Source organism: Phycisphaerae bacterium, assembly GCA_018003015.1.
GTDB lineage: Bacteria > Planctomycetota > Phycisphaerae > UBA1845 > PWPN01 > JAGNEZ01.
Genome location: JAGNEZ010000024.1, coordinates 1 through 57,671, shown reverse-complemented (window position 1 = coordinate 57,671; position 57,671 = coordinate 1). Strand labels below are relative to the sequence as shown.

Genomic DNA, 57,671 nt, shown 5'->3' with positions numbered 1-57,671 from the left:
GTCTACAGTCAGGGACCGATCATCGCGAATCTCTGCCTCGTCCGGCCCAATACCGAGATCAAGGTGAAGGTCAACGCCGAAGGCCAGGACGAGCTTGCCCGCCGGTTCTCCAAGACCTACAGCGTGAGTGCCGAGGGAACGATGGAGGTGGAAGGCGTCGGCACGATCGCGATCGGCGGGCAGAAGGCCGCACATGCCGCCGAGCGGATCCGCGAACGGCTGGCCAGCGCTCTGCCGGGCGGTCAATGCGAGGTCGGCGTGGACACCGGCGCTATCCTGGCCGTGTTCGGCGTCTGGGCGGCGGGCCTGTTCGCCGGCTCCGCCCTCAACGTTGCCTACGCCCTGTATCTGCTGACTCGGAACAAGTCCTGGCACGTGTTCGGCGAGAGCTGGAGGGACGCCGGCTTGGCCGTCATCATGGGTGTCACCTCCATCATCGCGGTCGGACTGCAGGGCAAGGGGATGCTCATGCTCGGAGCCCTGGGGGCGTCGATCGGATTCGGAATCCAGCAGGCGATGCAGATGACCGGCAGCCAGGGAGTGGGTTTCATCAGCGGCGAATGGCGCGGAGTCAAGGGCAAGCCCAGGTACCAGATGTACGTCGCCATCGGCGTGCTGATCGTGGCGGCCATCGTCATGGCCTACGGGAATACACTGGCCAAGTCGTGACCCACGCGGGCTCGGCAGGCCCGACCGAAAGGAACGCGATCATGAATGAAGCTCTGGTCAAGAGCCTGCATGAGGCAGGCAAGCTGACGGAACCACTCCGTAGCCCGGATGGAACCGAGGTGCTCGTTCTCCAGCACGGCGGGCGAGTGCTCGGCCTGTTCCCGCCCAGCAGCAGCGAGAACTTCTTCTGGACCCATGATGCCCTGAAGAGCCCGGCCTCGGCCAAGGCCTTTTATGCCAGCAACGAGTGGCACAACTCCGGCGGCGACCGGACGTGGCTGTCGCCTGAACTCGACTTGTTCTTCCCCGACTACCCCAGCCTGGACCGCTACTTCCAGCCGCGGCAACTGGACCCGGGCAACTACCAGGTCACCAGATCCGCCGAGGGCGTGCACCTGGTGAATCGGCTGACCGTCACACTGGCCCGCTCCCGAAAAACCGTCGAGCTTGAGATGGGCAAGTCGCTGTCCTGGGCGCCCAATCCGCTACGCTGCGAGCGCGCCGCGGCAAGCCTGCTCGAGCTCGAATACGCAGGCTACACCCAGCACACCTCGCTGGCCATCGTGGGCCCACCGGTCGCCCGAGTAGGGGCCTGGAATCTCATTCAGATGCCCCACGGCGGCGATCTGCTCGTCCCCGTACACGTCAGGACGCAGCCCAAGATCTACTTCGGCTCCATATCCCCCCAAGACTTGATCGCGGGCGACCGCATGGTGCGCTACCGAATGCGAACTAACGACTGTCACAAGATCGGCATCCGCGCCGTCGCTGCCACCGGCCGGGTCGGATACCTGTACCAGACCGGTGGCCGCTCCGCCTTGGTCATTCGCAACTTCTTCGTCAATCCCTCCGGTGACTATGTGGACGTCCCCTGGACCGACAAGGACGACCTCGGCTATGCGGTCCAGTCCTGCAACGTTGTCCACCAAAGCCTCGGAGCATTCAGCGAACTGGAATATCACATCCCGGCCGTCGGTGAGGGCACGGGCCGCACCCGCTGCGACGACTGGTCGGCGGTCTGGGCGTTCCGTGGCCCGTCGGAACAGGTTCGCGCCGTGGCCCGGATCTTGTTGTCCCCTGAGGCATAGGTGAGATCATGAAGGTTGATTTGTCAGGCAAGGTCGCGTTGGTTACCGGCTCCGGAAACGGAATCGGTCTGGCGATCGCTGATTCGTTCGCCAACAACGGCGCCCAGGTGATCTACACGGATATCGACGTCCCGGCGGTCAGGAAGGAAGCAGCCAAATTCCCTTCCTGCAGGGGCTGTGAGATGGACGTTCGCAACGAAGATCAGGTCAAGGACGTCGTCAGGAAGATCACCGACGAGTTCGGGCACATCGATATCCTTGTCAACAACGCGGGCGTCAATACGGTCAAGCATCGCGTGACTTTCGACGAGTTCCCCAAGGATGAATGGGACTGGATCATCGAGACCGATCTGAACGGCGTCGTCATCGTCAGCCGAGCCGTTTCGCCGCTCATGGTCGCCCAGAAATCCGGGCGGATCATCCACATTTCCTCCATTTGCGGCCTTGTCGCCTTGCGGTTGCAGAGCGCCTACATCGCGGCCAAGCACGCGATCGTCGGTCTGACCCGGGCCATGGCCATCGAACTCGCCCCCAAGGGCGTCCTCGTCAATGCGATCGCTCCAGGCTCGACAGTGAGCGAGGGAACCAAGAGGCTCTTCTATGGCCCTGACGGGAAATTCGTCGACCGCATCCAGCGGATTCTCGACCACATCCCGCTCGGCCGGCCGGCCGAAGCCAAGGAAATCGCCCACGGCGCCCTGTTCCTGGCCGCCCCCGAAAGCGCTTACATTACCGGGACCGTACTGACCATCGACGGCGGCTGGACCGCCGGAGGATACGCAAGAGACTTCTGAGGCAAATGGAGAACGGGGAATTGAGAATGAAGAAGAAGAGTTGAGAGAATGGCTTGCCCTCCGACCTTTCTCCATCCTCAATCTTGGTGTAGCAAGCATCGTCGGCTTGCATACAACCTGATTCACAAGAAAGGAAATGAGTTCCATGGCAGAAATCAAAGTCCACCAGGGCTACAAATCCGATCGCCCGCCGCTGATTCCCAAACCGGACAAGGCACCCGATCCCATGATCGTGACCGTTCAGCAGGGCGTGCCCATCGTCTACCCGGGCTGCTACGGAAACGCCGTTCGCGTGGTGCACCCGGTCAACCCCAATGCGCCCGCCAAAAACCTCGGCTTGGTAATGTTCTACCTCGCTCCACATGTCGTGCTCCAGCCCGGCCAGCACGAGACCGAGGAAACCTACGTGATCATGGAGGGCCGCGGCACCATGACCTTCGCCAACTACAAACGCGAAGTCAAGAAGGGCGACTTCGTCTACCTGCCGCCCTGGTGCATCCACGGCATCGAGAACACCGGAACCGAGACGCTCGTGGTGATGATCGTGACCTCCCCGCCCAATCCATGAGGACCATAACATGGCCATCCTGAGCATGACACAACTGCGGCAGTACCGGGTACCCCGAGGTTCGCTCACCCTGTGGTGGCTGGGGCAGGCTGGCTTCATCGTGAAGAGCCCCGGCGGCAAGATCGTGGCCATCGATCCGTACCTGTCCAACTCGTGCAAAGCCATCGGCGACCAGTACGGGTTCGACATGGACCGGCTGGTGCCCCCGCCCCTCCCGCCCGCCGATCTGGTCGGAATCGATGCCTACGCCATGACGCATAGTCACCAGGATCACCTCGATCCTGAAACCCTCCGTCCTTACCGGGCGGCGGGCGGAGTCGGACCGTTCGTCGCCCCACCCGAGACGATCGAGAAGCTGGTGAGCATGGGCGTGCCTCAGAGTCAGACAGCCATGATCTGGCCAAACAAGAGCGTCACGCTCGGCGACCTCACTCTGCGGGGAACCTTCGCGATCCCCTTCGCCGGCGACGATCTCACCCACGTGGGCTATCTGGTCTGCATCAAAGACGGTCCGAAGTTCTACGTGACCGGCGACACCGGCTACCACGAGATCCTGGCCGACAGCATGGCCGCCCACAAGCCGGATATCCTCGCAGCAGTGATCAACCCGGCGTTCCACAACATGAGCCCGGCCGAGGCCGCCACCCTGGCCCACAAAATGAATGCCAAGGTCGTCATCCCCTGCCACTACGACCTGTTTCCAGCCAACTCGCTGCCCCCCGAGCTGCTTCGCACCAACCTGAGGATGCTCGGTATCGGCGACCGCTACCAGCTCGTCGAGCACGGCAAGCCGTTGACGTATCCGGCACCGGCGGCGTGAGCGCTGGGATGGCTGGGGGCTGACTTCGCTCATCCCTCTCGGTGGCTCGCTGGGGCTCGAAGGTAACGCTATCCGGTGCGACCCGTATGAGCTGCCCAGCCAGTAGGAGCGATCGACGCCCCTTGGCAGAGCAGCAGCTTCCCGCCTCAAAACCTCCTCATCCAACCGCGATCCAGCATGGCCGTTTCGGCTCGATTTGCCTGCCGGTCGCTACTCCGATTGCGGCCGGCCCTGCGGAGCGGGCAACAACTCCAGAACCGCCAGTACCGGCCGGTGATCCGACGCCCACGGCTCGTGCACTACTTCCGCGGAAACGCCCCGCCAGTGGTTCGCGGGGCGGGCGAAGATGAAGTCGATGCGGATTGTCGGTCGGTCACTGGGAAAAGAAGGCTCCGGAGCGGCCGGGGTCGTGTCCAGCCAGCCCGCACCCAACGCCGCCAGCGGGACACTGCCCGGCTCCGCGTTCAAGTCACCGGCCAGAATGACCGGCACCACCGGCTCCGTCGCCGCCAGTTCCGCGACCGCCTTCGCCTGCAGGACACGATCAACGTCATCGTTGAGGTGGTCCCAGTGCGTGGAAATGAACCGCACCGACCAGGACTCGGCCCGCCGCCCACCGCCCGGCTTGCCGCTCGGCGGTCCGTCGACCGGCACGCTCACGTGAACCTCCAGAGCCTGCCGCGGCTCGCGGTCCTTGGAGTGCGGCAGGGCATGGCCGACCGTACGCTCGATCGGAAACCGCGAGAGGACCGCGTCGCCGTACTGCCCGCCGTCGAAGTCCATGGCCTTGCCAAAGGCGGCGTGCATGCCGGTGAGTCCACCAAGCTCCGCCGCCTCGTCCACTCCGCCCGATCGCCTGGTCCCCTTATCCACTTCCTGAAGAGCCACGAGGTCCGGACTCAGCCTTCTGATCACCTCGGCCGTCCGGCCCAGATCCAGCTTCTTGTCCGGCCCCGCCCCATGCAGGATGTTGTAGGTCACCACTCGAAGCTGGACGGACGCTGCGCCCTGCCGCCCGCGCTGCGGTCCGGCCAGATCTCCACAACCGGCTGCGAGCACCGCCAGGGCGGCGATCATCAGCCGAACGGTGCGACGACGAGTCATGCGTGATGTCATCGAGACTCCAGGACAGAATCCTTGTCACAGCTTCGGCACGGTTCGACCATGCCTCAGTCAGAACTGCTACCGCTCGGTCACCGCCATGTCAAGCACGCCACCTCCTGTTGTGCCGGCATCGTTCAGAATGTATACAATGCCGGCGTGAGCGCGTACCGCCTCTTGACTTGGGCCGTTCCCACCGCTCTGGCGGCCGCTTTCGCCGGATGCGGCGAGCCGGGGCCGGTGCGCATCCATCTGAACAACGACGTGGTTCGCCCACCACGATCCGTGCTTGTCTTCTTCCCCGACGGCCTTCATCGCGCCCGGTTCGACGAGCTGGTCGCGGCCGGCCAACTGCCCCACATCACCCGCCGCTTCGTCCAGGGCGGAATCCGTGTCGACCAGGCGGTGGACAGCCTGCCCACCGTCACCTACGCCAACTGCTCGTCCTTGGTGACCGGCTTGTTCCCAGGTCATCATGGAATCCCCGGCAATACCTGGCTTAACCGTGAGTCGCTGGAAAGCTACTCCTACATGACGCTGAACACCTACCGCGTGGTCAACGAGCACCTCGCCGTCCCTACGCTCTACAGCATCCTCGGTGACCACTTCACGCTGAACATCCAGCTTCACACCTATCGCGGCGTGACTCGTTCGATCGATGGCTACCACACATTCCGCCGCAACTGGATCTTGGGTCTCCATGGGGCAGTCGATCGGAGTGTGCCGGATCGGCTGCCTGCTGTGGCCGCCCTCGCCAACCGCGAGAAGCGGTGGCCCAGCGTGATCATGACCTACTTCCCCGCGGTCGACGAAGTCGGTCACCGTTTCGGACCGAACTCACCGCAATATGACCAAGCAGTGAGAGATCTCGACATCGCCGTGGGACGAATGACCGACGCCATCGACCGGGCCGGCTTGGGTGATCGCACATACTACGTGCTGGTGAGCGACCATGGCATGCCGGCAGTCGAACCAGATCGGCACCTGGACCTCGGCAAATGGCTCGAGGATCGACGAGCCCTGAACTGCCGTGAAACGCCGCTGCAAGGCAACAGTCGCGCCGCTTTCCGCACGGCATTGGAGAGGTACGATGCGTTCCTGGTGATCGGTGCCGACCGGATGGCCGCGATTCATCTGCGCGGTCGCCAGGGGTGGGACGCAACCCCAACCTGCACTGAAGTGGCATCTTTCATCGAGTCCGAACCTCATCTGGCGGAACTGCCGGCCGTCGACGGGGTGCTGGCCCGTGACGGACCAGACCGCGTCCGGCTCTGGTCCAGCCGGGGAGCGGCCACTATCGAGCGATCCCGCGACGGCGACCAGGTCCGGTACCGACTTCTCGTCCATCGCGGCGACCCGCTGGGCTACGCCCAACCGGCGGAGCTGGCAGCCTTCGTCCAGGCGGGGTGGCACACCTCGCGCGACTGGTTGCGGGCGACGATCGGCACGACACATCCCGACTTCGTCCCCCAGACGGTCGGGATGTTCGACTCGCCACGGGCCGGCGATGTGATCCTCTTCGCCGCCCAGGGCTGGGACTTCAGCCTGTCACAGAAAGCCGGTCACGGGTCGTGCCTCGCCGGCGATATGCTCATCCCCCTCTATTTCGCTGGCCCCGGCCTTGCTCCCGGGGGAACCATTCCCTGCGGCCGTCTGGTCGATGTGACCCCTACCCTCATCGGCCTGCTGGGCGACGGTGAACGGCTGAGGCAGTATACTCTGGACGGTGTGGATCTCTCGGGTGAGCTGAGGGCCGCAACAACAAGATGAGGCGGACAGCGATTGACTGTCTGGTGCGACGAGTCTCCCTTCTTGCGATGCTGCTCCCCGCCCGCTCAAAGGACGGCATCACGGGCCGGCATGGAGTACTGATCCATTCGTCTTCGCCGATTATCGCCGACACCTCGAGTGTTTGATGGAGGCTTGTACCTGTCCCCGCCGTTGGAGGTAGGCAAGCATGAGCCCATGCGGGAGTTTCCCTGCCCCACCCGGCTCACCGTGCCCATGATCCAGCACACCGGCCCGGCATGTGAACCGCTCGTCCGGGTCGGACAGGCGGTGGCCGAGGGACAGCCAATCGGTCGAGCTTGCCGGCCGGGCGCCGTGCCGGTCCATTCGCCTCGCACCGGCCGGGTCGTGGCACTCTCCCGCGCACGCACCGCCTGGTCGCCGAACGCGCCGGCCGTCACCATCGAAACCGGACCTGCCGAGGAGTACACGCTCACTCCCACCCTCGAATCCCCCATCGGCTCGTCCCCCGACTTCTCCGGCCGCCCGGGCCTCGAACGCCTCGCCGAGTTGGCCGATCGGGCGGGAATTCTCGTCGGGCGCGAACCGGCCATCGGACTGGGTGATCAGCTTCGCCATGCCGCCGACGCGGGAATCCAGGACCTCATCATCAATGGGCTCGCCCGCGACCCCTTGCTCGAAACCCGGTCCGGCTGCATGGCTCGGGATCTCGAGTCAGTGCTACGAGCGGGCCTATGGGTGAGACAGGCACTCGGCCCGGAGAGAGCTTGCCTGGTCGTCGACCGGACCGACCGCCGACTCCTGATGCGCTCCAGAAAGGCAACGGCGCACACGCCGTTCCAAATCGTTCAAGTCGGGAATAAGTACCCCCAGGCGGCCCCGGTTCTGCTGACTTGGTGCGTCACCGGCCGAGAGACACCCTGCGGAAAAACGACCGAGGACGTGCACGCCATCGTGATGGAGCCCGAGGCCTTGGCCTCGCTGGCCAACGCCGTGCTCAACGGGAAGACCATCACCGATTCGGTCGTGGTCGTCACCGGCCCCGGCGTCCGCCAGCCCGGGGAATACCGGATTCCCATCGGCACGAGTTTCGCCGATGTCTTGAATCATGTGGGCGTCGTGGGCACGACCGTCAGGCTCGTGGACGGTCCTCCGATGACCGGCCGGGCCATCGAGCGCATCGACGCCGTGGTCACCCGGCGAACAAACGCTATCCTGGTGATGAACCGCGACCACGATCGGGTGCCCGATCCCGGCTTGTGCCTTCGTTGCGGATGGTGCCAGGACGACTGCCCGGTCGGGCTCGACCCGGTGGCACTGCTCGACTGTGATGAACGCGGCGACTGGACCGCGGCCGCCGGCCTGCACCCGCACGCGTGCCTGGGTTGCGGCCTGTGCAGCTGCATCTGCCCGGCCGAACTGCCGTTGTCCGAGTCCATCAGCCATTTGAAAGAGCAGGTGCCTCTCGATGCAGTGTGAATCGGTCTGCTCCGGCAGGTGTGACCCCGGCGAGAAGACCTCGTTCAAGCTCCCTCCACCCTCCCCGATCACCGTCTCGCCGGCGAGGGCTCAAATGGGACGCCGGGTTCACTCGGTCATGAGGGCCCATGCGGTGCGGAAAGCGAGCGACGAGTGCTGAGCGACGCGGAGTTGTCACCGCCCGGGACGTTGCGACTTGTGGGTCCGCCGCATTGGCGGGGCGTGACCGGCTCTGCCCCAATGACCCTGACGCTGATGCTGGCCGTGGCCATCCTCTGCGCGGCAGGACTCGCCCTGTTCGGCTGGCACACGATTCGCGTCCTGGCGATCGCCGTGGCAGTGGCCCTGCTGGTCGAGGCGGCGTTCAACGCCCTGACCTGGCGCGGGCGATCGTGGTCGGAAAGCTACACCCTGCTCGTGGGTATGCTGGTCGCCTGCACCTTGCCCCCCACCGTGGGTTGGGAGGTCGTGGTCACAACCTCCGCCCTGGCCGTCCTGGCCGGCCAGATGATCCAGGGCGGGATCGGCAACTACGTCTGGCACCCGGTGGCCCTCGGGCGGGTCATCACCCAACTCCTCTTCGAAGAGCAACTCAGCCCCGCTCGCTGGCCAGTGCTGGCTTCTGAGCGGTTGGGTTCAGGTAACCTCTACCTGGCAAGAGATTTGCCCCCCCTGGCCCAGTGGAGCAGCCAGCCGTTGCCGCCCGGAATCGAGGCCTGGTGTGTGAACCGGCCAGCCGACGCGCTTCGTTCCGTACTGCCGGTCGATGCCACGGGATCACCCGCCGAGGCCGTCGCTCGCCTGGTGAGCGATGCCATGCCCCCTTGGCCCGATACCCTCTTCGGCGTAGCCGGCGGCTCGCTCGGCGAGGCGCCCGTCCTGGCAATCCTGGTCGCCGGTCTGTTGCTGACCTGGCGCGGCTTCCTGCGATGGTCCACGCTGCTGGCCGGCCTGGCGGCAGCGACGACCGTCGCTCTGATCGCCCCCGCGCAGTTCCAGCCGCAGGGTCAGCCGGTCCAGAGTCAGTGGTTCCCGGGACTTCTTTTCAACGAAGGCCTGCCCGTAGGCCTGGCCTATGTGGCCTACCAGCTCACCGCCGGAGCCTTCCCCCTGGTCCTGTTTATCCTGGCGGCCGATCCGACCAGTTCACCACTCACCGTCCGCGGCCATCTGCTCTTTGGCCTGATCATCGGCGGAACGACCATGATCCTCAGAACCGTCGTGGGACTCCCCGCAGAGGCCTACTGGGCACTGCTTCTGGCCAACACTTGCGTCCCGGCCATCAACCGCCTCACCCGCCGCCGTACGTTCGGCGTTAACCTCTCGGCCTGAAATCCCGACCTGAACTGGGCCTCGCGGCATCAAGGGGCCCTGTCATCCAGAACCGTGTTTAGATCCAGGCACTCGCGCCCTGCGATTGTCCAGACAAGTGCTCGCCCGGCGACTTCAACCTCCTCTCGCTCACCCAGCGAATGGAGGAGAGTTGACTTCTTCGATCGAGGACCCCATACTGATGAACGGCTGGATGCAACCGTCAAGGCCTCGAGAACGCGTGCGTGTCCTGACGCTGGAGGGAGAAAATGAAAGCGCACAAAGTGGGCACGATCAGTGTCGTCGCGGGGGTACTACTGCTCGCCCAGCCTTCTTTGGCTGCTGTGTTGGCGGTCTGGGATTTTGGCGATAGCAGCGCGTACTACACCGAAAAGCCGGCTTACTTCAATACCGTCACCCCGCCGACCCTGGTACTGTACGGCAGCGGTATTGATGCCAACGGCAAGAACGGCATCGCCTGCACCGACGCCGCCGGCGTTGCCCATATCGCCGGTCAGGCGGCGGCATGGGATGACATCAACAAGTCCGGATCGGAAAACGATGCCGCGGCGATAATCACCCTCAATACCACCGGTTTCAGTGCTCTCAAGGTCCGCTGGGACTACAAGTCCGAGCTGGCGATCAGCTTTGACTTCGCCTACCGCACGACCACCGACGGAGCGTGGACTCAGGTCGCCGACAACCAGGCCATCACCCCTGGCTGGTCGACCGATACCTGGGGCACGGTCGTGCTCGATCTGGCCGGCACCACCGCAATCAACGATCGGCCCTACGTCCAGCTTCGCCTGGACGACCTGGTCGAAGGCCCCGGCAACGACAAGTTCGCCTTCGACAACCTCGAGATTACCGGCGTCCCCGAGCCCACCATGCTCCTCCTGCTCGGACTCGGCGCGACACTCCTTCGCCACAAAAGGGCGTCAGGGTGATTTGTAGGCCGTCCGTGTCGGCGTTGTCTGTTCATGTTCTATTCCTCGCGTCTCGTCCTCTTGGCGATTCATGCCCGTCGCTCTTCCCGGTCGCCTGGAACTGACCGCTCACCGCGACTCGCCGAATACTTCTCTGTACTTCGATAAACCTCCACCCGGCGGTTACCCCACCCATCCTGTGCCCACGCCTCAACTGTCGCTTCACACTTCCGGCGCGGCGGTCCGCATCGCCGGGATAGGCAGTCCGCAACACCGGGATATAATGGTCCCCCGTTGTGTTCTCTCAGCAGTGAGGATGCGTATGAGATCCTGGCAACGCCTTCGTATCATTTTTGCCGCACTGGGCGCAATCAGCCTGTTGGCCTCGGCCACGTGGGCGGCGTCCAATACACCACGGCTCTTGACGCCCGGCAGACCAACCGCTGAACCCGAGGAGGACACCATCGCCAAGGTCCGGCTCCTGGCCGACAAGACCGCCGTCGTGCCCGGCCAGCAGATCGGATTGGCCTTGGCATTCGAGATCAAGGCCGATTGGCACATCTACTGGCGGAACCGGGGCGAGGGTGGGCTGGAGCCATCGTTCGCATGGCAACTGCCCCCGGCTTTCAGCGTCGGGCCCGTACGGTTCCCTCCGCCTACTCGGCACATCGACGCCGTCGGCGACCACACCTTCATCATGTCCGATGAGCCGATCCTGCTCACTACCCTCGCCGTGCCCGAGAGCCTCGCCGCCGGAGGGAAGGTCACGATCTCCGTCAAAGCAAAGTGGTTGGTGTGTAAGGATTTATGTAAACAGGAGAGCCAGGACCTGTCCCTCGAGCTGCCCGTGGTCTCCGCGCCAAACGAAGCCAAACCGGCTAACGCGGATGTCTTCAGCCGTGCCCAGAACGTGTTGCCCTTGCCCATGGACCAGGCCAGGAACCTCAAGAGACTCTGGGTCGCCCCCAGCGTGGACAGAATCAAACCCGGCTCCAGATTCCAGGTGGCCGTCGTTCTGGAGGTCGAGGACCATTACCACCTCAACTCGAACAAGCCGACCATCGAGGGGCTCATCCCCACCGAGGTCTTCAACGACGCCACCGAGGGGCTGATCATCGGCCGACCCATCTTCCCGTCGGCGACCGTCAAGAAGAGCGAGATCGGCGAGATGTCCTTGTACACCGGCCGCGTGGTGGTGCTCCTGCCCGTGGAGGCGGACAAGCGAATCGATGCTGGGAGACTCCGCATCAGCGGCGTGGCTACCTACCAGGCTTGCGACGACAAGACCTTGTCCTGTCAGAGGCCAACCGCCGCCGAGTGGGAATTGATCCTCCCGGTCGCCCGGCCCGACGAGAACGTGACCCCCGTTTATACGGATCTGTTTGGAGCCGCACCGACTCCAACCTCGAGCGCCCTGCCGACGGAAACCAAAGCAGGCCAGGTGGGCCCCGCTGAGCCCGACCAGTCCTGGCTGCAGCGCCTGCAGGCCTCTCTCGCCCGGCTGGGTCTCCTGGGCTACCTGCTTATGGCTTTCCTGGGCGGGCTCATTCTCAATCTCATGCCCTGCGTGCTCCCAGTGATCTCGATCAAGATCCTCTCCTTCGTGCAGCAAGCCAAGGAAAGCCGAATCCGAGTCTTCACTCTCGGCCTCGCCTTCTCCGCAGGCATCCTGGTCTCGTTCGCGGTGCTGGGCGTTCTGATCGTCGGCTTGGGTCAGCAGTGGGGCGGCTTGTTCCAGCGGCCGCAAGTCACCATCGCCCTGGCCGCGGTCGTGACTGCCTTTGCCATGAGCCTGTTCGGCGTCTTCGCCATCTACCCGCCGCGGGTGGTGAACGAGCTCGGGGACAAGGTTCAACAGGAAGGCCACCTCAGCGCCTTCGGCATGGGCCTGCTGGCCACGCTGCTGGGTACGGCCTGCACCGCGCCTTTCCTTAGTGTCGCGATCGCCTTCGCGGTTCAGCAGACTCCATTCGCTGGGGTGATGATCTTCATGGTCGCGGGCCTGGGTATGGCCCTGCCATACGCGATCCTGGCGGCCAAGCCGGCTTGGCTGAAAGTCGTGCCCAAGGCCGGACCGTGGATGAAGACCTTCGAACACGTCATGGCCTTCTGCCTGCTGGGCACGGTGGTCTTCCTGCTGAATCCGTTGTCCGCCCAGCTCGGCGGGCGAGGCTTGATTCAGACCTTGGCCTTCCTGCTCTGCGTCGCAGCCGCTGCCCGGGTGTACGGTCACGTGCGCTTCGGAGATCCACGGATAACAAGAGCGATGTACTACCTGGCCTGCGGTGCCGTGCTCGTCGGCGGTTGGCTGGTGTGCTTCCGCTACTGGAACACGATCCCGGATCTCCTCGCCGCCCAGGACAGGCTGCGGCTCGGGAGCATGGCCGGAAAGCCCGGCGAACTCGACTGGTCCGGCGACGAAATCCCCTGGTTGCCCTACACCCGAGCGAGAGCCTTGGCAGAGGTGAACGCGGGCCGAACCGTGCTGATCGACTACACCGCCGAATGGTGCGTCAACTGCAAGGCCAACGAGAAGCTGGTTCTCAACACCGCGGCGGTCAGACAAGCGATACGTGAGGGCGGCGTCCTTCCATTCAAGGCCGACTACACCTCGTTCAACCCCGAGATCAAGGAGGATCTCGACCGCTTCAAACGCTCGGGAGTGCCTATGTACGTCATCATCCCGGCCCATCAGCCCGACGCCCCGATCCTGCTCGACGAGATACTGACCCAACGCGCGGTACTCGACGCACTTCGCCGCGCTGGCCCGAGCCGCAAGGAGGAAGCTGCGGCGGAACGCTCCAACCGCCTTCCCATGAGTTGACCGTGAGCACCCGTTCCGGTATTGCTGATGGGTGACCGCTGTAGAATGACCGCAACTGCTGGAGCCCCCATGCTCTTCGAAATGCCGTATCGACGTCTGCTGATCCTGACCGAAGGATCGCTCGGCATCTTCGAGTCGAAGACCGGTTCGTCAGTGATGCGCTACCGCCCGCAGGATTGTGTGGCCGTGCTCGACTCGGTCAATGCCGGCAAGCCGCTCGGCGATTTCATCCCCGGCCTCCCCGACCTGCCGATCGTCGCCCGTGTGGCCGATGCCCTGCCGCTGGAGCCGGATGCGCTGCTCATCGGAATCGCCCCCACCGGCGGCGGCCTGCCCGATCGAATGCGCCGCCACCTGGTGGACGCCCTCAAGGCCAGACTGAGCATCATCAGCGGCCTGCACGTCATGCTCCGCGACGATCCCGAGTTGGCCGAGCTGGCCGAGGCCAACAACGCCAAACTCCATGATGTCCGCGACGCCGGCCAGATCCGCCACATCGCCCGAGGCAAGGCCCGCTACACCCGGGCCAAACGCGTCCTCACCATCGGCATCGATTGCGACGTCGGCAAAATGGTCACCGCCCTCGAGCTACGCAAGGAAGCCGTTCGCCAGGGACTGAACGCCGCTTTCGTGGCCACCGGCCAGACCGGCATCATGATCGAAGGCTGGGGCATCGCCATCGACCACGTGATCTCCGACTTCACCGCCGGAGCGACCGAACTGCTCGTCGAGCATGTGGCCGACAAGGACATATGCTTCGTCGAGGGTCAGGGCTCCATTGAACATCCCGGCTACTCGGCCGTGACACTCGGCTTGCTCCACGGTTCGTGCCCGGACGCCATGGTCATCGTCTGCCGCCCCGACCGGCAGTTGCATAACGACTGGCCCGACTGTCCGGTGGCGCCCATCAGGCAGCAGATCGCGATCAACGAGGCCTTGCTGGCTCCATTGCACCCCGGCAAGGTCGTGGCTGTCGCAGTCAACACCGCTCGGATGGCCGCCGAGGAGGCCGAGGCCGCAGTCCGCAAGATCGCCGCCGACGCTGGCTTGCCCGCCGCCGATCCCATCCGCCATGGCTGCAAGGATCTGATCGCAGCCATCCGCCGGCAGGTCGGGATTTGACCCGAAAGACTCGCCCGCTCCTCAGGACGCCGCGCCCGTGGCCGTGCCTGCGGGCCCGCATTCGTATAGCCGACAGCCAGGTCCTTGGTACAGCCGAAGCAGCATCGCGGAAACCTCACCCCACGGCGATGGCGGCAACCGGCTGTCGTTCCTCCTCGGTTCGATCGGCATCCACTCAGCGCGAGGAACCTCCCGACCATGCTCCCGAACCCACGCCGCAATCGCGTCGCGGTGATCGACAGGTCTGCCGGGACGCGGCTCTGAGGAGAGGAGGACAAACCGCAATTCCCCCTCCTTGACCATCTCCGAGAACTGCGCGGCGCTCAGAATGGGGTCGGTGCCAGAGAAGCCGCCGTAGGCCATCACCCTGGCGCTGGAGTCAATGATGAGCGGCGATGCGGCGTGGATGTCCGGCACGGCCAGCAAGTACCGCTCCTTCCCACGGCGATGGTCGAGGTACGCGGCGAGCACCCGGGTCGCTCGCCAAGCCTCTGCGGAGTCAACAGGGATGTTGCGGCGTTCAAGAAGAATCGGATCGGCCACAGGAACCATGCGCCCCCCCGGCGCAAGAACCGGCGTGGCCGACCATACCGCCGGACAGAGGAGAAGCGCTGCCAGCCCCACGACCATGCCGGCTGCCCCGAGGTTGCGGGTAGTCGTTGGAGACCAGCATCTTCCGCCCGACACCAACAGCAGGACCGCTCCAGCCCCCGTACCCGACAGCACCATCGGGGCGAGCCATCGTCCCCACACCGGATAAGAGGCGGCTGTCCATATCTGCCAGCCGGCCGTGGCGAGCAGCGCGAGAGCCAGCAGTGAGGAGCGGTTTCCGCTGAGTTCACGGGTGTCCCACAGCACCTTCGCCGCAAGGCCGGTGAGGATGGCCACCGGGGCGGCAACCAGGGTCAGATAGTACGGATGAATGGGACTGTCCGAGAGGCTGAACGCAACAGCATAGGTCACGAACCAACCCCCCCAGAGGAGTACGTTCTGGTGCATCGGCGACAAGGGTCGCCAACGCGGCAACACCGATACGATGCATGCCGCCCCGATCGCCGCGAACGGAACCAGCCAGGTGACGTGCCCCGCCAGGTCGCGGTTGGCCAACCGCAGAGGACCGGGATGGCCGCCGTGGCCGGTGAACTCCTCCTCGCCGGTTCCGGGCCCCCGGGCAAACGGCGGGCCGGGCATCCGTGGGCCCGGTTGAGTCCGGTCGGTCACGGGCGGGCTCGACGGCCCTGAACCCGGCGGCGGGCGATTTCCGACCATCCGCTGCAGGCCCTGAAGATGAAACGCCAGGCCGAGTACCGAGTTGGTCTGGGTGTCACCGACGTACGGCCGAGCATCGGCCGGGCTCAGATCGACGAACAGCGGCCACGAGAGCGACACCATCACCAACACCACCGTGGCGGCGGCCAGATGGGCGACCCGCGTCCCTCGGGCTGCGAGGGCTCCCAGCCAGTACACCAGATAAAAGCTCGGCAACACCAGGTACGCGGCGGTCAGCTTGACGTTGAAGCCCAGCCCGACTATCGCCGTGGCCACCAGCAACCAACCCCATCGGGCCCGCTCCGTGGCTCGAAGCAACACCGACCCGGCCACCAGCAGGACCAGCAGCAGGCAACTGTCCGGCAAATTGCTGCGGTCGATCGCCACGCTGGCCGGCGTCACCGCCATCACCAACCCGGCCAGCAGACCACCCCAATCCCCGGCCAAACGCCGCCCGACCAGGTACACCACCAGTACCGCGATAGAACCTTCAAGAGCTTGTGGGAGGTGAAGGGCGAACCCGGAGTACCCCAGGACCTTCACGCTGAGAACCTGAAGCCAGAAGGCGACCGGAGGCTTGTCCAGGGAAACAAAACCCGCCGGGTCGAACGAGGCGTACAGGAAATTGTGCCAGCTCGCGGCCATGCTCCGAACCGCGGCCGCGTAGTAGAGGTTGCCGAACTCGTTGGCCTCGAGGTTCCAGAACCGCAAGACCGCGGCGATCAGGAGAACCACCAGAAGGCCTGTCCGCGTGATCCACCACCGCCGCCGTGCGGAGGCGGCCATCATCGGGTCGAGATCTTCCCAGACAGTACTCGTGCTCATCTTGTCGCCACCATCAAAGCCACGCTATCACCCATCGACCTGCCCAGAGGGCTGATCCCATTTTACCAGCCGCTGGCTGAAGACAATATGAAGAACCCAAGCCGCGTTCTACCCATTCCCGCCGGTTTGGCTTATAACCATGGTGGCCATAGGGGCCCGGATTCATGAAGGGTTCGGTCCCCGGAACCATCCGGGGCTGACAAGGGCAAGTGAAACATGGATGCATCGATTGCATCGGCGGTCAAGAGCTGGCTGGACGAGCCGGCCATCGCGGAAGCTGACAAGAAGGAGATTCGCGAGCTGCAGGCCGCGGGTGACGAGAGGGAACTGACCGACCGGTTCTATCGCGAGCTGGAGTTCGGAACCGCCGGCCTGCGCGGCATCATCGGGGCCGGGCTCAACCGGATAAACATCTACACCGTCGGTGCCGCCGCCCAGGGGCTGGCCAACTACATTGCCCACCAGGGTGAGGCCGCCAGAAAGGCCGGCGTCGCCATCGCCTGCGACAGCCGGCGCAAAAGCGACGTCTTCGCCGAACGGACCGCCGCCGTCCTGGCCGGCAACGGGATCACCGCCCACCTGTTCGAGGCCCTGCGACCGACGCCGGAGCTGTCCTTCGCCGTTCGGCACCTGCAATGCACGGCCGGCGTCGTCGTGACCGCCAGCCACAACCCGCCCGCGTACAATGGCTTCAAGGTCTACTGGACGGGCGGCGTGCCCATCGTGCCCCCGCACGACAAGCGGATCATCGAGGAGGTCCGCCGGGTGGGGGGCTTCGGCAACATCAAGGTCATGCCGGTGACCGAGGCGAAAGCCAAGGGCCTGATCCGCGTCATCGGCCGCGAGGTGGATGAGGCCTTCCTGGCCGAGGTCCACGCCTCCTGCCTGTCGCCGGAGATCTCCCGCCAGCAGGGCAAGAACCTCAAGATCGTCTATACCCCGCTGCACGGCACAGGTATCACCCTGGTCCCCGAGGCCCTCAAGCGCCGCGGCTTCGAGAAGGTCATCGTTGTCCCCGAGCAGGGCAAGCCGGACGGCGAGTTCCCGACCGTCGAGTACCCCAATCCCGAGGAGGGCGCGGCTCTGACCCTCGGAATCGAGCTGGCCAAGAGGGAAGGTGCCGATCTGGTCATCGGTACCGACCCCGACGCCGACCGCGTGGGTATCGCCGTGCGCGGCCCGGGCAACCAGTTCGAACTCATCACCGGCAACCAGATCGCCGCCATGCTCACCTGGCACATCTGCGAGACGCTGACCCGCTCCGGCCGATTCCCCAAGAACGCCGCCATGATCACCACCATCGTCTCGGGTGACATGATGAAGGACATCGCCCGCTCCTACGGGGCAGAGGTCATCGAGGTCCTGACCGGCTTCAAGTGGATCGGCGACCAGGTGATGCAGTTCGACGCCGCCGGCTCGCCGGGCAAGCCGAGCAAGACCTACATCTTCGGGGCCGAGGAGAGCTATGGCTACATGCCTTGCACCTACACCCGCGACAAGGACGCGGTGACCAGCACGGCCTACATCGCCGACCTGGCCGCCGTGGCCGCCGCCCAGGGCAAGACGCTCTACGATCTGTTGCTCGATCTCTACCAGCGGTACGGCTACTACCAGGAAGGAGCCAAGAGCCTGACCCTGCCGGGCAAGGACGGCGCCGATCGAATCAAGGCCATGATGCAGAAGCTGCGAACCCGCCCGCCGGAACGCGTGGCGGGTGTATCCGTCCGGACCGCGGCCGACCTTGCCACCGGCGAGATCAGGGACGCTCGTACGGGCAAGGTGGTCGGCCAGTACAACCTGCCGGCCAGCGACGTCGTGTTCCTGACCCTCGATGACGGGACCAAGGCCATCGCTCGCCCGAGCGGCACCGAGCCCAAGATCAAGTTCTACGTGCTGACCAAGGGGCCCGGCAATAACATCGAGCAGGCCCGCAACAACGCGACCGCCAAGATCCAGGCGGTCATCGCCGACCTGGCCAGGTAGCGAGCCCCCAATATGGCCGACCAACCCGTCGTTGATTCGCAGACCCCGGTCGAACCGCCGCAGCCCGCTCTCGTCAACAGCCGCCGCCTCCTTTCGCTCGATGCCTTTCGCGGCATCACCATCGCCGGGATGATCATGGTCAATAACCCCGGCGAATGGGGCAAGATCTATGCTCCGCTCGGCCATGCCACGTGGAACGGCTGGACGCCCACCGATCTGGTCTTCCCCTCGTTTCTGTTCATCGTCGGCGTGGCCATGACCTATTCCTTCGACCGGAGGCTGAGCGAAGGAGCCAGCAGGCGGCGACTGTTCGAGCATGTCGTCCGCCGCACGATCATCCTGTTTCTCCTCGGGCTCATCCTGTTCAGCTTCCCCAGCTGGCGGCTCATGGCCCCGTACCTCCTGGCGTTAGGAGGTCTGTTCTGCCTGTTCCGCCACCAGCCGCCGCTGGCATGGCCCCAGGACCGCGCCGCCCGGCGATGGAAGATCGCCGCCTGGTCGCTGATTGGCTTGGCCTTGCTCTGGTTCATCCTCGATTTCGGTTACTTCCAGTCGCCGCATCCGCCCGCGGTCAAGACCGGGGCGTTGCGCGTGCCAGGCGTGCTCCAGCGCATCGCCCTGTGCTACTTCTTCGCCTCGGTGGTGATGATGTTCCTCGGGGCGCGCGGACGGGTGTTGGCGACCATCGTCGTCGTGCTCGGATACTGGTGGATGGTCAAGCATCCCTGGTCCGTCGTCCCGCCGGACGGCTACCCCGCATCGGCCCGGCCCGAGGGCAGCCTCCACGCTTGGCTCGACGCCAGACTACTCGGAGGCCACGTCTACTCCGAGCTGCCCGACCCTGAGGGCATTCTGGGCACCATCGGCGGCGTGGGCACCTGCCTGCTCGGCGTGCTGACCGGAGGCTGGCTCCGCAGCCGGCGCGACGACCGCGACAAGCTCATCGGCCTGTTCTTCGCCGCCAACCTGCTGATCGTCGCCGGCCTGTGGATGGGCCACAGCGTTCCGATCAACAAGAAGATCTGGACCAGCTCGTACGTTCTCCTGGCCGGAGGAATCGCCATGCACATGCTGGCCATGTGCTACTGGCTGATCGACGTCAAGGGCTGGCGGCGGTGGTCCTGGCCGTTCCTGGTGTTTGGGACCAACGCCATTCTGGTCTTCTTCGCCTCGGGTATCCTCGGCCGCATCCTGGTCTTCTTCAACTTCGGCCTCGACGCCCCCTCGATGAAGGCGTGGATTTACCATCACGGGTTTGCGGCCCACTTCCCGGCGACCGGTTGTGGTCCATACACGGCTTCCCTGGTCTTCGCCCTGGCGTATGGCGTCTTGTGGCTTGTCCTCATGGCTCCTTTGTACCGCAAGAGGCTCTTCCTCAAGGTGTGACCGTCCCGCGGTGTACGCCCCCTCCGGTTCAGCCCGGACCTCGCCAGATCGTGCCGGCGAGTCGCGAACCGCCATGCGGGATTCGCCAGCTCGGCCCTCCCCGATGCTCTGCCGGGCCAGTCACGCCTCAGGTGGCGGCTCCGAAGCGGTTGACGCACGCGGGATGGGCTCGTAGTCTCGCCCATGTCCACCCCGGTGAGGACGTACGGAGGTCTCCCATGCATCGGTTCGTTCTTCCAGCAACGATCGTCTCAGTGCTTTTGTCGGCCGCGGCCCACGTTTCGGCGGGCGACTTCGCCGTCCGTGACGGTGACACGGTTGTCTTCCTTGGCGACAGCATCACCGCCGCGGGTCTCTACGGACGGTACGTCGAGAATTACACCCTGCTACGTTACCCGAACCGCAAGGTGCAGTTCGTCAATGCCGGCTGGGGCGGCGACACGGCCGAGGGCGGCTTGCGGCGGCTGCCCCACGATGTCTTCGATCGCGGAGCGACCCTGCTCACCGTCGCCTACGGGATCAACGACATCGGGTGGGGTACGAAGGCCGACGATGAACATGTCCGCCGTCATCTCGACGCCATTCGCGGCATCGTGGAACAGTGCAGGAAGCACAAGGTCCGGGTGTTCATCTGCTCTGCGGCCATCACCGCGGAGAATCCCGCGACCGCCGAGACGGGAACGCTGCAGAAGATGGGTGATCAGGCGATGGCCATCTCCCGGGAACTGGGCGAGGGGGCCATCGACGTCCAGCGGACGATGCGCGGCATTCAGAAACGCATTCTCGAGGCCAACGCCCAGGCCAAGACGGACAAGGAGAAGGTGACACTGCACGCCGAAGATGGCGTCCACCTCAACGACCTCGGCCAGTTGGCCATGGCGTTCGCGATTCTGAAAGGACTGGGAGCCCCGTCCAGAGTGTCCTTCGTCGGAATCGACTGCCAAGGCCCCAGGTTGCTCGACGCCCAAGGCTGCAAGGTCGAGGCACTCACAGGTGGACCGACTCAGGTGGAGTTCACCCGAATCGACGAGGGCTACCCGTTGAACTGGGCGCCTTTCTGGCCACTGATGTCCTATCGATGGATCCCCATCACCGAGGAACTCAACCAGTACATGCTGAGCATTCGCGGTTTGTCCGCAGGGCGCTACGATGTTCTGGCTGATGACCGACCCCTGGGGTTTTTTCCCGAAAGAGAGCTCGAGCGAGGCGTCAATCTCTGCTCTGCCACGGCCGACGGTTGGCACCCCGGCGGTCCGTGGGACGTGCAGGCCGGCTTGCTCAAAGCGGCTACGGCCGCTCGATGGGAACTGTTCCTGGCTCAGCGCGGAGCAAACACCTACTTGGCTACCGCCCCGAGCCTGCCCGCCCTACAAACTCAACTCGATCGCACCATGTCCGAACTCATCACCCTTCAACGGCTTATGGTGCAGCCGAAAGCGATTCGGTTCACCATCCGTCCTGCGTCGGAGAAGCCTAAGTGAGTGGGTCGGGAAGGTCTTTCGCGCCTTCAGGTGGCCATCGCAGGGGCGTTGGATGATCCTGAAAGGCAGAGAAAGACATGTCGCATTCGATGTGCTCGTTGACGCGAATTCGCCATGCCGAGCCTGCAGAAACCGATTGGCGCGGTTTAGCGAGCGGTGCCCCCGGTTGGCTCGCGTCCTGAAACAGGCCGGTTTTCACCTGTTCTGACGTTGACTCCGTGTCCGATTGTGATAGGATAAAGACTGGCTGGGACACAACCGTGCCCATCGCGGAGTGTGCAAGATCGGCGGGCGAAGCACGTGCTTGCCTCACGTTTGGCCGATCGGGTGTTGGGATTGTCGCCTTTGACTGTTCCAGCCTGCTCTTCGGGTTGCGGGAGTGCATGCCGTGAGCGGTCTTTGCCCCTAAGGGGTGGCGACCGGAGGTGCAGTGTAGAACTTGGGGCGGTGACGGGTGCCGGCCCATCTGGGCGACGAGTCAGTCGGCGAGGGCTCCGTCGGCGCGACGGTAGGGCAGAATCAGATCCATGACACCTGAAACGAAACGAAATGCTGTGATAGCCGTCACGGTCATTGCCGTGGCCGTGGCCGCCTGGATGACCTGGGGCTATCTCGGTCGGGCCGGTGCCAGCGGGGTCGAGGGGCGAATCGAGCTGAAGGTCTTCTGCGACCAGTGCAAATACACGGCCGACGCCGAGCTGTCCGAGTTGACACCGCCGGCCGGCGGCAAGGCGGCTCGCGCTCCGATCTTCGGGCCCGGATACAAGTGCCCGAAGTGCGGCAAGGAGACCCTGTACGCCAATCCGTATGTGTGTACCAAGTGCCAGACGCTGTTTCTGATGAGCAAGGGGGCCTCGGGAGCCCCTGAACGTAAGTGTCCCAAGTGCGGCGAGGTTCAGTAGCCGCACCGTGGATGGAAGGTGGATGTGGTATGTTGAGCCGTTACGATCGTCGCGGTTTCACGCTGATCGAAGTGCTGGTTGTGGTCGCCATCATTGCCTTGCTGATCTCCGTCCTGGTCCCGTCGCTAAGTCGTTCGCGAGATCAGGCCCAGGCCGTGGTCTGTAAGACACGGCTGAGGGAACTTTATAGCGGGCACAACTTCTATGCCCAGGATAACAAGAGTCGTTTCCCGCACTGGGATTGGTGGCTCTGGGACGGCATCAGCGGGGGCAATGCCGCCTATCTCGGCGATCCTTACAGGAAGTTCGGCGGTACGCGCCCGACGGATTCCGGCCTCTGGGTGACCTTTGGGCAGATCTACAAGTTTGTGCGCAACAAAGAGGTGTACTTCTGCCCCAAGGACACCAAGCGGCGATTCGCCGCTGCGGTCGGTTCGGGGGAAAGCGGCCGAGGAAACAAGGCCATTCACAGCTACGTTCGCTTCATCGAACCGCACAATGCCATCGACCAGCATCGAAACAACGGGAGCAGCAGCAGCGGCCTGGCGTCCGCGGATTTCCTGAGCCCCGATGAGTTGAAGCCGGGCATCTTCTCGAAATCCAGCGTGGACTACGCCGGCAAGTTCTACTCGACCCCGAACAAGGTCGGCATGCTGTTCGAGGAGTATCCCGGTTTCGACGACACGACCTTGGCGCCCAATGCCTCGAATGCAGGTAGCGCACTCAACGATGGCTACAGCGGGTACTACGACTTCGTCGACTGGATGGCCGGCCGTCATTTCGCCAAGGGCACGGTCCTCTACTGGGATGGCCACACCGACATGGTCGAAACCAAGAAGTTCAACACTTCCGACAAGTACGCCAGCTACATGGTCCTGGGAGGCCCCAAGCCCTGACCGGGGAACGGGGGGCCGCACGCCGGTCCGGTTGAGCGATATGCTCGCGAAACGTCCCTGGCCTGACAGGATTTCAGGCGGCTCTGTCCGCGCCGCCGGGCTGCTGCCGTCCGGAACACGCTGCCCATATCGCCCCGGTTGACGCAGCTCCTTCTGGCCGACGACGATGGCTACGACCCTCCGAAATCCTCGCCTTGTGGCCGGCCCTGCGTCGGCCTCACGGATGCCGTCGCCATCAGCGGGGTCGCTGCATGCCCAGTAACGAACGCCAGATACATCGCAAGTCATGTGAAAGGAGTGGTTTGCGCGAATTGTGGCCCAGGCCTGGCCCCCAGCTTGCCTCGGATTTGACTTTTCTCCAAGTTTGGTTTATGTTAGGTATGTGCGCAGGCCGATAGGACTGTCCGTGGAGGAGAGAAGCATGTCCGAGACGCTGGACAATGAGATCGTGGGGGGAGAGTCTGTCCTGACCGACGAGCAGTCGGATCTGGTGACCCGGAATCTTGGACTGATCGGCGTGCACTTGGCCCGTCACGTGCGTACCTCCCGGTACGCAAAGCGTGAGCGCGAGCGTGACGATCTGTTCCAGGAGGGCGCCTTGGCCCTGGTGCGGGCGGCGTTGACCTACCAGGCCGATCAGCGTGGCGCGTTTGCCCCGTATGCCTTGTTCCGGATCCGCGGTGTGATCTACCGCGCCCTGCACGAGTATTTCACGACCATCCGCGTCCCGACCCGGGTGCTCAAGCTGGCCCAACAGGCCAGCGATGAGCCCCGGTCGGCGATTCCTCGGGTACAGGAACTGCCCTACGCTGTGGCCGTCAAGATCGAGGCTCGGCCTGTGATTGGCCCGGGCGATGAGACGATTCGTCATCGCGTCCGGCGCCGGTTCGAGCGGGCCGTGCGAGCGGCTTTGGCGGAGCTCGAACGGCGGACTTGGCGGCACCGCAATCCCTTTCCGATCATGGAGCGGCTGGCGGTCGAGCGCCTGCTCATCGCCTCCGAGGCCGAACGCACGCCCCTGCGGCAAATCGCCCGAGAATCCCGTGTTTCCACCGGCCGGGCCTGTGCCTATGAGAACCTGCTCCATGAGACTGTCCGTCACCACTTCGCCGAGGATCCCCAACTGCCTCTGTTGGTGAGCATGGCCGGCCACGGCGACCAGGGTTTCGATACCCTCCTGGACTCGTCGCAGCAGACCCTTCTGGTTCGTGTTGAACTTGACGCCTTCAGAAGCCGGTTTCTGGGCTTGAACCGAGCAGACCAAGCCGAAGCCATTCTCGCCCTGATCGAGCGAGCGGGCGGATCCATGACCGAGGTGGCGTGCAATCTGTACCGCCTGGCTGCCGGCCAGGATGCGATTTGCGCGGTGGCTTGATGAATCCAGCTGGTACCTAGAATATTAAGGGGGTAACCGGTTTCATCCTGTTCGTCCCCCATTGCGCGGGAACTGGGCTGGATTCGAGTGATCGGCCGGGTCCCCGCTCGCCGTTTCCGGCCGCGCCGACGACATGGCCCGCAGGCGTCGACACGCCTTGCGAACGCTCGGCGCCTTTTACAGGCTCTGCCCCGCGCGCCGTCTTCCACCGCCGTCGCCGGGCGTACCTTCCGGCCGCCCGAAGACCATGCGGCCGGCGCTGGTCTGGAGCACAGAGGTGACCATGATGGGGACGGTCTGGCCGATGCGATCGCGGGTGGCCTCGACGACCACCATGGTGCCGTCTTCGAGGTACCCGACGCCCTGGCCGGCCTCCTCGCCAGGCTTGATGATCTTCACCTGCATGGCCTCGCCGGGCAGGAACACCGGCTTGAGGGCGTTGGCCAGGTCGTTGATGTTGATGACGTCCACCCCGCGGAGTTTGGCGACCTTGTTGAGGTTGTAGTCGTTGGTGACCACTCGGCCGTCGATCTTGCGAGCCAGGGTGACCAGCCGCTGGTCGACCGGTTCACTGGCTTCCTCGCGGGTCATGCGGCTGTCGTAGAACTGGATGTCGAGCTTCTCGTTGGACTGGAGCTTGTTGAGAATGTCCAGTCCGCGCCGGCCGCGGTTCCGTTTGAGTTTGTCGCTGCTGTCGGCGACGGCCTGGAGTTCATGGAGTACGAACCGGGGCACGATGACCGGGGCATCCACGATCCAGGCGTTCATGATGTCCACGATCCGCCCGTCAATGATGACCGAGGTGTCCAGGATGATCGGGTGCTGGCCCTTGCGCTGCTTGGCGAATTCCACGTAGGGAATCACGAAACGCACATCGTCCTTGGTCTGGAGAATGAAACTGACGGCCAGATAGCAGGTCACGATGCCGATCAGTACCTTGGTGGTACTCACCAGCGGGCCGCCGGCGAGCGTGGGTTGGTAGGCGTCTACCAGCAGATCGATGATCAGACCCGCGCCGAACGCGATCAGTAGCCCGACGACCAGTCCGAAGAATAGGCCGGAGATCGCCAGCAAGGACTTCTGCGGAATGAAGACGTCCAGCCCGATGACCATCGCGGCCGCCCCCAGGGCGACGATGAGAACCGGCAGGGCCAGGGCGCTGCCTTCCTGCTCGACGTAGTTCATCGCCACGCCGGCCACGATCAGGACGAACAGTGCTCTCAGGATGGCGAGCAGCATGGGGCCACTCCTCGAACCCGGGATGAGATGGATCGAACCGTCCCGGCAATCGCGGGACGCCTCCGGCGGCATCCATGCCCCGGTTATGATGACGGGAGTATAGCGGTAACCGGGTTGGCCACCAAGGGCCCGAAGGCCGCCGCGGTGCAGTGCGGGTCTTCCGCCGGTCGTCTGGCCGGCAGGAGGCTCGTCCCGCCCTCGGTGAGGCAGGCGCCTAGAGCAGTTCCGCCTGATCAGCCCGGATCCAGCCGCTCTTGCCGTCGGGCAGTTCGATACACCACCAGTCGCGGCGCTGCTCGAGCAGGACGAACTCCATGCCCTCGCACAGGGGTTGCCTGAACTGCGGATCGAACCGCTCGCCGTTGCCTTTGCGCACCACGACGTTGTCGGCCAGGATGACGCCCTCGGCCCGCGGAGGGATAAGCAGGTCGGCGCCGACGGAGACACCCAGGACCAGCCAGGCGGCCGCCACAGGCACCAGGGCATACCGCCAGGGCAATCCGGTCAGATAGGAACGAGCCAGCACCATGAGCCAGAAGAGAACATAGAATGCCAGGCCCACCCGGTAGCGCGAGCCGAGCGACGAACCGTAATGCCAGAAGAACAGGGTCTGCAGAAAAGCACGCTGGCCGGCCACTTCAATCTGGTTCCGCCGGAGCGAGCGGGCATACTGCAGGTTGTGCTCGAGCCGCCCGTCGCCCGGGATGAGCTCCTTCGCTCGACGGTAGTTCAGAATCGCTCGACCGATCTGCCCGCTCTCGAAGCAGGCGTTGCCGAGGTTGTAGTAGAGTTTGCCGTTGCGGATGCCAGCGTCGACCAGGAGTTGGAAGCGACCGGCCGCCTCGCGAAAGGCCGCGGTCGCATCCGCACAGTTCGAGCCGCGGACCTCGGCGCCGCGGTCGAACGCCCGGGTGGCTTCGTCCAGGATCTCGGCCTGCTGGGCCCGGGTCAGCTCGCCAGCCGTCACCGGCGCCGCGGCCAGGATCGTCAGAACGTACATCGTCTTCAGTATCGCAGGCCCCGGCCCGCGTGGGTGCAGTCCGCCCTCCCAGACTGTTCGGCGATCCTTCATCCGAACCGCTCCCTCTCCAGCCGCTCGATGGCCGCCATGGCGGCCTGTACCAGTCCATCCCGGCAGGCCCCGCCGGCGGCCGCATAGCGAAGACCCTCGCATTGCTCGAGCAGGCGATCGACTTCCTCGACCACCGCCGCCGGCACCCGCCGATCGGTCAAGTGCTCGATAACCGCCGAACGGGTCAGACCGCCCGTGGGCAGATTGCATCGATCGGCCACATACCCGCCGATCGCCGTCGAGACGGCCGCCGCCAGCTCGGCTTCGGTCGCTCGGGAAGCGGCATGGATCGTGTTCTGAGCCTTCTTGCGGGCCGAGCGACGGCGAGCGAATCCGACGTCGGTTCTCAATCGATGCCGCCGCCGAAGTACCAGCCAGTTTGCCAGGGCGGCAACCGGCGGAAGCCCTATCGCCATCGCCGCCGACCAACCGGGCGAGAACGCCTGTTGGCCCAGGATCTCATCGGCTCCACTGTAGTTCGCCAGGATGCCGCTGGAGACTTCGGTCAGCGAATGCGCTGTGCGCACCTGGCCGGTCGCTGAATCCACCACCTGCGCGGCCGACAACTTCTCGGTCGCCTTGACAGTCAGCGGGATCGGCCTCGTGTTTACCGTCACGAACTTCTCGGCACGCGGATCGAAGTAAGAGAAGGGAATCGGCGGAATCATCTTGACCTGGTCAGTCTTGGCCCGGATGCTCTGGGTGAATGTCTTGGCGTCCTGTTGCACGGTGCCGGTGAGCGGATCGTTAGGCACCTTGAAATCGCGGGCCAGTTCCTCGATCTCGGGGAGCGGCGGAGACGGCACAACCTCCATCCGACCGTTGCCGCTGATGGTCAGGTTCAGCGTGATTGGCTCGCCGACGGTGACCTCGGTCGGCTTGGCTCCGGCCTGAATGGTGAACTGTCCGACAGCGCCCCGGTAGTATCGCGGTTGACCCTCGGTCGGAACCGGTCTGACCTCGATCGGGGCCACGGTCGGCTTGGCCGAGAGCGGGCGGGATTGCTCGATCCTCAGGTCGCCCATGGAAAAAAGACTCTGGTCCCGGCCCAGGCGAACGGGATACGAGACCACCACGTTGACGTCGTCGAGGGTGAGCTTGCCGGGTCGGTCGGGGCATATCGTCGCGGTCAATTCGTAGAGGTAGTACGACCTTGAGCTGCCCGCCGTGTCCGTCCGCAGCACTTCCCGTCCGGCAGGTCGCTGGCGGTTACGCAGCATCTGCTGGAGAGGCTCGAGGAACGGCCCCCATCGGCTGGCGTTGTCGATCAGGCCCCACGTGTTGGCCTCGCTCAGCTTCACCGAGAAGTTGCGATCGTGATACGGCCTGATCCAGATCTGCAGCGTGATGTCCAGTGACTCGCCGAGGTAGATCTTGTCGCGGCCGCCCTTCACATCCGCAAAAAGCAGATCGCCGGTCTCCGATTTCGTGACCACCACGGTTTGCGGCTCGGTTCTGAACTTGCGGCCGTCAACCTCGATCTGGAGGGAAGGAACCGTGAAGTTGCCTTCCACGGAAGGGACGAACTGGTAGTCATAGGTCAGCGAGACCTGCTGGTTCATCCTGCCGTTGATGACCGTCATTCGCGAGCTGCGAGAGGGAACTCCGTCGGAGCGGATCTCGACGCCGGGGATCTCTGGGAATACCGGCGCCGGCGGTTCGTGTTTACAGTCGTTGATCGTGATCCGCACCACAACGGGAACACCCACATAGGTCTCTTTGGCGGAAACCTCAATGCCGACCTGGGCAGCAGATGCCGAGGCGGCCGCCAATGTCCAGCCGGTCAAAGCCGCAAAGACAAGCCCTAGAAAGCGAGTACTCATTCTGGATCCTTTGGGGGGTAGGCTCCCCAGCTCAACCGTCAGAGGCCCACTGCCTCGCCAGGCTTGCTGCTTCCGCCTGCCGCTGTCGCTCACCAGTCCTTCTCCACCGGCTGCATCGGCCCTTGGGATTGCCGCTCCAATGCCTCCATGCGCTGCCGCTGCTTGTCGCGGATCAGCTGAAGCAGTCGCCGGGCCTCTTCCTTGCTCATGGCCTGTTGAGTCGCGGGTATCGCCCGGGCCTGTTCCTGCTTCTCTTCGTCTTGGTTACCGTCCTTCTTGTCTGCCTGGGCCTGTTGAGCGTCCTTCTTCTCTCCCTCCTGCTCCTGGCCGCCTTGCTGCCCCTCTTGGTTCTTGCTCTCTCCCTGTTGTTGCTGGCCCTGCTTCTGGTCCTGGTCTTTCTGGTCCTGCTGGGAAGGCTGGCTCTCCGGCCGGCTGGCAGGTTGCGATTGGGGTTGACTCTGCGGTCGGCTGGTCGGCTGCGACGATGGTTGACTCTGCGGCTGGCTCTCCGGCGGCTTCTGGTCCTTCAACTGCTTGATGAGCAGTTGGGCTCGCTCCAGGTTGCGCCGGGCGTCCTTGTCGTCCGGGTGGCTTTCCAGGACATCCTGGAAGAAGTCGCTGGCCTTCTTCAGCCTCTCGATCGCCTCCTCGGGTTTGTCCTTCACCTTGAGAGCCGAAGCGTACGCACAGTTGCCGAGATTGAACCGAGCTCTGGCATCCAGCCCGGCGTCCGAAGTGGACAGCGCCTTGCTGAATCGCTCCGCAGCCTTGTCGTAGTCGCTCCCGCGATAGTAGACCACACCCTGGTTGTAGGCGATCTCCGGTGAGTCCTGCGCCTGGGCCGCGGCCTTGTCGTAAAGCTCCATCGCCTTGGCCCCATCACCATCGGCCAGGGCCTTGTTGCCTTCCGCAACCAGTTCGTGCGGGGGCAGGTCGGCGGCCAGTAAGACGTGAGCGAGGCCCATCGACACCCCCAGGGCCAGCAGTGCGGGCCCGCACGAGACCCACCGGCCGCCGGCGGCCTGGAGACGTCGCCCACCTGTCACGGCCCACCTACGCAACTGAATCCGCCTCCACCGCTCTGCGGTCCGTCATGAACGTCTCGATCAGCAACAGCAGCAGAGCGAGGCCCGCGAACCATTGGAACTGGACTTTCCGCTGCTCGATCCGACTGGTCTCGAACTCGCGCTGCTCCGCCTTGGCGATACGCTCCTCGTAGAGCACTTGGCCGAGGTCAATGCTCTTGGTGCCCGCGGGAATGTATGCTCCACCACCCTTCATGGCCATCTCCCGCAGAACCGCCGGATTCATCTTCGACCAGACCTCCCGGCCGTCATACTGCATGAAAACCCCCGCCTGAACCTCTTGGGCCGGCACGCGGGCCCCCTCGCCCTCGTCGCCCAGCCCGACCGTGAAGACCTGGATCCCGCTCTCGGCGTAGGCCTCTTCCGCAGCTTTGACCGGGTAGCTCTCCTGATCATCGCCGTCGGTGAGAACCACGATGGCCTTGTGTTTCTTCATCGGATCGACGAACGACTTGGCCGCCAGCCGGACGGCATCGCCAATCAGTGTGCCGCCGCGCGGCGAACTGCGTACCCCAACCTCGTCGAGGAGCATGCGGAAGGCCCCGTAGTTAACCGTCAGCGGACACTTCAGGACCGGTGTCCCGGCGAAGGTGACCAGCCCCACCCGGTCGCCAACGGCCGCATCCAGTACATCGCCGATGCTCTGCTTGGCTCGTTCCAGGCGACTGGGGGGCAGATCGTTGGCCAGCATGGACCGGGAGACGTCGAGAACGAAGAGGATGTCGATTCCCCGTCGGGGCAAGTCCTCGTAATAAACCCCCCACCGAGGATCGCTGATGGCCGGCACCAGGGCGGCCATGGCGGCCAGGACCAGTCCCGCTTTGGCCCATTGCCGCTTGCGGCTCACCTGCCCGGTCAGGCTTCCCAAGAGCTGCGGAGCGGCCAGCCGCCGCAGCGATCGGTTCTTCCGCGCGAAGCCGTAGGCCACCACGCCCCCCAGGGCGAGGACGACCCAGAATAGGTGCAAGTAGCCCAGGCTATTGAACTTGACGTCCGTCATGGCCTGCCAAGTATACACTACGGAAGTCCGGGCGCGGAGGTTCGCGGCAGCCGGGCGCCCAGCCCCAGCAGGGCCGGTAGCTCGCTTAGGCGGCGGATCACATGGTTCGCTTGGTCAGCGTAGTCAGGAACTGCGGCGTCCCCGATCATCAGGGCGGTGGTCGCCCCGGCCGCCTGGCCACTCTGAATGTCGAACAGATAGTCACCGACAACCCAGGCCGCGACCGGGGCAACCCCCAACTGCCCGCATAGGGCCAAGACCGGCTCGGGGGACGGCTTGACCGGTCCGTCTTCTCGGGTATGGATCCGATCAAACTCCAGCCCGTGCTTGGCAATGACCGTGTCGGCCGAAACCCGGCTGTTCCGGGTCATGAGCCCCAGATTCAGGCCGGCCGTTCGCAGAGCAGCCAGAACCGCATGGGCATCGTCCCAGAGCTCGCTGGCCAAGGCCGCCTCCCGTTCACGCCGCAGGAGGATCTCCTCGGCCCGCTTGCGTTGGCCCGCGTCCATCAACTCAATGGACTCCAGAATGGGCAACCGAGACTCGGGACTCAGGCCGATCTCCGCCCGAATGGCGGCGAAGTCGAAATAGGGCCGGGTCAGAGTCCCGTCCAGATCGAACAGGACCGCCGCCGCCCGCGGCATAACGCCCGAACTCGTCCGGGTGGCTTCGTTTGGCATGCGGCAATGTGTAGTGCGGCCAGCGCGAATGGTCAACACCGATCGTATCTCCCCGGGACTGACGCAAGCCTGTCAGTTCAGGCGCGGTTTTTGCCTGAGCCGCTGCAGCCGCCTTTGTTCGGTAATACCGTTTCGTTTCCGAAACGGCCTCGCCACCGTCGGCGGGAGTCTTGGCGTCATCGCTTCACGCGGGTAATGTCCCGCCATGGACGCCCAACAGATCATGGTCCTGTTCCTGGGTCTGGGTACGCTTCTGGCGACAGCCCTCGTCCTGGGTGAGCTGGCCCGGCGGCTCAACCAGCCAGCGGTCCTGGGCGAGATCCTGGCCGGCGTGCTCCTGGGGCCGACAGTGCTGGGCTGGCTGGCTCCGTCGTTCACCGCGTTCCTGTTCCCCTCGACAGGCAGCAGCGCCGTGGCATTGAACGGCCTGACCACCCTGGCCATCACTCTGTTTCTCCTGGTCGCGGGCATCGAAGTGGATCTCTCGACCGTCTGGCGGCAAGGCAGAGCCGTCTTCTGGGTGGGCACGGCCGGGACGGTAGTACCGTTCGCCCTGGGCCTGGTCGCCGCATGGTGCCTGCCGAGTTGGTTGGGCCGGGGAGAGCACGCCGACGGGCGGATCTTCGCCCTCTTCTTCGCCACGGCCCTGTCCATCTCCGCCCTGCCGGTCATTGCCCGCACACTCATGGATCTGAGTCTCTACCGCAGCGACCTGGGCATGGTCATCGTCGCCGCCGCGGTGCTCAACGACTTGGTTGGCTGGGTGGTGTTCGCGGTCATTCTCAGCCTGCTGGGTACGCCCACCGGTCATGGGCTCGGTGTCGGCTATACGATCGCATTGACGCTGGGCTTCACCGTCCTGATGCTGACTGCCGGGCGCGCCCTCATCCACCGTTCCCTGCCCTGGATCCAGGCTCACACCTCCTGGCCGGGTGGCGTCCTGGGCTTTGCCTTGGCCATTACCTTGTTAAGCGCGGCGTTCACCGAGTGGATCGGTGTTCACGTGGTCTTCGGGGCGTTTCTGGCAGGGGTGGCCATCGGCGACTCGCCTCATCTTCGCGAGCATACCCGAACGATCATCAGCGATTTCGTCTCATTCATCTTCGCCCCGCTGTTCTTCGCAAGCATCGGCCTGAACCTCAACTTCGTTGCCCGCTTCGACACCGTCTTGGTCCTCCTTGTCCTGGTCCTGGCCTGTGTGGGGAAGATCGCGGGTTGCGGGCTGGGCGGATGGCTGTGCGGCATGTCGTCGCGCGAATCGTGGGCCCTGGGTTTCGGCATGAACGCTCGCGGCGCCATGCAGATTGTGCTCGGATTGCTCGCCCGCCAGTATGGCGTCATCGATGAGCGGATGTTCGTCGCCCTGGTGGTCATGGCTCTGGCCACGACGATGATGACTGGTCCGGCCATGCAGCGGCTGCTCAAACTGAAGAAACCGCGGCACCTGGCCGGCTTCATGCACGCGAGGATGTTCCTCAATCCCATCCCGGCCCGCAGTCGCGAGGAGGCGATCCGGGTGCTGACCCAGGCGGCCTCCTCACTGCATGGTCTGGCACAGAACGAGATCGAGCAGGCGGTCCTCGATCGGGAGCGCACCATGCCGACCGGCGTGGGCAGCGGCGTCGCCGTTCCCCACGCCCGCATCGAGCAGCTGGCCGCGCCGCTCGTGGCCGCTGGGATCTCGAGAGATGGAATCGACTTCAATGCCCCGGACGGTGAGCCCGCTCAGTTCATCTTCCTGATCCTCACCCCCCAGCATGACGACGGAGCCCAACTCGAAATCCTGGCCGACATCGCCGGCACGTTCCGCGACGCCCAGATGCGCGACAAGGCCCTGAATGTGAAAGGCTATACCGAATGGCTGGCTCTGATGAGAGCAAGGACGAGACAGACCGCAGGCTGAGAACCCAACGCCGAGAACGGAGAATCGCGATGTCCAAACTCGCTAGGAACAAGATCACCGTCCGCGACGTGGCCGCCACCATGGACCACATCGCTCCACCGCATCTGGCTCAGTCATGGGACAATGTCGGCCTGCTGGTGGGTGATCCGGCCGCTCCGTGTCGGTCCATCCTCCTCTGCATCGATCTCACGCCCCAGGTCCTGCAGGAGGCGGCTGCTACCAACTGCGGGCTGGTGCTCGCGTATCATCCCCCGCTCTTCCGCCCGGTCAGCCGGCTACGTGCGGACAGCGCCGGCGCCGACGCCATCGTCCATCGAGCCATCGCCGCCGGTATCGCCATCTACTCGCCCCACACCGCCCTGGATGCCGCTCCGGGAGGAACAAACGACGTGATGGCCGATCTGTGCGGGCTGAGCGACGTCGAGCCGTTTGAGTACACCACGCCGGCCGGAACACAGTCCAAGGTGGTCACCTTCGTGCCTCCCAGAAACGTGGACCATGTGGCCGCGGTCATGTCGGCCGCCGGCGCAGGCCGGATCGGCGATTACGTGATGTGCAGTTACCGCATCCCGGGCGAAGGCACGTTCTACGGCACCGAGACCACCTCGCCCAGGATCGGCCGGCGCGGTCAGCTGGAGAAGGTCCCCGAGGTACGCATTGAGATGGTCACCCCGAACCGCTGCCTGCCCGAGGTCGTCGACGCCCTCCTCCGCAGCCACCCCTACGAAGAGCCGGCCTATGACATCTACCCGCTGGCCGCGGCACCGTCGTTCGGCATCGGCCGGGTCGGGCAACTTCCTCCGCGAACCACCCCGGCGACCCTGGCCCGCAAGCTCAAGAAGGCGACGGGATCCAGAAGCGGCACCATCGTCGGCGTCTCAAACGCCGTGGTCGCCCGAGCCGCCGTGTGTGTCGGATCCGCCGGCATGCTGCCGTTCGAAAAGCCCCGCTCGGCTAACTGCGATATCATCGTGACGGGTGAGATCCGCCACCACGACGCGCTGACCATCTTACGCATAGGCAAGTCGGCCATCGCCTTGGGTCATTGGGAGAGCGAACGGCCGGTCCTCGCCGCGCTGGCCGAACGCCTGACCAGGATGATGCCCGGGCTCTCAGCGAGCAAGGCCCGAGACGATCGGTCGCCATTCGAGCCGATCTAATCGGTGGCCGGCCGAGCCTGTTCGCGAGGGATCCGCTTCTGCGAGTCCCGATCTTGCCCGCCATGCGTTCGGGGCACAGGCCAAGCAGCGGCCGGTACGGTCCGGTTGGCCGCCTTCCGCCGCCGGTCCTATAATGGGACATCTGCGGGGTAGTCCGCGCGCCGGGAAAACTGCCGGCCAGAAGAGGGATAGCTATGACCATTAAGAGAGGCAAACAGGTCACGTTCGTATACTCACCGCGGAACCACTGTGAACGCGTCGAAGTTGCCGGGTCGTTCAACGAATGGCGTCCTCACGAGGGCCGGATGACGCGTCAGAAAGACGGTACCTACCGCAAGAGGCTGCAATTGGCCCCCGGCGAGTATCGCTACAAGTACCTCGTCGACGGCCAATGGGAGCTGGACAACGAGGCGGAAGGCCAGGTCCCCAACACCTTCGGATCGTTGGATTCATTGGTCAGAATCGACTGAATCTTGAAAAACCACCCCTCCGGCGATATCTTGTCATGCTCGACAGCTCCAGGGCGTGCCGCGATGCGGATTCCGGGGGCGTCCCGACGGTGAGTGTAGCTCAGTTGGTTAGAGCACCAGGTTGTGGTCCTGGGAGTCGGGGGTTCGAATCCCCTCACTCACCCTTCTGTAAAAACTTGTAAAAGAAGGGCTTATGAAAGACCCCGTCCGTGGCCGCTCCCCACCTCTTGCTCGCGTCCTTGGCCACCCCCGCAGGGGGTTCGGGCCTGCGCCGCGAGTCGGACGTGCCTGTCCCACTCCATCCGCACAGTCCGATGTCGTCGGTACCCCCGTCGCCTTCCCCTTCAACGGTTCGGCGACCGACCGCGGGCAGGGATCCTACTCCTCGTCCGTGATCCGCAGCACATCGCGGTAGCCGGTGATCTCGCGGTCGTCGTCGACAGTGATGTCGAAATCCAGTTTGCGATCAAACGCCTGCTGGATGGCCGCGTGGGCTCGCCCCATGAGCCGCCGATACCTCGCCGAGGCTTCGTTCTTGCCTTCCGCGTCCATCACCCGTACCCACCACAGGTTGTCCACCGACAGGAAGTAGCCGTACGGTATCACGATCGCCAGGTCGCGCCCCGGCGGGGGACCGAAGATCGACGGCCGGGGATGTTCAAGCCGGTGCTTCTTGAGCGTTCGGGCCAGCTCGAGCTGCTCGGGCCAGGGGACGTGGTGGTCGTGGTCCGAGGTCCAGAACCACACGTAGCGGGCCCCCATGTCGTAGGCCAGGGTCATGGCTCGAGGAGCGACCGCGGCGTCGCACTGCCCGTAGATGGCCGTGCCCCAATGCTTGCCGAACGGCCGTGATCCGCCTCGGAGAAAGGCATAGTGATACCGCAGAACTTCCTCCGGTGTGTGCCGACGCGGCTCGGCCGTCCACTTGGCAACGGCCTTGTCGAAGTCGGCTACCCGGTAGCGGCCTTCGTGCACAATCCCGGTCAGGCCACCGGCCATCTGATAGTAGGTCGTGTCATAGAGCGTTTCCCACGAGGGATAGTCGTACTGCATCAGCCGCATGTCCCCGAAACTGACGCCCTGCTTGATGAGGGCCTTCTCCAGGTCGAACGCCCCGTCGTTCCCGCCTGACTCATAGCCCGCCCGAACGCGTTTCTCGATCACCGCCGCAGCGTCGGAGAAGTACTTGAGTGTCTTGTGGATCCGGACATCGCCCACCATGATGATCGACGGCTCGTCCATGAACATCTGCGAACCGACGTAGTTGCTGCGATACAGGTCGGCCGGATACCGCAGCGGCTTGTCCTTGCCCGCCCCGCGCAGATAGAACACCGGCTCGTCGCGGACGTACTTCTCCTGCTCGGGCGAGACGATGAACAGGTTGATTCCCGCCTCGAGCATGATCGGATAGTCGGCTTCGACGAACGGCGTGTACTGGTAGTTCTGCTTCTGTGGCGTTTGGGGCAGGCGGCGGCCTTCGGTGTCCTTGAAGTTGCGCGACGTGCCGACCAGCAGCTCAGGGTCTAGCTCGAGGACCTTGGGCTTCAGCGGTGTCCACGGCACGTTGCGACCGACATGACGCAGGGTGAGCACATGTCCGAGATACTCGCAGGTTTCGGGGGCCCCGTCGGTGAGACCGCTGCCCTTGGCCCGCTGAGGCACGAAGTACCGCGCGAAATCGAACCAGGGCGGCAGCAGCGGCTCACCGCCGTGCACCTTGCGGTACTCCAGGACCTCGGAGGTCTCCGGGATGCGGAGCAGGTAGCGGCGAAACTGCAATGGCTCGGGCGAGCGGATCAGCGGATCACGCGTTGTACAGGCCTGGAGCTGGAACAGGGGCTGGGCCTGAGCGTCGTCCTCGGCCCGGGCCTCGATCTGCCACCAGACGCAGGACTGACCCGCGATAGGTTCCATCGGCCCGTACACGAAATCCACCGCGGCAAAGGGGGCGGCCGCGTCTCTCGTGCAGGTGAGGGCCGCGTAGTGAGCGTGAAGGCCCGGCTCCGGACCCGCGCCAAGAAGCGTGCCTTGAATCAGCATCGCTACCCATGATCCAGCGAGCATGGTCGTTTCTCCGTCTGTCTTCGTGGGACGCCCATTCCTCCTGAACGCCGCTGAGCGATGATCTTGTCGCGAGGTTCCGAGAAGTGCAAGCCCTGCTCGCATCGAATGTTGTGCGCCGTCGCATTGACCGCGCGGAGCAGGGGAGGTACACTCGTAGCTGCGAATCGAGATTGCGGCGAGCCCATCGAATCGTTCACCATGGTCCGGAGGAGGTGGAATAGTGCACAGCCCGTGGAAACGGAGTGCGGCGTCGGTCATTGCGGTCCTCGTGGCCTCGGCCGCCCTGGAGGCCGCCGATCTTCCCGTCTATGGCGACTCCCTCGCCTCCGGCTGGGCCAACTGGTCGTGGGATACGACGGCCGGCTTCAGCACCTCGAGTCCCATCAAGGGCACCTCGGGTCATTCCATCTCGGTCAAGTACAACAAGGCCTGGGCCGGGCTGTTTTTGCACACCAATACCACGTTGACGGCGTCGGACTACACCGGGCTGCGTTTCTCGATTCATGGAGGGACGACCGGCGGCCATCGGGTGAAAGTCATGGCCTACGACGCCTCCTCGTCCCCAGGGGCTGGCGTGACCCTGTCTCTGACCATCGCGGGAACATGGTCCGACATCGAGATCCCGATCAGCTCCCTGGGGGTGTCCGCGATCAGTGGGCTCGTGTGGCAGGACAACAGCGGCGCGGCCCAGCCGGCCTTCTATCTGGACGAGATCGTACTTGTGGGCGGAATCATTGTACCCCCGGACCCGCCGACGCTGGTCATTGATGCTGCGGCCAATCGCCATGCCATCAGCCCCTACATCTACGGCATGAACTTCGCGGATGCTGATCTCGCCGCCGATGTTCGCCTGCCCGTTCGACGGTTCGGCGGCAACGCCACGACGCGCTACAACTGGCAAAACGACACTTCGAACCGGGCCAGCGATTGGTACTTCGAGAACATCCCCGAGACCAACTCGAGCCCCGGCACACTGCCCAATGGCTCCGTGACCGATCGGTTCGTCGAGCAGGACATGGCCACCGGAACCGAGACGATTGTGACCCTGCCGCTCATCGGCTGGACACCGAAGGCCCGGGCCCGGGCCTGCGGCTTCAGCGTGGCCAAGTACGGCCCGCAGGAGAAGACCGACCCGTGGGCACCGGACTGCGGCAACGGCGTCCGGCCCGACGGCACACTGATCACCGACAACGATCCGATCGATACCAGCACGGCCACCGGGCCGTCCTTCGTGCAGAATTGGATCGCCCACCTGGCGGGGCGCTTTGGCAGTGCCTCCTCCGGCGGCGTCCGCCTCTACAACCTCGACAATGAGCCGATGCTCTGGAACAGCACCCACCGCGACGTCCACCCGGCCGGGACCAGTTACGACGAGATGCGCGACCGGACCTACGAGTATGCCGCCGCGGTCAAGGCCGCCGACCCCGAAGCCCTGACCCTCGGACCGGTCCTCTGGGGCTGGACGGCCTACTTCTACTCCGCGGCCGACGCCGCCGGCGGCGGAAGCTGGTGGAACATACGGCCCGACCGCAAAGCCCACGGCGACATACCCTTCGTCGAATGGTACCTCCAGCAGATGCAGATCTATGAGCAGACCACCGGCCTGCGGATCCTCGACTACCTCGACTTGCACTACTACCCGCAGTCCGGCGTGGCCCTCTCCGACGCGGGCGATGCCCCCACGCAGGCCAAGCGATTACGATCGACCCGCTCGCTGTGGGATCCGACCTATGTCGACGAGAGCTGGATCGGCGAGGCCGTCCGGCTCGTCCCGCGCATGAAAGCCTGGGTGGCTGCCCATTATCCCGGCACCCGGCTGGCCGTCACCGAGTACAACTTCGGGGCACTCAACCACATCAACGGGGCCCTCGCCCAGGCCGATGTGCTCGGCATCTTCGGCCGCGAGGGTCTGGACCTGGCGACGCTGTGGGATCCGCCCTCGTTCGACGAGCCGGGCGCATTCGCGTTCCGCATCTATCGCAACTATGACGGCGCGGGAAGCGGATTCGGAGAGACCGCCATCTCCGCCGTCAGCAGCAATCAGAGCCTCGTCTCGGTCTACGCCGCCGAGCGCGGCGACGGCGCATTGACCGTCGTCTTCATCAACAAGACGTTGGATGCCCTTGCCGTGACGCCGACGATCCGCAACTTCGCTGCGGGTCCACGCGGTCAGCTCTATCGCTACAGCGCGGTCGATCTCACCCGGATTGTACGTGACGCGGATGTCGCCTTGACCGGCACGATCACGGTTGAGTTGCCGGCCTCGTCGGTTGCCCTGCTTGTCATGCCGAGCGCCTTGTTGCGTGCCGACATTGACCGCGACGGCGACGTGGATATGGACGATTTCGCCCGCCTGCAGAGATGCCTGACCGGCCCAACCACGCCACAAACGGAGGACGCCTGCCAGAGCGCTCGCCTGGATAATGATGCCGACGTCGATGCCCGGGATATCGACGTGCTCCGGGGCTGCATGAGCGGGCCGGGCCTCGCAGCGGCGCCCGACTGCGCGGATTGACCGCAATGCCGACCCTCCCGCCACACGCGAAAGTCAGAACTCCATCCCGCGCAGGTCGATCTCACCCTTCGGCCAGGGGATGCCCGCCAGCGGGGCGAGCATGGCCTTGGGCATGAGCTTGGTCACCCACTGCCTGGTTCGAAAGTCGAACTGATGGAACGGATTGTTGACCGGCATGTAGCCGCTTGACGAGTACGCATCGACGGCCGCGAAGAGAAGGCTGAAACCCATACCCTGCTGCTTCATCCATGGCAGGGCTTCGGTCAGCAGCAAGCGAACGTAGCCCTTCCGCCGGTAGTCCGGGTGCGTGCAGACCAGTCCCACCCCGCCGATCCTTAGATCACCGATCGGCGAACCGATGACCTTGTCGTGAACCGCGATCTGCGAGATGATCACGCCGGTCGAGCCGCGCATCCACCAGCGATGCTGCGGAGGCTCCTGCCAGTATCGCCGGGTCGGGAACATCCAGTCGTCCGGCCCTTGGTAGCAGGTGCTCAGCACCTCGCGAAGCAGACGATCATCATTCTCCGTGATGGCCTCTTCCGGCCAGTGCTCGATCTTGGGGATGCATTCACCCATGGCAACAACCCTTGCCTTCTCGGCATGTGAAAACTGTGAGCCTATTCCGTCAGGTGTGGGACCGGCATCTTGCCGGCCGCGCGACAGGTTCGCAACCCGTCCTACACTCCAGAGTGAGATAGGTTCTTTGTATGGATGGTCTTCTCAACACAGGAGAATCCCTACACGTTCAACACCATTCCTCCGCCCCGCTGGGGCGATTGGGAGGAACTTGCGTCGCCTTGTTCCCGGGGCAGCGTATCGCCCCGGGCTACAAACCGCGGCCCCGCTGGGGTCGAAGGAGGACGACATCCAAAATCGCGTCCGTCGGGGGCCGGTCTCTCGGCCACGCCACTTCGCAGCCTCGCGTTCCTGTTGTTGCTTCCGATCGGTTGCCGCTCCCGATCTACCGCCGCGCGGCAGCCGCTATCAATGCAGCAATCCCCGCCAGCGTTCGATCAGCTTGAGCGCGTCCAGTGGGGTCATGTTGTTCGGATCGGTCCTGCGAATCTCCTCGATCACGTCGTCGGCCGGGTCGGTCACCGCGAACAGCATGAGCTGGTTGTCCTTCGGCTTCGGCTTGGTGCACACGGCGGTGCGGATCGGAGCCCGGCGGACGGCCGAGAAATTGGACTCCAGCTCGGCCAGCAACTGCCGGCTGCGCTCGATGACCCTTGGCGGGATGCCTGCCAGCTTGGCGACGTGCGAGCCGTAACTGCGGTCCGTCCCGCCGCGGACGATGCGATGCAGGAAGATGATCTGGTCTTCCCACTCGCGAACCGCGACATTGCAGTTGATCGCCCCGACGAGGTTGTCCTCCAGTTGCGTCAGCTCGTGGTAGTGGGTCGCGAACAGCGTGCGGCAGTGGATTCTGGTCACCAGCTGTTCGGCAATCGCCCAGGCCAGCGACAGACCGTCGAACGTGCTCGTGCCCCGGCCGAGTTCATCGATGATCACCAGGCTCTCCTCGGTGGCGTTGTTGAGGATGTTGGCCGCCTCGGTCATCTCGACCATGAACGTCGATTGCCCGCGGCTGATCTCATCGGATGCCCCGACGCGGGCGAAGATGCGATCGACCGGTCCGAAGCGCATCGAGCCCGCGGGGACGTAACTCCCCGCCTGGGCGAGCAATGTCAGCAGCGCAACCTGGCGGATGTACGTGCTCTTGCCGGCCATGTTCGGACCGGTGAGCACCACCAGCGTCTGGCGATCCTTACCTTCACCGGCGGTCAGGCCCAACTCGCAGTCGTTGGGCACGAACTTCTCGGCCAGGGTCTGGTCCAGCACCGGATGCCGCCCATCGCGGATTTCCAGCAGCGGTTCGGCAGTCAGCTCCGGCCGGACGTATCGCCGCTCGTCCGCCAGGTGGGCCAGTCCGGCGGCCACGTCGATCTCGGCCACGGCCGTCGCCAGCACCTGCAGAGCTCGGATGTGTTCGATCGCATGCTGGCGAATGATCTCGAAGAGGGCGATCTCCCGTTGAATCGCCTGGTCGTGAGCGGTCAGCACCTCGGTCTCGTAGTTCTTCAGCTCGTCGGTGATGTAGCGCTCCGCGTTCTTGAGCGTCTGCTTGCGGACGTAATCGGCCGGAATGCGCTCGCGGTGGGTATTGGTGACCTCAATGTAGTAGCCGAACACCTGGTTGTAGCCAACCTTGAGGCTGGGGATGCCGCTCCGCTCGATCTCGCGAACCTGGTAGTCGGCTAGCCACTGGCGCCCGTCGCTGCCGATCGAGCGCAGCCGGTCGAGCTCGGCGTCGTGCCCATTGGCGATCACACCACCCTCGCTGACCATGAGCGGCGCGTCGGGGTGCAAAGCGGTCGTCAGATACTCGGCCAAGTCACGCTGTCCGCGCAGGGCCACCGATCGCTCGGCCAGGAACGGCACCTGCCGGATCGTCGCTTCGGGGTGCGGCACTTCCGGGTGCGGCAGCGCCGCGGGTGGCACCGGCGTCTGGTCGGGGTGAAGGGTGCCGGACTCACCCCGCCAGGCCTCCACAGGCGAGGCGCCTGTGCCACATGGCTTGTTCACAGGCGAAACGCCTGTGCCACACGAAAGCGATGTCTCACAGCGCCCACTTGTCTTCCGGCCCGTCTCGTCGAGCAGATCGGCCACCTTCTCGACCGCCAGCAGCGTCCGTCCCAGCGCGAGCAGATCACGCGGCGATGCCCGCCCCACACCGAGTCGCGAGGTGATCCGTTCGATGTCGGCCAGCTGCCCCAGTTCGGTCCGGATGGCCTCCAGCTGATGCACGTCGGCCAGCAAGTCCGCGATCGCTTCCTGCCGGGCAATGATCGCCCCGGCCGCGCGCAGCGGCGCCGCCAGCCACCGTCGCAGGCAACGCCCGCCCATGGCCGTCGAGGTGCGATCCACCGCGCAGACCAGCGATCCGGCCGCCGCCCCGCTCCGCAGCGTCCGCTCCACTTCGAGTGATCGCCACGTGGCCTCGTCAATCAACACGTAGTCACTCGAACACCGCCGCGACAACTTGACGATGTGGTTGAGCGAGGTCTTCTGCGTCTCGGCAAGGTAATCGACGATGACGGCCGCCGCGCAGAGCGACGCATCCATGCCGGTGAATCCGAACCCTTCGAGCGTGACCACGCCGAAGTGCTTGCGAAGCGTCTCCTGGGCCTGGTAGGGATCGAACAGGTGCCCCGCCCGGTTGGTGATGGTCAGTTCGGGCAACGCCTGCCCCGCCCCGGTGAGCTTGCGGAGTGCGGCCACCAACGGGTCCTGGGCGTCGATCCGCCGTTCAGGCACAAGCAGTTCCGCCGGCTGCAGCCGGACCAGTTCGTCGACCAGCAACCGCTCGGCCAGCGTCTGCACCCAGAACGCCCCGGTCGACAGCTCGACGAACGCCAGCCCGCACTCGTCCTTGAGTCGGCAGACGCAGGCCAGATAGTTGTCCGCCCGCTGCTCCAGGAGCGCGTCCTCGGTCAGCGTGCCGGGCGTGACGATCCGCACGATCTCGCGCTTGACCACGCCTTTGGCCTGACGCGGGTCCTCGACCTGCTCGCTGATCGCCACCTTGTAGCCGGCGTGGACGAGCTTGGACAGGTAGGACTGCAGGGCGTGGTAGGGCAGCCCGGCGAGCGGGATGGCCGTTCCGCCTTTGTCCTTGCCCCGGCTGGTCAGGGTCAGGCCCAGCACCCGCGAGGCGGTCACCGCGTCTTCGTAGAACAACTCGTAGAAATCGCCCATGCGGAACAGCAGGAGCGCGTCCGGCGCGGCCGCCTTCTGCTCAATGTACTGGCGCATAGCCGGCGTGAGCAGGTCGGCGGCATCGCCGCCGGACAGGTTGTTCGTCTTCCCGGTCATTCGTGGGGTCACTTTACGGCATCGGCGAGCACTTCTCAACGATCCGCTCGTGTCGTGACTCGTGCCGTCGGTATCGCCTGGTGCGGCCTACGGTGTGACACCGGTGCGTACGCCTTGGCCGGCGGGGCGCCCTCCTCGGTCCGTCTACTTGTTCCCGGAGCCTACCGCGCTCTCCGACTTCAGAGCGGCGAAGGCCTGCTCCGTGATCGGGAACATCGAGACCCGGAACTTGGTACAACCGTAAGGAGCCAGGCTGATTTCCTCGCTGGGCCCGCCGTTCGCGACCGGTCGTTCGGGCAGGTGCGTCACGACCATGTTCGGCTGAAATGCCGACGCTTCGCCCGGGGCGACCGGCTCAGTGGGCAGCCGGGCCTTCGCTTCCGATTCCTCAGCCGCCGCCGGCGACGGTCGGCCGGATCCGCTCACCGTCCATGCGGCCATCATCGCGACAAGCACGGCCTGTCTCTTCGGCCCACGCAACAGAACAATGCTCATGACCGCCTCCCATGAACGCGGAAATCCAATCAACCGGGGCCACTCTCGCCACCACGCTCAGCGCCGTCGTGCCGAGAGGGCGATGGATCGGACGGCAATCTCGGCTCCCGGGCGTGGTTCGGCGCTCGGCTCGAGGGCCAGCCCGGTGATGAGACCGCAATACTCGGATGACGAGGCAAGGTCCAGACGATAAGCGTGGAACTCGCCGTCGGGGTTCAGTTCGAGCGGCAGGGACTTCTTGCCGTCGTATCTGTCATCATCGAGCCGCTTCCAGAAAAGTCGTGCCTTCATCGCCGTACCCCGGCAGGCGATTTCGAGGTGCGCCAACGGGGCCTTCTCCGCGCGCCAGCACTGCAACGGGCTTTCGAGGCGCGGCCTCTTGTCGCCGAACTTGACTCGCCATTCGCCTTTCATCGGGAAGCCCTGATCGGTGGCGTCGCCCAACGTCCAGTGCTGTCGGTCCTGGACGAATCGCCAGGCGGGCGGCGTCCGCGTCGCCATGTCATTGAAGCGCTGGCGAATGTCGTCGAGTCTGCCGACCATGAACTCCGTCCGGTGCTCGTAGACGATGTTGTGATCGAAGTTCTCCCTGTGAACAGGGGCAAGATACGCGGTCGAGCCATGCTTGGGATCGTCGGACCGGCCGTCGCCGTGAGTCCCGCCGTGGAACTCGCCGCCGTCGTCCTTGAAGACGCCCAGGCCCCAGCCCCCGTCGTCCACCAGCGCCGCCCATCGCTCCGTGGCCGTGAACCGCGTCCATGGCCAGGGTCGGCGCCAGTCATTGGTGACCTGCGTGAGCTTGTGGCCGGTGAACGGCTTGTCACCCGTGTAGGACATCAGCCGCCATAGCCTGGAGATGGTGTAGACCGCCGGTAACTCCTGCGGGCAGGGGCGATACGGCGTCTGGTCGGCGCGGCGATTGGTGCACCGGTACCGCATGTGGATGACCGGCCCGTCCAGCGTCGTCCAGGTCTCGAACACGCAGTCGCCCGGAACGTTGTCGAGCGGCCACTGCATCGGAATGCACTTGATATAGATCTCCTTGCCATCGTTGCGGTGTGCGAGCACCTTCGACGGGTTCCCGTAGCAGTCGCCGGTCTGGATCGGGTTCCAGCCCAGCCCGGCCCACGCCGGATTCGGTTTCTTGCCCCCGACTTCGAACGGCCACGGTCCCGAGTAGTGCGACATCTGAATCTGCCGCCCGAGATCGGCACTGTTGATGATGTTGCCCGGATGATCCGCGCCGGAAAGAAAGGTGACGGCCCCCCCGAGTTCTAGATCCATGCCGATGCGGACCCGGCCGTTGTCCAGGAACGTCATCCTGCCTCCGGTGCCCGCCGGCTCGGCGCCGAAAGCGGTCAACGGACAGAAGAGAACCACGAGGTATGTGGATCGCCGTGTCTTCAATTCCCGGATCCTCCGAACAAGTTGGCTCAGCCGTTCCGTCTGGTCTCCCAGCATCTTCCTGCCCGTTGCGCTCGGCTGGGCGTCGCGATGCCGCCGGTCTCGCCTGTGTCCCTGAGCTGGCGCCAGATAGATCGTAAAGCCTCCTTTAGGACCCATCCCACCGCGGGCCGGCCCACAGGCCGGTGGTTCACGGCTGGTGCACCGCTCCTGATCACTCCATCTCCTTGGGCACTCCCATTCGCAACCAGTCATCCGTCACCGCCGCCAGTGCCGCAGGCACCTCCCCATTCCAGCCCTGCAGGACGCCGTGCATCTTGCCCTGCGAATCGCGCCAGACCGCCAGATCGGCCCGGCTTGGCAGATCAAGCTTGAACTCACCCGCCTCGATGTGCTTGAGCCCGCCCGCCGCAAAGGCCTCGAGCTGCCAGTCGGGACCGAATCGCACCGCAGCCAAACCTACCGCATCCACGGTCACACTCCGGCCCTTGATCGTGAACCTCGTTTGGATCGGGTCGCCGCCCGCCGACTTCACCCCTGATACCACAACGTGAGTTCCGTCAATCAGCCGCGTGTGTCCCGCCACCGGCGACGCCATGCTGTGACAATCCGCAAATCCCGTAACCCGATCCGCCGCCGCCTGGGGCTCGATACCCAGCTCCTTCATCCGGGCGACAATCAGCGCGGTCACCGACGGCACGTCCGCGGCTACGATCGTGTCCTTGGGCAGCGCCGTCGCCCCATCGAACGGCTTGCCGTCAAAACCCCGCTTCCAGTCGCCGATCCGATAAAGGCTGGTTTGACCCCCCGCCGCCTTGCCGACGAATGCCGCGTAATCACGCGAAACCGCACCCTTGGCGAGGGTCTCGTCGGCGATCAGCTTGTGCCAGAACTTCGCGGTAGCCGGCTTGTCCAGGTCCGGATGATAGATGACCACCGCCCGGTACTTCTGGCCGCCATACTGCACATGGCCATCGCGGCCGGCGCGCAGTGAACCGGACTCGATCTCGCTCGTCGGGATGAGGTCCGCCGGATAGCCCGCCTGCCACAAGGCATCCGTCAGCCCGATCCCGACATCGTCGTACCCGCTCCCTGCCCAGTTCATCGCCCCAGGGTGTCCGAAGACCACTGCCACCGGGCAATCGAGCGGCGCCGTCGTGATGAAGCTCAGCAGCCGCACCCGGCATTCGCCGCGCATCAGCTCCCCGCGAAGCAGCGCCTTGCATCCCTCATCGAAGCCCTGCCCGCCATCAATCGGCCACAGCGGGTGATAGTTGATCCGTCCCCCGGCCAGGGCCGCCGACCACAGCTCCGCTCGGTAGTCGTCCACCTTGGGCGAGTAGTACATGTTGTACCAGACCGGGCTGCCCCATCGCTTGGCCAGCGCGGTCCGCACGCAGAACGGCGTCGCCTCATCCGTCTGGGCGACGTCCCGCGTGGCCGCCCACCAGTCCAGGCCGTTCTTCATGAACTCGCGCCGGTCCGGGTACGGCCACCAGGTCGGATGGGTGGCCACAACCGCCTGCGGTCCGAACACCGCCTTGACCGACCGGTGGAACAGCATCTCAACGCCCGCGTGACGCTCGCGGCACATCTGCGTGAACTGATTGATGGCCGCGATGCGCTCCGCCTCGCGCCCACGTTCGCCGAATGCCATCAGCAGGCCATCCCGCACCAGCTCCCGTCCACCGGTCCGACCTCCATAGGCCTCGGCCTCGAAACGGGAGTACCAGAAGTCGTGGTGCGCCGGGCAGCCGTCAAAGCAGGGCGGAAACCCCCATTCATCCTTGCAGGCTCCGGCCAGGCCGGCATCCCGGTAGCCCTCCAGGATTCTGCGCTGGAACGTATCGAGATGCGGCCCGAACGCCGCCGGGGTCAAATGGGTGAAGCAGACAACAACGCACGCCGTACGCCCCTTGCTCTCGGAATCACAGGGCAACGACACCGCAACTTCCTTAGCCGTCTCCGTTCGGACGCGGCACCGCTGGGTGACATCCAGCACCGTCTCCGGCTCAATGCCTTGCGGACCGCGAACGTAGGAGTAGACCCGTACCAGACGGCCGGTCAAGGCCACATACGGCGTGGTGCCATACGTGTAGTGGTCCGCAGGCTCCTCGCTGGCGATGCTCAAGCCGACCTCGCCTGAATCGCCGAGCGGAATCTCACGAAGCCGGAGCATGCCCTCCATCTCGTCGGGGTATTCCTTCCGGAAGGCCTCCCGGGCCAACCGTACGTCCAGGTCCATGACCATTCGGATGCCCAACCCTCTGGCGTATTCTGCCGCCGCCTTGATTTGGTCGTGTACCGCGGGCTCGGTGACCTCGTGGCCGGCTACGCGCAGCGTGGTCGTGAGCAGGTTGATGCCCGAATGCCGGGCGGTCATGTCCAGGTATGGCTTGTAGCCGCCCGGTTCGAACTCGCGACCATGCCAGAACCAGGCCGCCATCGTCGGCGGCAGGTGTGCAGGCAATCGGCAAGCGTGTGTCCCTTCGTTTGTCGTGACGGGTGGCTCCGCCCTGACCGTCGATGAGGCGGCGAGAAGGCAACCGGCCAACAGAATGATCCGAGCACGGGTAGTCAGCATGGTGGTCCCCTTTGTGTTTCGGGCCAGGCGTCGAGTATAGCGCCAGGTCGCATCCGTTCGCAAATGCCCGGTGGTACGACCGTTGGGTGCGAGTATCCCGGAACCAGCCGCCGCGATTATCGGACGCTTGCCCCGACACGCAGGTCCGCTAACTCAACCGGTCATCCCGCCCTTCCGACAGATACGTAACGCTGGAGCCATGCCGGATGGTCTTCAACAGCCTGACATTCGCGGCGTTCTTCGTCGTGGTCTATGGACTCTATGTCCTCTCGGCCTGGCGTCTGCGCCTCCAGAACGCGCTGCTGCTGGCCGCGAGTTGCTTCTTCTACGGTTACTGGGATTGGCGTTTCCTTGGACTGATCTGGCTCTCCACCAGCATCGACTACCTGTGCGCCCGATTGCTCGACCGCCGGATCGGCGAGGATCCCGACACCGGCCTGGATCCTTCGAATGCCCCGTATCTCTACTCAGCGAAGGCTCGGCGGACGATCCTGGTCGCGTCGATTGTCTCCAACCTGGGAATCCTCGGCTTTTTCAAGTACTTCGACTTCTTCGCCACCGGCGGTGCGAGTCTGCTCCGGATGCTCGGGTTGCCACTCGAACCCCGGCTGCTCAATCTGATCCTGCCGGTAGGCATTTCCTTCTACACGTTCCAGAGCCTGAGCTACACGATCGATGTCTACCGGGGTGACTTGCGGGCGGTTCGCAGCCTCATGCGGTTCGGGGTGTTTGTCGCGTTCTTCCCCCAACTCGTCGCCGGGCCGATCCTGCGGGCCCGCGAGTTCCTGCCGCAGGTCTGTCGGCCGCGACGTCTGAATGGCGGGGAGATCTGGACCGGCGGCTACCTCGTGCTCTGGGGCCTGTTCAAGAAAGTGGTGATTGCCGACAACCTGGCCCTGCTGGTCGACCACGTCTATCGCCTCGACGCCCCGGGTGCGGACGGGGCCGCGATCGTGGTGGCCACCTATGCCTTTGCGGTGCAGATCTACTGTGACTTCTCGGGTTACACCGATATCGCCCGCGGCTGCGCCCGGATGATGGGTTTCCACTTTGGCCTGAACTTCGACCTTCCTTACCTCTCGAGCAATCCGGTCGAGTTCTGGCGGCGCTGGCATATCAGCCTCTCCTCCTGGCTGCGCGACTACCTCTATATCCCACTTGGAGGCAATCGCCGGGGCACCCGGCGCACCTGCATCAACCTCATGCTGACCATGATCCTGGGCGGTCTGTGGCATGGTGCGGCCTGGACCTTCGTGCTCTGGGGCGCGTATCAGGGATGCCTGCTGGTCGGTTACCGGATGCTCCGGCCGGTGATCGAGCGCCTGTTTGCCCGCCTGGGTCCGCCCGCCCATCGGTCGGTCTCGTGGTTGGCCGTGCTCGGCTTCTTCCAGCTGGTCTGTCTCGGCTGGATGATCTTCCGCTGTCAGTCGGTCGACCAACTCGGTCGATTCCTGGATGCCGTCTGGTCGCCCTGGCCGTGGTGGATCCTGCAGGGGGCCAACTCGATCTCGCAGACCGGGGTGGTGAGCCTGCTGGTGTTGACCCTGCCGCTGCTGGCGATGGAGGCGATCCAGCGGTTCAGAGGCGATCTGGAGTTCCTGCCACGCTGCCCGGTCTGGGTTCGAGGCGTGGCCTACGCGGCGATGTTCTACGGACTGGTTCTGGTCGGAGCCACGGATGGCAAGCCGTTCATCTACTTCCAGTTCTGAGAGCCTGTTCTCCGTGCTCGACACCGGGTTGCGACCCGCCGGGTGGTCATGGCCGGCCGGCGTCGTGATCGGCCATCGGCTGCGTCTTTTGCGAGCTCGAATGGTCCGCCTGGCTGGCCGGCTTCCCCTGGGGGCCCTGGCCGCCGGCCTGGTGGTGGGCCTGATTCATGTCCTCGCCGGCCTGGCCTATCCCGAACCGATTGCCCGGGACAGCCTGCGGGACAAGGTCCTGACGCTGACCGCCGGCGGGCGGCCCAGCCTGCTGGTGGCAGGTGATTCGCGGGCCGCGAGCCAGGTGATCCCGGAGGTCCTCGCTGGCGTGCTGGGTGTCGCGGGGTCGGAAGTGGTCAATATCGGGACACCGGCAGGCGAGCCGGCGGTGGCCCTCGCGGCCTATCGCGAGTTCGCTCCGCGGTTCTCCCATCGGCCGATCATGCTTCTGAGCGTCGGCATCTGGTCGGTTAACGATTGCCTCCATGAGGGGGTATTTCTCGGCAACGAGACACTCTGGTCCCTGGGTTTCATCGATCGATGGCGACTGACCTCCGGTGCCCATGCCATCCGGGCGGTCTTTCTGCCGGAGAGAGCCTGCGCCGCCGGGCTGATCCGGCGATGCTGGCCCGATGAGCCGCCGGACCCGGTGACCAGACTGATCCTGTCGGGGGTGATGCCCGGCGGGATGGTGTTCGGCAGGGCACCCGCGTCCATGTGTGACCGAGGGTACGTCCGGGTTACTGAGGATGTGACCGCGGATCCGGAGGGCTTCGCCAGGACCACGCGCGGAGTAGCTAATCTCTGGTATATAGGGGCACGGCTGGACGGGATTCGTTGGCGGCTCTTCGAGGCCAACCTGGATCGCCTCCTGGCCGACGGCGTGCAGGTCGTGCTTCTGGACACGCCGCAGCATCCGGCCGTCCTGGCGGCACTGGAGGGAACCTCGGGCGCCGAGGCCGCGGATCGGTTCCACCGCCAGCTGGTTGAGGTCGGGGAGCGCAAAGGCGTGCCGCTGCTGAGCTACGATGGGCAAGTGTTCGAAGGGCGCTGCCAGGACCGGTTGTTCGGCGATGCCTCGCACGTCAATGCCGCCGGGGCGACCATCCTCTCCGAGCGAATCGGCCGCGACCTGCGGGCTCTGATCGACGCGGGCAGGCTGCGGCTGCGGCCGTAGCCCCGCCGGTCGGCGAGCAGCGTCCCGGTTCGATGCACGATGAAGCCGCCGTCGTGCTGGCCTCAATGGGATGGAGTCTCCACGACTCGCCGGCGCGTACCCGGATACAACTCGTACTTGAGCAGCCGGCACTCGATCCGGGCGTTGAAGAAGGGGATCCGCCGGCTCGCCCGAAGCCCGACCTTTTTGGCCAGCTCCATGTTGCCGGTGAAGATGTAGCCCGTCCAGCCCGGGCAGCGCTGCTTGAAGAAGTCTCCGATCCGTTTGTAGGTGACCTCCAATTCCGACATCCTGCCGAGCCGCTCGCCATACTCGGGGTTCAGCATCACCATGCCGGTTCTTTCCGGCAGGGGGGTATCGGCGAAGTCGCAGACGTGGAACTCGATGAGTTGATCGACGCCCGCGGTGGTCGCATTGCGTCGGGCGGCATCCACGGCCTGGGGATCGATATCCGAGGCGATGATCCGGCCGGGTGGCGATTCGGCCCGGACCTTGCGGGCCTCGCGGCGGATGGCCTGCCACGCCTGGTCGTCGAAGCCCAGTGCGTGCATGAACCCGAAGTTGCTCCGCAGCAGTCCTGGCGGCCGGCCGGTGGCCATCAGTGCCGCCTCGATCGCCAGCGTCCCGCTTCCGCACATCGGGTTGACCAGCGGCATCCGCCCGTCGTAACCGGCGGCCATGAGCACGCCCGCGGCCAGCGTTTCCACCATGGGGGCGGAGTGGGGGATCTTGCGGTAGCCCCGGTTGGACAGCTTCTCGCCGGAGGTGTTGAAGTACAACCAGCAGCGGTCCTTGAACCAGAACAGGTTGACCACGAACTGGTCGCGACCAGGTCCCGAGTTCGGTCGCCGGCCAGCCTTGTCGTCAATCCGATCCACAATCGCGTCCTTCACCTTCTTGTTGGCGAAGGTCTCATTGTTGACCGAGGGGGTATCGACCCGCGAAACCACCGACAAGTACCCGTCGGGATCCAGCCACTGCTCCCAGTCGATGAAAGCGACTTCGCGGTACAGATCCTCGACCGTCGAGCAGGGGAACTCACGCAGGAAGTACAGCACGTTCATCCCGGTTCGCAGGTAGAGGTTGAGCCGCATGGCGTCGCCCAGCGTGCCGGTCAGGTCCACGCCGGTGTCGTATTGCCCGGTCACGGTGTAGCCCAGGGCCTCGATCTCCTTGGCCAGGTATTCGGCCAGGGCGGGGGCGCAGCTCACGCGGATGGTATTGGTCACGTCAAGGTTCATGGATCGCTCAGAAGGTGCGTTTCGAATCCAGCAGGATGCAGATCGGACCGTCGTTGAGGCAGCTGACGTGCATGTGTGCCCGGAACACTCCCTTCTCCACGACCAGTCCGGCGGCGGTCAACTCCCGGCAGAGCTGCTCGTAGAGGGCGTTTGCCTTCTCTGGCGGCGCCGCCGCGTCGAACGACGGCCGTCGTCCCTTCCGGGCATCGGCTTGCAGGGCGAAGGCGCTGATCACCAGCAGCCGCCCACCGATGTCCTTGACGCTCAGGTTCATCTTCCCGTCCGGGTCGGTGAAGATCCGCAGGTGGGGGATCTTGTCCACCATGTACCGGACGTCTTCGTCCCCATCGTCGGCCGCCACGCCAAGATAGACGAGCAGTCCGGCCTGAATGGCCCCGACCGCCTTCGCATCCACCGTCACCTGAGCCGAATTCACCCGTTCTACAATCGCTCGCATGGCCGGATTGTACCGCAACGTCGCTCCCTTGGTACATCGCCCAACTTGCGGCCTGTGGCACGTGCAGCCCGGATCGGGGAGGATGCCCGTGGGCTGTGGCTTGGCCCGGCCGCTTGTGACCCGTGATCGAGGTCCCGTGTATGCGGATCGCGTTCGACATCGACGACACCATCACCCGTTGCCCGGAGTTCTTCGCCGTGATCAGCAAGGCCCTTCGGGCGGCCGGGCATAAGGTCTACATCATCAGCTATCGCGAGGACCGAGGCTTCGCCGAGGAGGACCTTGCCGAGTGCGGTGTCTCTTATGACGAACTGATCCTCTTCGCCGACGACGAGCGGAAGGCCGGCGGCGCCAAGTCTTGGCAAGATGAGGCTGGCCGCTGGAAAGCCGAGGTCTGCCGGCAACTCGAGATCGACGTTCTGTTCGATGACATGCCCGAAGTCGTCAGTGCCCTGGACGAGCAGACCGCCGCCTTCATGACCGTTGACCCGTCACTCGGCAGTGTGGCCTACGAGCGGCCGTGAAGGCTGCTTGGGCGGCTGAGTTCCGGTAAGGAAGGCCCGGTCTCGGTCTTGCAGAATAGAAATCAATTTCTAAAATACAAGCATGCTGCTCCGAAAAGCCTCGACAATCGTGAAGAAACGGCTTGCTGAGTATCCCGCCGTGGCCCTGATCGGACCGCGCCAGTCCGGCAAGACCACTCTGGCCAGGCAGTTGGGCGGTGTCTATTTCGATCTCGAACAGGATGGCGATCGCCTGCGTCTCGATATCCAGTGGGACGAACTCGTCACCGGCCGGTCGCTGGTCGTACTCGACGAAGCTCAAGCCTGGCCGAGCGTGTTCAGACGGCTTCGCGGCGCCATCGATAGTGATCGTCGCCGCAAAGGTCGATTCCTGCTCTTGGGTTCAGTGTCGCCAATGCTCATGGCCCAGGTCTCCGAATCCCTCGCTGGCCGGCTCTCGCTCGTGGAACTGACGCCCTTCCTCTGGGGCGAACTGACCTCGAGGGCGGCTCGCAGCCGGCTCTGGCTTTGCGGAGGGTATCCCGAGGGGGGCGTTCTGAGCCCGAAGCGATACCCCCGATGGCAGCAGGACTACCTGTCACTGCTTACCGATCGGGATCTTCCCAACTGGGGCCTGCCGGCCAAGCCGCAGGTTACACGCCGGTTACTCAAGATGCTCGCGGCCGTGCATGGCCAACTCTGGAACGCCTCCCAGTTCGGTCGGAGCCTCGGGTTGTCCTATCACACGGTCAACAACTACCTGGACTACCTCGCCGGCGCATTCCTGATCCGCCGACTGCCTCCCTACCACGCGAACCTGGGCAAGCGTCTGATCAAAAGTCCCAAGGTCTACTGGCGCGACTCCGGACTTCTCCATGCACTGCTCAACGTGGCCGGCGGCGAGCAGCTTCTGAGCCAACCTTGGGTCGGCGCGAGTTGGGAAGGTTATGTCATCGAGCAGGTACTGGGAGCCTTGCAGCACGCGGACCGTTCATTCGAGGCTTGCTTCCTGCGTACCAGCGATCAGCGCGAGATTGATCTGGTTCTGGACTTCGGTGCTTCCCGATGGGCGGTTGAAATCAAGCTGACCAGTTCCCCGGGGCCGTACGATGTCGCCAACCTTAATCATGGAGCCGACCTGATCAAGGCCGACCGGCGGTTCCTGGTCTCTCGCACCGAGGGGATCGTCGAGACGGAGACGCACGTGTCCTGCAACCTCGAATGGCTGCTCACACATCTGGGCCGTGCACGCCGCAAATGAGCTGACCGTCGCTCTCCGCCTGTGTCCCAGCCATCTTCTCCGGCTGATCGCTGAAAGCTCTCTTGCACTCCTTCGCCCCGTCGGTTATCCATGATGGGTCCAATCCGGCCCCCGTTCGGGTGGCCGAGTGTCATCGGGGTCCTTTTGGGTGGAGGTAGCGGAACGTGGACCAGTTGATTCAACGCGCCAATCTGCGTCGCTGGCAGCGGGCGGTTCTCATCGTGACGATTGGTGTTCTGGCGGGGGCCCTTCACGGGCAGGGTCAACCTCCTCCCTGGACCAGTGGTATTGCCTGGCCGGAGCCCAAGGTGGTCGATCCTGGTCCGGTGGGTGGTCCGCCCTCCGATGCCGTTGTTCTGTTCGATGGCAAGGACCTCTCCAAGTGGCACAATGCCGATGGATGGAAGATCGAGAACGGCTACGCCATTTGTGGGAGCAATCTGACCACCAAGCAGGCCTTTGGCGACTGTCAGTTGCATGTCGAGTGGGCTGCGCCGGCCGAGGTCAAGGGTTCCGGGCAGGGGCGCGGCAACAGTGGCGTTTACCTCATGGGCCAGTACGAGATCCAGGTTCTCGATTCGCACAAGAACAAGACCTACTTTGATGGCCAGGCCGGGGCGATCTACAAGCAGCGGCCGCCGTTGGTCAACGCCTGCCGCAAGCCCGGCGAATGGCAGAGTTACGACATCATCTTTGAAGCACCGCGATTCGGCTCTGACGGCAAGCTGGCCCGTCCGGCGTACGTGACCATCCTGCAGAACGGCGTGCTGATCCAGAACCACTTCGAGATCATGGGTGAGACCGAGTATCGTCGTCAGCCGCGCTACAAGGCTCACCCTCCCAAGTTGCCGCTCACGCTCCAGTACCATGGCCACCCGGTGCGGTACCGCAACCTCTGGATCCGCGAGCTGGGTGACGATCACGAGGAGCTGACCACGGAGCTGCGGGCGAAGCTGAAGGCCGGTCTTCCTGCCGGGGCCGCGACCCGCGACGGCGGCTGACCGATCACCTGGCGGAGTATCTGAATGCGAAGCGGCCGTCGGGAGCCGTGTCGCCGCTGACCAGGAAGTCGAGGGCGTCGCCGGGTGTCTGGGCGTTGTCCGCCCACTTGAAGTCGATGGCCAGGGCGGTGGTGTCTTCGGGCAGGCCGAGTGCCGAGCGGGGTGCCGCGAGGTGGAGTTCGCGTCCCTTGGCCGCGAAGCGAATGGGTACCACCTTTTCCCAGTTCCAACCTCCTTTGTTTCTCTCCAGCCAGGTTGTGCCGCCGGTGGTGATGGTGTGGTTGACGATGAAGTCGTAGCCTTCCCAGCCGGTCGCGGTGTTCTGGTCGGCATTGATGAGCAGCCACATCCAGTTGGGGTCGGTGGGGGGCGTGATTGGTTCGCGGGTGCGTACGTAGAAGTAGACGTTCTGCGGGTCGCGGGCGACCTTCGCGGCGGCCAGGTCATTGCGGCCGGTGTGGTTGGTGTAGCGCAGGCCGGCGGCGCCTTCCTCATCGCGGGGGCTGGTTTCGCCGAGGTGATCGAGGAATTCGGGCTCGACCCTTTGCCAGGACTGGAGATCGTTGTCGAGGCGAATGGATGTGGGGGGCGAGCTGTTCGGGAGGCTTGGGGCACCCTTGAATCGCCGCACGTTGGCCACCAGCTGCCAGTAGTAGTGGTCGACGTGGCCGCCTTTCATGGGTTCGATGTCGCGGCTGTATTCCTGGCTGAACTGGTCCACGAACTCGATCGGCCCGCCAGGCTGTCCCCATCGACCGGCGATCCACTCGTTCCACCCGGTGACCATGACGAACGGCGGGTGCAGCTCGATCGCCCGCTTCCACTGCTCCGCCACGTTGTGCCCCTGATTCACCGCGCCTGGCGATGTATCCATCTTCCCGTCGTGAAAGCTCCGCCCTCGAGCGTCGCCGCGGCTCATGTTAGTCACCTGGCCGTCGCTGGCCCGCAGATTCTGGGCCACCGCGACGTTGACCTGTTCCGGTCTGGTCGGATCGTCGGTGTAGCCGTACACCTGCGGATAGGTGCTCTCCCAGTGCCACGCGTAGGGGGTGTTGACCAGTTCGAAGGGCCAATGGGCTTTTCGGAGGGTGAAGAATCGTTGCAGTTCGGGGTTTGCCTCCTTGGGGTCGCAGATCATCAACGGCTTGCCTTGCCACCGGAACCAGAGTTCGCGGTACCGTCCTGGCTGGTAGAGTTCCTGGTAGATCTTTTCGGCCGTTTTGCCCGCCTGGGTATTGAGCATGAATGCGATCTGAGGCGTGGAGCCGCCTTCCTTGCGGACCTGGCTGAACACCGCGCAGAGCTTCATGTAGGCTTCCGGGTAAGTCAGGGCGTTGGTGGTGTCGAAGATGAGGGTGTCGATTCCGGCGTCGGCGAGGGCGTGGGCATGGCGGCGGAGCACCCACGGGTCGGTACTGAGGTAGTAGCCGTAGAGCGGTTCGCCCCAGTAGTGGGATGTTCCGATGGGTCCCCAGAGTGGCGAGTCGGGTTTTTTGAGGGCGTCGGGGTCTTTGGCGAGGATGCGGGACACGTCGAAGGGGCCGTCTCCGTGGGGGCTCTTGTTGTGTCGTTCGTTGAGCCACAGGAAGTAGAAGATGCCCACGAAGCGGTCTGCTCGAGGCGGGCCGACCTCGTCGGAGAGGGGCAGTTTTCGTCCGAGGCCATCGGTTGCCGGCCAGGGCGTGCCGGTCATGCCCGTCCCGGCCTGGCCGAATGAGCGGGTGGCCAGGGTTCCGCCGACGGCCGCGCACAAGGTCAACGCGATCCAGGGGTTACGGTCCGATCTCATATGCACCTCTTGTCAGGCAAGGGTCGATGGCTGGCCGCCCGGGCGGGTCCAGACCGAGCCGGCCCCGTGCGTTTGGGGAAAGCGCCAAACGAAGCCAACGTTGGCTTGCTGATGATCGCCGCTCTCGGCCGGGCCAGCAAGTGGCCGCCCGGCTGGAGGCGAGGCGGATCGCGGCGAGGGAGTTGGAGATGGTCTTTTGGCCAAACGAAGCCATTTGGCTGAACGAAGCCATTTGGCCAAACGAAGCCATTTGGCTGAACGAAGCCATTTGGCCAAACGAAGCCATTTGGCTGAACGAAGCCAACGTCGATGGGAGCATGGCGCCTGTCGCTGTGGGGCAGAGACCCTTGGGAACAACATGACGGGTGTCCCGCTGTTTTTCCTGGGGTGATCTGGTGGATGTTTGGGCGCGGCGAGAGCTGATGGGTTGGCGGGTCGCGAGACAGGGCTGCTTGTGGGGTTGTGTTCTCACTTAGAGTGCGTCCTAAAACCCTGTTTTTCATGCTTCAGCACTCCGCCAGCAAATGATCGCGTTGGCGAACTGAACGAAGCCCAGGTAGTTCTGAGCATGGATCTCATAGCGAATCCTCAATCGACGGAA

At 64.6% G+C, this 57,671-nt stretch carries 43 protein-coding genes and 1 tRNA gene (1 of these 44 running past the window's edge); 27 read left to right on the top strand and 17 right to left on the bottom strand.

Annotated elements, in window-relative coordinates; all coding sequences use genetic code 11:
• From KA354_12475 to KA354_12455, 5 genes are all read left to right on the top strand, one after another.
• Positions 1–669, top strand: the 3' portion of a protein-coding gene (locus KA354_12475) for a hypothetical protein (protein ID MBP7935452.1). The gene continues 606 nt to the left of window position 1, outside the view; 669 of the gene's 1,275 nt are visible here — the last part of the coding sequence; its start codon lies beyond the left edge, outside the window; it ends in the stop codon at positions 667–669.
• A 41-nt stretch (positions 670–710) separates the two neighbouring features.
• Positions 711–1,757 (top strand): hypothetical protein, encoded by a 1,047-nt coding sequence (locus tag KA354_12470; protein MBP7935451.1) that lies wholly within the window; start codon positions 711–713, stop codon positions 1,755–1,757.
• An 8-nt stretch (positions 1,758–1,765) separates the two neighbouring features.
• Positions 1,766–2,551, top strand: coding sequence for an SDR family oxidoreductase (locus KA354_12465; GenBank protein ID MBP7935450.1), 786 nt, complete (start codon positions 1,766–1,768; stop codon positions 2,549–2,551).
• Between the two features lie 145 nt (positions 2,552–2,696).
• Complete coding sequence (locus KA354_12460; protein ID MBP7935449.1) at positions 2,697–3,119, top strand: cupin domain-containing protein; 423 nt, start codon at positions 2,697–2,699, stop codon at positions 3,117–3,119.
• A 10-nt stretch (positions 3,120–3,129) separates the two neighbouring features.
• A complete protein-coding gene (locus KA354_12455; GenBank protein ID MBP7935448.1) occupies positions 3,130–3,939 on the top strand; it encodes an MBL fold metallo-hydrolase in 810 nt (269 codons plus the stop codon).
• 210 nt (positions 3,940–4,149) lie between these two features.
• On the opposite strand, the gene KA354_12450 is transcribed toward KA354_12455, so the two are convergent.
• Positions 4,150–5,055 (bottom strand): endonuclease/exonuclease/phosphatase family protein, encoded by a 906-nt coding sequence (locus KA354_12450; protein MBP7935447.1) that lies wholly within the window; start codon positions 5,053–5,055, stop codon positions 4,150–4,152.
• Positions 5,056–5,103: 48 nt separating this feature from the next.
• On the opposite strand from KA354_12450, the gene KA354_12445 reads away from it, so the two are divergent.
• From KA354_12445 to KA354_12420, 6 genes are all read left to right on the top strand, one after another.
• Positions 5,104–6,810 carry an alkaline phosphatase family protein gene (locus KA354_12445; protein ID MBP7935446.1) on the top strand — a complete coding sequence of 569 codons (1,707 nt, stop codon included), beginning with the start codon at positions 5,104–5,106 and terminating at the stop codon, positions 6,808–6,810.
• A gap of 153 nt (positions 6,811–6,963) precedes the next feature.
• Positions 6,964–8,268, top strand: a complete 1,305-nt coding sequence (locus tag KA354_12440; protein ID MBP7935445.1) for a hypothetical protein — start codon at positions 6,964–6,966, stop codon at positions 8,266–8,268.
• A gap of 153 nt (positions 8,269–8,421) precedes the next feature.
• A complete protein-coding gene (locus KA354_12435; GenBank protein ID MBP7935444.1) occupies positions 8,422–9,600 on the top strand; it encodes an RnfABCDGE type electron transport complex subunit D in 1,179 nt (392 codons plus the stop codon).
• A gap of 248 nt (positions 9,601–9,848) precedes the next feature.
• Positions 9,849–10,526 (top strand): PEP-CTERM sorting domain-containing protein, encoded by a 678-nt coding sequence (locus tag KA354_12430; GenBank protein MBP7935443.1) that lies wholly within the window; start codon positions 9,849–9,851, stop codon positions 10,524–10,526.
• 301 nt (positions 10,527–10,827) lie between these two features.
• A complete protein-coding gene (locus KA354_12425) occupies positions 10,828–13,329 on the top strand; it encodes a thioredoxin family protein (protein ID MBP7935442.1) in 2,502 nt (833 codons plus the stop codon).
• 69 nt (positions 13,330–13,398) lie between these two features.
• A complete protein-coding gene (locus KA354_12420; protein ID MBP7935441.1) occupies positions 13,399–14,451 on the top strand; it encodes a DUF1611 domain-containing protein in 1,053 nt (350 codons plus the stop codon).
• A gap of 21 nt (positions 14,452–14,472) precedes the next feature.
• Here the strand turns inward: KA354_12420 and KA354_12415 are convergent, their stop codons facing one another.
• The gene (locus KA354_12415) at positions 14,473–16,545 is read right to left on the bottom strand and encodes a glycosyltransferase family 39 protein (GenBank protein MBP7935440.1); all 2,073 of its coding nucleotides are present in this window, start codon (positions 16,543–16,545) and stop codon (positions 14,473–14,475) included.
• Positions 16,546–16,761: 216 nt separating this feature from the next.
• Here KA354_12415 and KA354_12410 point away from each other — a divergent pair, with 216 nt between their 5' ends.
• The 6 genes from KA354_12410 (at position 16,762) to KA354_12385 (ending at position 24,568) form a co-directional block, all read left to right on the top strand.
• The gene (locus tag KA354_12410; protein ID MBP7935439.1) at positions 16,762–18,528 is read left to right on the top strand and encodes a phospho-sugar mutase; all 1,767 of its coding nucleotides are present in this window, start codon (positions 16,762–16,764) and stop codon (positions 18,526–18,528) included.
• 12 nt (positions 18,529–18,540) lie between these two features.
• The gene (locus KA354_12405; protein ID MBP7935438.1) at positions 18,541–19,914 is read left to right on the top strand and encodes a DUF5009 domain-containing protein; all 1,374 of its coding nucleotides are present in this window, start codon (positions 18,541–18,543) and stop codon (positions 19,912–19,914) included.
• A 218-nt stretch (positions 19,915–20,132) separates the two neighbouring features.
• On the top strand, positions 20,133–21,395 hold the full coding sequence (locus KA354_12400) for an SGNH/GDSL hydrolase family protein (protein MBP7935437.1): 1,263 nt from the start codon (positions 20,133–20,135) through the stop codon (positions 21,393–21,395).
• Positions 21,396–21,922: 527 nt separating this feature from the next.
• A complete protein-coding gene (locus KA354_12395) occupies positions 21,923–22,297 on the top strand; it encodes a hypothetical protein (protein ID MBP7935436.1) in 375 nt (124 codons plus the stop codon).
• Positions 22,298–22,326: 29 nt separating this feature from the next.
• The gene (locus KA354_12390) at positions 22,327–23,193 is read left to right on the top strand and encodes a prepilin-type N-terminal cleavage/methylation domain-containing protein (GenBank protein ID MBP7935435.1); all 867 of its coding nucleotides are present in this window, start codon (positions 22,327–22,329) and stop codon (positions 23,191–23,193) included.
• A gap of 421 nt (positions 23,194–23,614) precedes the next feature.
• Positions 23,615–24,568, top strand: coding sequence for a hypothetical protein (locus KA354_12385; protein ID MBP7935434.1), 954 nt, complete (start codon positions 23,615–23,617; stop codon positions 24,566–24,568).
• Between the two features lie 177 nt (positions 24,569–24,745).
• Here KA354_12385 and KA354_12380 read toward each other — a convergent pair whose 3' ends face one another.
• The 6 genes from KA354_12380 to KA354_12355 form a co-directional block, all read right to left on the bottom strand.
• Positions 24,746–25,807, bottom strand: a complete 1,062-nt coding sequence (locus tag KA354_12380; GenBank protein MBP7935433.1) for a TRAM domain-containing protein — start codon at positions 25,805–25,807, stop codon at positions 24,746–24,748.
• A 214-nt stretch (positions 25,808–26,021) separates the two neighbouring features.
• Positions 26,022–26,879 (bottom strand): tetratricopeptide repeat protein, encoded by an 858-nt coding sequence (locus tag KA354_12375; GenBank protein ID MBP7935432.1) that lies wholly within the window; start codon positions 26,877–26,879, stop codon positions 26,022–26,024.
• Positions 26,876–28,702, bottom strand: coding sequence for a BatD family protein (locus KA354_12370; protein ID MBP7935431.1), 1,827 nt, complete (start codon positions 28,700–28,702; stop codon positions 26,876–26,878). The genes KA354_12375 and KA354_12370 overlap by 4 nt, the downstream gene beginning before the upstream one ends.
• Positions 28,703–28,791: 89 nt before the next feature.
• Positions 28,792–29,763, bottom strand: coding sequence for a hypothetical protein (locus KA354_12365; GenBank protein ID MBP7935430.1), 972 nt, complete (start codon positions 29,761–29,763; stop codon positions 28,792–28,794).
• On the bottom strand, positions 29,756–30,787 hold the full coding sequence (locus KA354_12360) for a VWA domain-containing protein (GenBank protein MBP7935429.1): 1,032 nt from the start codon (positions 30,785–30,787) through the stop codon (positions 29,756–29,758). The genes KA354_12365 and KA354_12360 overlap by 8 nt, the downstream gene beginning before the upstream one ends.
• Before the next feature lie 17 nt (positions 30,788–30,804).
• A complete protein-coding gene (locus KA354_12355) occupies positions 30,805–31,431 on the bottom strand; it encodes an HAD family hydrolase (protein ID MBP7935428.1) in 627 nt (208 codons plus the stop codon).
• Positions 31,432–31,672: 241 nt separating this feature from the next.
• Between KA354_12355 and KA354_12350 the strand changes: the two genes are divergently transcribed.
• The 4 genes from KA354_12350 (at position 31,673) to KA354_12335 (ending at position 35,163) form a co-directional block, all read left to right on the top strand.
• Positions 31,673–33,370 (top strand): cation:proton antiporter, encoded by a 1,698-nt coding sequence (locus KA354_12350; protein MBP7935427.1) that lies wholly within the window; start codon positions 31,673–31,675, stop codon positions 33,368–33,370.
• Positions 33,371–33,399: 29 nt separating this feature from the next.
• A complete protein-coding gene (locus KA354_12345; protein MBP7935426.1) occupies positions 33,400–34,530 on the top strand; it encodes a Nif3-like dinuclear metal center hexameric protein in 1,131 nt (376 codons plus the stop codon).
• A 194-nt stretch (positions 34,531–34,724) separates the two neighbouring features.
• On the top strand, positions 34,725–35,000 hold the full coding sequence (locus KA354_12340) for an isoamylase early set domain-containing protein (GenBank protein MBP7935425.1): 276 nt from the start codon (positions 34,725–34,727) through the stop codon (positions 34,998–35,000).
• An 89-nt stretch (positions 35,001–35,089) separates the two neighbouring features.
• Positions 35,090–35,163, top strand: a tRNA-His gene (locus KA354_12335).
• Positions 35,164–35,378: 215 nt separating this feature from the next.
• On the opposite strand, the gene KA354_12330 is transcribed toward KA354_12335, so the two are convergent.
• Positions 35,379–37,064 (bottom strand): hypothetical protein, encoded by a 1,686-nt coding sequence (locus KA354_12330; protein MBP7935424.1) that lies wholly within the window; start codon positions 37,062–37,064, stop codon positions 35,379–35,381.
• A gap of 538 nt (positions 37,065–37,602) precedes the next feature.
• On the opposite strand from KA354_12330, the gene KA354_12325 reads away from it, so the two are divergent.
• Positions 37,603–39,579: a glycoside hydrolase family 44 protein gene (locus KA354_12325; GenBank protein ID MBP7935423.1), complete on the top strand. Its 1,977-nt coding sequence runs from the start codon at positions 37,603–37,605 to the stop codon at positions 39,577–39,579.
• Between the two features lie 33 nt (positions 39,580–39,612).
• On the opposite strand, the gene KA354_12320 is transcribed toward KA354_12325, so the two are convergent.
• The 5 genes from KA354_12320 to KA354_12300 all read right to left on the bottom strand — a co-directional run bounded on the left by KA354_12320 (position 39,613) and on the right by KA354_12300 (position 47,941).
• Positions 39,613–40,158, bottom strand: a complete 546-nt coding sequence (locus tag KA354_12320; protein MBP7935422.1) for a GNAT family N-acetyltransferase — start codon at positions 40,156–40,158, stop codon at positions 39,613–39,615.
• Positions 40,159–40,566: 408 nt separating this feature from the next.
• Positions 40,567–43,458, bottom strand: coding sequence for a DNA mismatch repair protein MutS (mutS, locus tag KA354_12315; protein ID MBP7935421.1), 2,892 nt, complete (start codon positions 43,456–43,458; stop codon positions 40,567–40,569).
• A gap of 144 nt (positions 43,459–43,602) precedes the next feature.
• Positions 43,603–43,953, bottom strand: a complete 351-nt coding sequence (locus tag KA354_12310; GenBank protein MBP7935420.1) for a hypothetical protein — start codon at positions 43,951–43,953, stop codon at positions 43,603–43,605.
• 57 nt (positions 43,954–44,010) lie between these two features.
• Positions 44,011–45,360, bottom strand: coding sequence for a hypothetical protein (locus tag KA354_12305; protein ID MBP7935419.1), 1,350 nt, complete (start codon positions 45,358–45,360; stop codon positions 44,011–44,013).
• Between the two features lie 211 nt (positions 45,361–45,571).
• Positions 45,572–47,941 (bottom strand): hypothetical protein, encoded by a 2,370-nt coding sequence (locus KA354_12300; GenBank protein MBP7935418.1) that lies wholly within the window; start codon positions 47,939–47,941, stop codon positions 45,572–45,574.
• 206 nt (positions 47,942–48,147) lie between these two features.
• On the opposite strand from KA354_12300, the gene KA354_12295 reads away from it, so the two are divergent.
• Both KA354_12295 and KA354_12290 read left to right on the top strand, forming a co-directional pair.
• Entirely contained in the window at positions 48,148–49,650 is a 1,503-nt protein-coding gene (locus KA354_12295; protein MBP7935417.1) for an MBOAT family protein, read from the top strand.
• Positions 49,619–50,818: a hypothetical protein gene (locus KA354_12290; GenBank protein ID MBP7935416.1), complete on the top strand. Its 1,200-nt coding sequence runs from the start codon at positions 49,619–49,621 to the stop codon at positions 50,816–50,818. The genes KA354_12295 and KA354_12290 overlap by 32 nt, the downstream gene beginning before the upstream one ends.
• A gap of 62 nt (positions 50,819–50,880) precedes the next feature.
• On the opposite strand, the gene KA354_12285 is transcribed toward KA354_12290, so the two are convergent.
• Both KA354_12285 and dtd read right to left on the bottom strand, forming a co-directional pair.
• Positions 50,881–52,059 carry a class I SAM-dependent RNA methyltransferase gene (locus KA354_12285; GenBank protein ID MBP7935415.1) on the bottom strand — a complete coding sequence of 393 codons (1,179 nt, stop codon included), beginning with the start codon at positions 52,057–52,059 and terminating at the stop codon, positions 50,881–50,883.
• Between the two features lie 7 nt (positions 52,060–52,066).
• The gene (gene dtd / locus KA354_12280) at positions 52,067–52,516 is read right to left on the bottom strand and encodes a D-tyrosyl-tRNA(Tyr) deacylase (GenBank protein ID MBP7935414.1); all 450 of its coding nucleotides are present in this window, start codon (positions 52,514–52,516) and stop codon (positions 52,067–52,069) included.
• A 140-nt stretch (positions 52,517–52,656) separates the two neighbouring features.
• Here dtd and KA354_12275 point away from each other — a divergent pair, with 140 nt between their 5' ends.
• The 3 genes from KA354_12275 (at position 52,657) to KA354_12265 (ending at position 55,281) form a co-directional block, all read left to right on the top strand.
• A complete protein-coding gene (locus KA354_12275) occupies positions 52,657–53,040 on the top strand; it encodes a hypothetical protein (GenBank protein MBP7935413.1) in 384 nt (127 codons plus the stop codon).
• 82 nt (positions 53,041–53,122) lie between these two features.
• The gene (locus KA354_12270) at positions 53,123–54,280 is read left to right on the top strand and encodes an ATP-binding protein (protein MBP7935412.1); all 1,158 of its coding nucleotides are present in this window, start codon (positions 53,123–53,125) and stop codon (positions 54,278–54,280) included.
• Between the two features lie 218 nt (positions 54,281–54,498).
• On the top strand, positions 54,499–55,281 hold the full coding sequence (locus KA354_12265) for a DUF1080 domain-containing protein (protein ID MBP7935411.1): 783 nt from the start codon (positions 54,499–54,501) through the stop codon (positions 55,279–55,281).
• Between the two features lie 4 nt (positions 55,282–55,285).
• On the opposite strand, the gene KA354_12260 is transcribed toward KA354_12265, so the two are convergent.
• A complete protein-coding gene (locus KA354_12260; protein ID MBP7935410.1) occupies positions 55,286–57,070 on the bottom strand; it encodes a hypothetical protein in 1,785 nt (594 codons plus the stop codon).
• Positions 57,071–57,671 lie beyond the last annotated feature (601 nt).

Excerpts from the sequence above, each read along its gene's own strand:
- KA354_12325 (MBP7935423.1), top strand. The coding sequence starts at position 37,603 with ATGGCCTACGACGCCTCCTCGTCCCCAGGGGCTGGCGTGACCCTGTCT.
- KA354_12445 (MBP7935446.1), top strand. The coding sequence starts at position 5,104 with ATGCCTCAGTCAGAACTGCTACCGCTCGGTCACCGCCATGTCAAGCAC.
- KA354_12380 (MBP7935433.1), bottom strand. The coding sequence starts at position 25,807 with ATGCTGCTCGCCATCCTGAGAGCACTGTTCGTCCTGATCGTGGCCGGC.
- KA354_12390 (MBP7935435.1), top strand. The coding sequence starts at position 22,327 with ATGTTGAGCCGTTACGATCGTCGCGGTTTCACGCTGATCGAAGTGCTG.
- KA354_12370 (MBP7935431.1), bottom strand. The coding sequence starts at position 28,702 with ATGAGTACTCGCTTTCTAGGGCTTGTCTTTGCGGCTTTGACCGGCTGG.
- KA354_12285 (MBP7935415.1), bottom strand. The coding sequence starts at position 52,059 with ATGAACCTTGACGTGACCAATACCATCCGCGTGAGCTGCGCCCCCGCC.
- KA354_12410 (MBP7935439.1), top strand. The coding sequence starts at position 16,762 with ATGGATGCATCGATTGCATCGGCGGTCAAGAGCTGGCTGGACGAGCCG.
- KA354_12330 (MBP7935424.1), bottom strand. The coding sequence starts at position 37,064 with ATGCTCGCTGGATCATGGGTAGCGATGCTGATTCAAGGCACGCTTCTT.
- KA354_12345 (MBP7935426.1), top strand. The coding sequence starts at position 33,400 with ATGTCCAAACTCGCTAGGAACAAGATCACCGTCCGCGACGTGGCCGCC.
- KA354_12455 (MBP7935448.1), top strand. The coding sequence starts at position 3,130 with ATGGCCATCCTGAGCATGACACAACTGCGGCAGTACCGGGTACCCCGA.
- KA354_12450 (MBP7935447.1), bottom strand. The coding sequence starts at position 5,055 with ATGACATCACGCATGACTCGTCGTCGCACCGTTCGGCTGATGATCGCC.
- KA354_12415 (MBP7935440.1), bottom strand. The coding sequence starts at position 16,545 with ATGAGCACGAGTACTGTCTGGGAAGATCTCGACCCGATGATGGCCGCC.
- KA354_12275 (MBP7935413.1), top strand. The coding sequence starts at position 52,657 with ATGCGGATCGCGTTCGACATCGACGACACCATCACCCGTTGCCCGGAG.
- KA354_12375 (MBP7935432.1), bottom strand. The coding sequence starts at position 26,879 with ATGAAGGATCGCCGAACAGTCTGGGAGGGCGGACTGCACCCACGCGGG.
- KA354_12270 (MBP7935412.1), top strand. The coding sequence starts at position 53,123 with ATGCTGCTCCGAAAAGCCTCGACAATCGTGAAGAAACGGCTTGCTGAG.
- KA354_12360 (MBP7935429.1), bottom strand. The coding sequence starts at position 30,787 with ATGACGGACGTCAAGTTCAATAGCCTGGGCTACTTGCACCTATTCTGG.
- KA354_12320 (MBP7935422.1), bottom strand. The coding sequence starts at position 40,158 with ATGGGTGAATGCATCCCCAAGATCGAGCACTGGCCGGAAGAGGCCATC.
- KA354_12395 (MBP7935436.1), top strand. The coding sequence starts at position 21,923 with ATGACACCTGAAACGAAACGAAATGCTGTGATAGCCGTCACGGTCATT.
- KA354_12295 (MBP7935417.1), top strand. The coding sequence starts at position 48,148 with ATGGTCTTCAACAGCCTGACATTCGCGGCGTTCTTCGTCGTGGTCTAT.
- KA354_12465 (MBP7935450.1), top strand. The coding sequence starts at position 1,766 with ATGAAGGTTGATTTGTCAGGCAAGGTCGCGTTGGTTACCGGCTCCGGA.
- KA354_12340 (MBP7935425.1), top strand. The coding sequence starts at position 34,725 with ATGACCATTAAGAGAGGCAAACAGGTCACGTTCGTATACTCACCGCGG.
- KA354_12470 (MBP7935451.1), top strand. The coding sequence starts at position 711 with ATGAATGAAGCTCTGGTCAAGAGCCTGCATGAGGCAGGCAAGCTGACG.
- dtd (MBP7935414.1), bottom strand. The coding sequence starts at position 52,516 with ATGCGAGCGATTGTAGAACGGGTGAATTCGGCTCAGGTGACGGTGGAT.
- mutS (MBP7935421.1), bottom strand. The coding sequence starts at position 43,458 with ATGACCGGGAAGACGAACAACCTGTCCGGCGGCGATGCCGCCGACCTG.
- KA354_12260 (MBP7935410.1), bottom strand. The coding sequence starts at position 57,070 with ATGAGATCGGACCGTAACCCCTGGATCGCGTTGACCTTGTGCGCGGCC.
- KA354_12420 (MBP7935441.1), top strand. The coding sequence starts at position 13,399 with ATGCTCTTCGAAATGCCGTATCGACGTCTGCTGATCCTGACCGAAGGA.
- KA354_12460 (MBP7935449.1), top strand. The coding sequence starts at position 2,697 with ATGGCAGAAATCAAAGTCCACCAGGGCTACAAATCCGATCGCCCGCCG.
- KA354_12425 (MBP7935442.1), top strand. The coding sequence starts at position 10,828 with ATGAGATCCTGGCAACGCCTTCGTATCATTTTTGCCGCACTGGGCGCA.
- KA354_12300 (MBP7935418.1), bottom strand. The coding sequence starts at position 47,941 with ATGCTGACTACCCGTGCTCGGATCATTCTGTTGGCCGGTTGCCTTCTC.
- KA354_12350 (MBP7935427.1), top strand. The coding sequence starts at position 31,673 with ATGGACGCCCAACAGATCATGGTCCTGTTCCTGGGTCTGGGTACGCTT.
- KA354_12430 (MBP7935443.1), top strand. The coding sequence starts at position 9,849 with ATGAAAGCGCACAAAGTGGGCACGATCAGTGTCGTCGCGGGGGTACTA.
- KA354_12400 (MBP7935437.1), top strand. The coding sequence starts at position 20,133 with ATGCATCGGTTCGTTCTTCCAGCAACGATCGTCTCAGTGCTTTTGTCG.
- KA354_12355 (MBP7935428.1), bottom strand. The coding sequence starts at position 31,431 with ATGCCGCGGGCGGCGGCGGTCCTGTTCGATCTGGACGGGACTCTGACC.
- KA354_12310 (MBP7935420.1), bottom strand. The coding sequence starts at position 43,953 with ATGAGCATTGTTCTGTTGCGTGGGCCGAAGAGACAGGCCGTGCTTGTC.
- KA354_12405 (MBP7935438.1), top strand. The coding sequence starts at position 18,541 with ATGGCCGACCAACCCGTCGTTGATTCGCAGACCCCGGTCGAACCGCCG.
- KA354_12290 (MBP7935416.1), top strand. The coding sequence starts at position 49,619 with ATGGCAAGCCGTTCATCTACTTCCAGTTCTGAGAGCCTGTTCTCCGTG.
- KA354_12385 (MBP7935434.1), top strand. The coding sequence starts at position 23,615 with ATGTCCGAGACGCTGGACAATGAGATCGTGGGGGGAGAGTCTGTCCTG.